General features: G+C 63.9%; 51 protein-coding genes (2 of these 51 running past the window's edge). 27 read left to right on the top strand and 24 right to left on the bottom strand.

Annotated features, from left to right (window positions below):
• The 3 genes from AC0YKC_RS03850 to AC0YKC_RS03840 form a co-directional block, all read right to left on the bottom strand.
• Window positions 1-373, bottom strand: partial view of a glycosyltransferase gene (locus tag AC0YKC_RS03850; protein WP_488510179.1) — the 5' end (the start) only. 1,742 nt of this gene lie to the left of the window's left edge; the window shows 373 of its 2,115 coding nt (coding positions 1-373); its start codon is at window positions 371-373; its stop codon lies beyond the left edge, outside the window.
• Complete coding sequence (locus AC0YKC_RS03845; RefSeq protein ID WP_488510177.1) at window positions 370-1,020, bottom strand: bifunctional DNA primase/polymerase; 651 nt, start codon at window positions 1,018-1,020, stop codon at window positions 370-372. Before AC0YKC_RS03845 ends, AC0YKC_RS03850 begins: the two co-directional genes overlap by 4 nt.
• A gap of 157 nt (window positions 1,021-1,177) precedes the next feature.
• Entirely contained in the window at window positions 1,178-1,957 is a 780-nt protein-coding gene (locus AC0YKC_RS03840) for a helix-turn-helix domain-containing protein (RefSeq protein ID WP_320294274.1), read from the bottom strand.
• 110 nt (window positions 1,958-2,067) lie between these two features.
• Here AC0YKC_RS03840 and AC0YKC_RS03835 point away from each other — a divergent pair, with 110 nt between their 5' ends.
• From AC0YKC_RS03835 to AC0YKC_RS03800, 8 genes are all read left to right on the top strand, one after another.
• On the top strand, window positions 2,068-4,209 hold the full coding sequence (locus tag AC0YKC_RS03835; protein ID WP_488510174.1) for a hydantoinase/oxoprolinase family protein: 2,142 nt from the start codon (window positions 2,068-2,070) through the stop codon (window positions 4,207-4,209).
• A 14-nt stretch (window positions 4,210-4,223) separates the two neighbouring features.
• Window positions 4,224-6,419: a hydantoinase B/oxoprolinase family protein gene (locus AC0YKC_RS03830; RefSeq protein ID WP_320294276.1), complete on the top strand. Its 2,196-nt coding sequence runs from the start codon at window positions 4,224-4,226 to the stop codon at window positions 6,417-6,419.
• Between the two features lie 6 nt (window positions 6,420-6,425).
• The gene (locus AC0YKC_RS03825) at window positions 6,426-6,941 is read left to right on the top strand and encodes an acetone carboxylase subunit gamma (RefSeq protein ID WP_320294277.1); all 516 of its coding nucleotides are present in this window, start codon (window positions 6,426-6,428) and stop codon (window positions 6,939-6,941) included.
• A gap of 49 nt (window positions 6,942-6,990) precedes the next feature.
• Window positions 6,991-7,761: a glucose 1-dehydrogenase gene (locus AC0YKC_RS03820; protein ID WP_320294278.1), complete on the top strand. Its 771-nt coding sequence runs from the start codon at window positions 6,991-6,993 to the stop codon at window positions 7,759-7,761.
• Between the two features lie 18 nt (window positions 7,762-7,779).
• Window positions 7,780-8,607: an SDR family NAD(P)-dependent oxidoreductase gene (locus AC0YKC_RS03815; RefSeq protein WP_320294279.1), complete on the top strand. Its 828-nt coding sequence runs from the start codon at window positions 7,780-7,782 to the stop codon at window positions 8,605-8,607.
• A 75-nt stretch (window positions 8,608-8,682) separates the two neighbouring features.
• On the top strand, window positions 8,683-9,621 hold the full coding sequence (locus AC0YKC_RS03810) for an ABC transporter substrate-binding protein (protein ID WP_320294280.1): 939 nt from the start codon (window positions 8,683-8,685) through the stop codon (window positions 9,619-9,621).
• A gap of 88 nt (window positions 9,622-9,709) precedes the next feature.
• Complete coding sequence (locus tag AC0YKC_RS03805) at window positions 9,710-10,771, top strand: quaternary amine ABC transporter ATP-binding protein (RefSeq protein ID WP_488510169.1); 1,062 nt, start codon at window positions 9,710-9,712, stop codon at window positions 10,769-10,771.
• Window positions 10,768-12,864, top strand: a complete 2,097-nt coding sequence (locus AC0YKC_RS03800; protein WP_488510167.1) for an ABC transporter permease — start codon at window positions 10,768-10,770, stop codon at window positions 12,862-12,864. The genes AC0YKC_RS03805 and AC0YKC_RS03800 overlap by 4 nt, the downstream gene beginning before the upstream one ends.
• On the opposite strand, the gene AC0YKC_RS03795 is transcribed toward AC0YKC_RS03800, so the two are convergent.
• The 4 genes from AC0YKC_RS03795 to AC0YKC_RS03780 form a co-directional block, all read right to left on the bottom strand.
• A complete protein-coding gene (locus AC0YKC_RS03795; protein ID WP_488510164.1) occupies window positions 12,865-14,148 on the bottom strand; it encodes an O-antigen ligase family protein in 1,284 nt (427 codons plus the stop codon).
• A 25-nt stretch (window positions 14,149-14,173) separates the two neighbouring features.
• The gene (locus tag AC0YKC_RS03790) at window positions 14,174-15,265 is read right to left on the bottom strand and encodes an acyltransferase family protein (protein WP_488510163.1); all 1,092 of its coding nucleotides are present in this window, start codon (window positions 15,263-15,265) and stop codon (window positions 14,174-14,176) included.
• Window positions 15,266-15,382: 117 nt separating this feature from the next.
• Complete coding sequence (locus tag AC0YKC_RS03785; RefSeq protein WP_488510161.1) at window positions 15,383-16,561, bottom strand: polysaccharide biosynthesis/export family protein; 1,179 nt, start codon at window positions 16,559-16,561, stop codon at window positions 15,383-15,385.
• A gap of 188 nt (window positions 16,562-16,749) precedes the next feature.
• On the bottom strand, window positions 16,750-17,427 hold the full coding sequence (locus AC0YKC_RS03780; protein ID WP_320294286.1) for a sugar transferase: 678 nt from the start codon (window positions 17,425-17,427) through the stop codon (window positions 16,750-16,752).
• A gap of 607 nt (window positions 17,428-18,034) precedes the next feature.
• On the opposite strand from AC0YKC_RS03780, the gene AC0YKC_RS03775 reads away from it, so the two are divergent.
• Complete coding sequence (locus tag AC0YKC_RS03775; RefSeq protein WP_488510158.1) at window positions 18,035-18,307, top strand: exopolysaccharide production repressor protein; 273 nt, start codon at window positions 18,035-18,037, stop codon at window positions 18,305-18,307.
• Here the strand turns inward: AC0YKC_RS03775 and AC0YKC_RS03770 are convergent.
• The 6 genes from AC0YKC_RS03770 to AC0YKC_RS03745 all read right to left on the bottom strand — a co-directional run bounded on the left by AC0YKC_RS03770 (window position 18,281) and on the right by AC0YKC_RS03745 (window position 24,089).
• On the bottom strand, window positions 18,281-20,176 hold the full coding sequence (locus AC0YKC_RS03770) for an ABC transporter ATP-binding protein (RefSeq protein WP_488510156.1): 1,896 nt from the start codon (window positions 20,174-20,176) through the stop codon (window positions 18,281-18,283). The genes AC0YKC_RS03775 and AC0YKC_RS03770 overlap by 27 nt on opposite strands.
• Before the next feature lie 8 nt (window positions 20,177-20,184).
• Complete coding sequence (locus tag AC0YKC_RS03765; RefSeq protein ID WP_488510155.1) at window positions 20,185-21,165, bottom strand: phosphoenolpyruvate carboxykinase (ATP); 981 nt, start codon at window positions 21,163-21,165, stop codon at window positions 20,185-20,187.
• Window positions 21,162-23,075: a lasso peptide isopeptide bond-forming cyclase gene (locus tag AC0YKC_RS03760; RefSeq protein WP_488510153.1), complete on the bottom strand. Its 1,914-nt coding sequence runs from the start codon at window positions 23,073-23,075 to the stop codon at window positions 21,162-21,164. Before AC0YKC_RS03760 ends, AC0YKC_RS03765 begins: the two co-directional genes overlap by 4 nt.
• 3 nt (window positions 23,076-23,078) lie before the next feature.
• Window positions 23,079-23,453: a lasso peptide biosynthesis B2 protein gene (locus AC0YKC_RS03755; RefSeq protein WP_320294291.1), complete on the bottom strand. Its 375-nt coding sequence runs from the start codon at window positions 23,451-23,453 to the stop codon at window positions 23,079-23,081.
• A gap of 25 nt (window positions 23,454-23,478) precedes the next feature.
• The gene (locus AC0YKC_RS03750) at window positions 23,479-23,778 is read right to left on the bottom strand and encodes a PqqD family protein (protein WP_320294292.1); all 300 of its coding nucleotides are present in this window, start codon (window positions 23,776-23,778) and stop codon (window positions 23,479-23,481) included.
• A gap of 158 nt (window positions 23,779-23,936) precedes the next feature.
• On the bottom strand, window positions 23,937-24,089 hold the full coding sequence (locus AC0YKC_RS03745) for a lasso peptide (protein ID WP_320294293.1): 153 nt from the start codon (window positions 24,087-24,089) through the stop codon (window positions 23,937-23,939).
• Between the two features lie 499 nt (window positions 24,090-24,588).
• On the opposite strand from AC0YKC_RS03745, the gene AC0YKC_RS03740 reads away from it, so the two are divergent.
• The 9 genes from AC0YKC_RS03740 (at window position 24,589) to AC0YKC_RS03700 (ending at window position 35,237) form a co-directional block, all read left to right on the top strand.
• The gene (locus AC0YKC_RS03740; RefSeq protein WP_488510147.1) at window positions 24,589-25,836 is read left to right on the top strand and encodes a nucleotidyltransferase family protein; all 1,248 of its coding nucleotides are present in this window, start codon (window positions 24,589-24,591) and stop codon (window positions 25,834-25,836) included.
• 22 nt (window positions 25,837-25,858) lie between these two features.
• Complete coding sequence (locus tag AC0YKC_RS03735; protein WP_320294295.1) at window positions 25,859-26,869, top strand: glycosyltransferase family 2 protein; 1,011 nt, start codon at window positions 25,859-25,861, stop codon at window positions 26,867-26,869.
• A 124-nt stretch (window positions 26,870-26,993) separates the two neighbouring features.
• Window positions 26,994-27,371, top strand: a complete 378-nt coding sequence (locus tag AC0YKC_RS03730) for a hypothetical protein (RefSeq protein WP_320294296.1) — start codon at window positions 26,994-26,996, stop codon at window positions 27,369-27,371.
• A gap of 194 nt (window positions 27,372-27,565) precedes the next feature.
• Complete coding sequence (gene exoK / locus AC0YKC_RS03725) at window positions 27,566-28,450, top strand: endo-1,3-1,4-beta-glycanase ExoK (RefSeq protein ID WP_434724993.1); 885 nt, start codon at window positions 27,566-27,568, stop codon at window positions 28,448-28,450.
• 172 nt (window positions 28,451-28,622) lie between these two features.
• Window positions 28,623-29,954, top strand: coding sequence for a UDP-glucose dehydrogenase family protein (locus tag AC0YKC_RS03720; protein ID WP_488510145.1), 1,332 nt, complete (start codon window positions 28,623-28,625; stop codon window positions 29,952-29,954).
• Window positions 29,955-30,100: 146 nt separating this feature from the next.
• A complete protein-coding gene (locus tag AC0YKC_RS03715) occupies window positions 30,101-31,321 on the top strand; it encodes a glycosyltransferase family 2 protein (protein ID WP_488510142.1) in 1,221 nt (406 codons plus the stop codon).
• Window positions 31,322-31,365: 44 nt separating this feature from the next.
• Window positions 31,366-32,445 carry a glycosyltransferase gene (locus tag AC0YKC_RS03710; RefSeq protein WP_320294300.1) on the top strand — a complete coding sequence of 360 codons (1,080 nt, stop codon included), beginning with the start codon at window positions 31,366-31,368 and terminating at the stop codon, window positions 32,443-32,445.
• Window positions 32,446-32,655: 210 nt separating this feature from the next.
• Window positions 32,656-33,774, top strand: coding sequence for a glycosyltransferase (locus tag AC0YKC_RS03705; protein WP_488510134.1), 1,119 nt, complete (start codon window positions 32,656-32,658; stop codon window positions 33,772-33,774).
• Entirely contained in the window at window positions 33,771-35,237 is a 1,467-nt protein-coding gene (locus AC0YKC_RS03700; protein WP_320294302.1) for a lipopolysaccharide biosynthesis protein, read from the top strand. Before AC0YKC_RS03705 ends, AC0YKC_RS03700 begins: the two co-directional genes overlap by 4 nt.
• Here AC0YKC_RS03700 and AC0YKC_RS03695 read toward each other — a convergent pair.
• Window positions 35,139-36,512, bottom strand: a complete 1,374-nt coding sequence (locus AC0YKC_RS03695) for a polysaccharide pyruvyl transferase family protein (RefSeq protein WP_488510131.1) — start codon at window positions 36,510-36,512, stop codon at window positions 35,139-35,141. The two genes, AC0YKC_RS03700 and AC0YKC_RS03695, sit on opposite strands and share 99 nt — an antisense overlap.
• A gap of 283 nt (window positions 36,513-36,795) precedes the next feature.
• Here AC0YKC_RS03695 and AC0YKC_RS03690 point away from each other — a divergent pair, with 283 nt between their 5' ends.
• The 6 genes from AC0YKC_RS03690 (at window position 36,796) to AC0YKC_RS03665 (ending at window position 44,430) form a co-directional block, all read left to right on the top strand.
• Window positions 36,796-37,971, top strand: coding sequence for a glycosyl transferase family 1 (locus tag AC0YKC_RS03690; protein WP_488510129.1), 1,176 nt, complete (start codon window positions 36,796-36,798; stop codon window positions 37,969-37,971).
• Between the two features lie 23 nt (window positions 37,972-37,994).
• Complete coding sequence (locus AC0YKC_RS03685; protein WP_488510314.1) at window positions 37,995-38,978, top strand: glycosyltransferase family 2 protein; 984 nt, start codon at window positions 37,995-37,997, stop codon at window positions 38,976-38,978.
• On the top strand, window positions 38,978-39,916 hold the full coding sequence (locus AC0YKC_RS03680; protein WP_488510125.1) for a glycosyltransferase family 2 protein: 939 nt from the start codon (window positions 38,978-38,980) through the stop codon (window positions 39,914-39,916). The genes AC0YKC_RS03685 and AC0YKC_RS03680 overlap by 1 nt, the downstream gene beginning before the upstream one ends.
• Complete coding sequence (locus AC0YKC_RS03675; protein WP_488510122.1) at window positions 39,906-40,955, top strand: glycosyltransferase family 2 protein; 1,050 nt, start codon at window positions 39,906-39,908, stop codon at window positions 40,953-40,955. The genes AC0YKC_RS03680 and AC0YKC_RS03675 overlap by 11 nt, the downstream gene beginning before the upstream one ends.
• Before the next feature lie 29 nt (window positions 40,956-40,984).
• Complete coding sequence (gene galU, locus AC0YKC_RS03670) at window positions 40,985-41,881, top strand: UTP--glucose-1-phosphate uridylyltransferase GalU (protein WP_488510118.1); 897 nt, start codon at window positions 40,985-40,987, stop codon at window positions 41,879-41,881.
• 167 nt (window positions 41,882-42,048) lie between these two features.
• Window positions 42,049-44,430 (top strand): polysaccharide biosynthesis tyrosine autokinase, encoded by a 2,382-nt coding sequence (locus AC0YKC_RS03665; protein ID WP_488510115.1) that lies wholly within the window; start codon window positions 42,049-42,051, stop codon window positions 44,428-44,430.
• 61 nt (window positions 44,431-44,491) lie between these two features.
• Here AC0YKC_RS03665 and AC0YKC_RS03660 read toward each other — a convergent pair whose 3' ends face one another.
• A complete protein-coding gene (locus tag AC0YKC_RS03660) occupies window positions 44,492-45,205 on the bottom strand; it encodes a metallophosphoesterase family protein (RefSeq protein ID WP_488510113.1) in 714 nt (237 codons plus the stop codon).
• A gap of 492 nt (window positions 45,206-45,697) precedes the next feature.
• Entirely contained in the window at window positions 45,698-47,605 is a 1,908-nt protein-coding gene (locus AC0YKC_RS03655) for a propionyl-CoA synthetase (RefSeq protein ID WP_488510110.1), read from the bottom strand.
• Window positions 47,606-48,057: 452 nt separating this feature from the next.
• Between AC0YKC_RS03655 and AC0YKC_RS03650 the strand changes: the two genes are divergently transcribed.
• Genes AC0YKC_RS03650 through AC0YKC_RS03640 form a run of 3 tightly spaced genes read left to right on the top strand, consistent with a single transcriptional unit; the run spans window position 48,058 to window position 49,753 of the window.
• The gene (locus AC0YKC_RS03650; protein ID WP_434725001.1) at window positions 48,058-48,345 is read left to right on the top strand and encodes a PqqD family protein; all 288 of its coding nucleotides are present in this window, start codon (window positions 48,058-48,060) and stop codon (window positions 48,343-48,345) included.
• Window positions 48,345-48,776 (top strand): lasso peptide biosynthesis B2 protein, encoded by a 432-nt coding sequence (locus AC0YKC_RS03645; RefSeq protein WP_488510105.1) that lies wholly within the window; start codon window positions 48,345-48,347, stop codon window positions 48,774-48,776. Before AC0YKC_RS03650 ends, AC0YKC_RS03645 begins: the two co-directional genes overlap by 1 nt.
• Complete coding sequence (locus AC0YKC_RS03640) at window positions 48,773-49,753, top strand: serine kinase (protein WP_488510103.1); 981 nt, start codon at window positions 48,773-48,775, stop codon at window positions 49,751-49,753. The genes AC0YKC_RS03645 and AC0YKC_RS03640 overlap by 4 nt, the downstream gene beginning before the upstream one ends.
• A 105-nt stretch (window positions 49,754-49,858) precedes the next feature.
• Here AC0YKC_RS03640 and AC0YKC_RS03635 read toward each other — a convergent pair whose 3' ends face one another.
• From AC0YKC_RS03635 to dhaL, 8 genes are all read right to left on the bottom strand, one after another.
• Window positions 49,859-50,842 (bottom strand): formyltransferase family protein, encoded by a 984-nt coding sequence (locus AC0YKC_RS03635; RefSeq protein ID WP_488510101.1) that lies wholly within the window; start codon window positions 50,840-50,842, stop codon window positions 49,859-49,861.
• Between the two features lie 7 nt (window positions 50,843-50,849).
• Window positions 50,850-51,875 (bottom strand): nucleotidyltransferase family protein, encoded by a 1,026-nt coding sequence (locus AC0YKC_RS03630; RefSeq protein ID WP_488510099.1) that lies wholly within the window; start codon window positions 51,873-51,875, stop codon window positions 50,850-50,852.
• Between the two features lie 276 nt (window positions 51,876-52,151).
• Window positions 52,152-53,138 (bottom strand): dihydroxyacetone kinase subunit DhaK, encoded by a 987-nt coding sequence (gene dhaK / locus AC0YKC_RS03625; RefSeq protein WP_488510095.1) that lies wholly within the window; start codon window positions 53,136-53,138, stop codon window positions 52,152-52,154.
• 32 nt (window positions 53,139-53,170) lie between these two features.
• A complete protein-coding gene (locus AC0YKC_RS03620) occupies window positions 53,171-53,596 on the bottom strand; it encodes a hypothetical protein (protein WP_320294316.1) in 426 nt (141 codons plus the stop codon).
• Between the two features lie 13 nt (window positions 53,597-53,609).
• A complete protein-coding gene (gene ptsP, locus AC0YKC_RS03615; protein ID WP_488510092.1) occupies window positions 53,610-55,184 on the bottom strand; it encodes a phosphoenolpyruvate--protein phosphotransferase in 1,575 nt (524 codons plus the stop codon).
• Window positions 55,185-55,225: 41 nt separating this feature from the next.
• A complete protein-coding gene (locus AC0YKC_RS03610) occupies window positions 55,226-55,528 on the bottom strand; it encodes an HPr family phosphocarrier protein (RefSeq protein WP_320294318.1) in 303 nt (100 codons plus the stop codon).
• Between the two features lie 19 nt (window positions 55,529-55,547).
• The gene (gene dhaM, locus AC0YKC_RS03605) at window positions 55,548-55,937 is read right to left on the bottom strand and encodes a dihydroxyacetone kinase phosphoryl donor subunit DhaM (protein ID WP_140544084.1); all 390 of its coding nucleotides are present in this window, start codon (window positions 55,935-55,937) and stop codon (window positions 55,548-55,550) included.
• Window positions 55,937-56,533 carry the 3' portion of a dihydroxyacetone kinase subunit DhaL gene (gene dhaL / locus AC0YKC_RS03600; RefSeq protein WP_320294319.1) on the bottom strand. 3 nt of this gene lie beyond the right edge of the window, so 597 of the gene's 600 nt are visible here — the last part of the coding sequence; its start codon lies beyond the right edge, outside the window; it ends in the stop codon at window positions 55,937-55,939. The genes dhaM and dhaL overlap by 1 nt, the downstream gene beginning before the upstream one ends.

Genomic DNA, 56,533 nt, shown 5'->3' with positions numbered 1-56,533 from the left:
TGCTGGCCCCGACGGCAAGGCCGGCGAGCGGTTGGCCTGCGAGCGCCGAGCCCAGCAGCGACAGGCTGCCGGGCAGCACCTCGTCGTCGGCATCGAGAAAGAAGATGGATGTGCCGCTTGCCCGCTCGATTCCGACATTGCGCGCGGCGCCCGCGCTGCCCAGGCGCACGCTCACCACATCAAGCGGCAAGCCGCGGCTTTGCGCGCTCTCCATCGCCACGGCAGCCGTCCGGTCGTCCGAGCCGTCGTCGATCACCAGGATCTCGCGGATGACCGGCCTGTCGGCAACCAGGCTGCCGAGCACGGTGTCCAGCGTGGCAGCCGCATTCCTTGCCGGGATGACGACGGTTATGTCGGCCGCCATGTGGCTCATTGCCGTTCGAAGAAGCCGCGCTTCAGCACGCGGTTATAGTGATGTTTGAGCATCGACACCGGGCGCAGCGAAAGACTGCCAAGATCATCGACCACTTGCGGCTCGATGTCGAAGGGTGACTGGCTTTTGATCCAGCTGTAGGAGGAACCGTCCCCGAGCACGGAGGGAGAACCCACCACATAGCCGCCGAGCGCCTTGACATGGCCGACGCGGCGCAAGCCGAAGTGGAGGCTGGAGGAGACCATCGGCTCGCGTGTCCTCAGATAGACGTGAAACCCGCTTGGCGACTTTGCTGTCGGCGTAGCGTTCGCGATCGTCTTGTGATCGGCCAGCCAGGCACGGTAGCCGGCGGCGTCATCGAAATCGAGGATCATCAGGTTGGAAAATCCTCCCAATATGCCGATATTGCCGGCAAAGTCGCGGAACCAGCGCGCGATGTCGCCGCTGCCTGGCGGCTTCTGCGCCAGTTGGAAGGCGACAGAGGTGAAGGCCAGTTCCTTCAGATCCTTGCGCAACGTCCTCAGGTGCAGCGGGTCGTACTCCATCGCTGCAAGGTCAAGATGCTTGCCGCCCGCACGAAGCGGCAGGCATATATAGCCGCGCTCGAGCAGGCTTATGGCGTATTCGGTCAGCTCTCCGGGCTGCATTCGCCAGTACCCCCACGAAATTCCTTGCTCGATCTTTTTTGCCGGCGCCGTCCTCGTCAAGCACCGGATGGGCAACCCCTTGGTTCTTCATCACGTTACTGCGACCTCTGCCGGCGGAATACGGGCCCCGATCGCATTGCCAAAACACCGCTGCCGGTCACGTGTCCAACCGGTGCTGGAAAAACTGCAGGAACAATTCGCGCTCGGTGGTGATGTCGAGTTTCTCATAGATGCGGCGACGGTGGTTCTTCACCGTGCCGACGGTGATGCCGAGCCGCTCGGCGATGTTGGCGGTCGGGTGTCCGGCGAGGATCAGTTGTACCAGTTCACGCTCGCGCAGCGATAGCTCCGGCCACAGGCTTTCCGGAATGCTCGGTTTCTGCTGCGGCGACGCGCCGGGACCGCTCGGTGCCGAGGTGCGCGAAAAATCTGAGCCGCGCGCCTTGATGTCCAGCGCATGCAGCGCCTCGAACACCGGCAGCCGCTCGCTGAGCAGCGCGATCTCGCTGTCCTTGAACGACACGGTCGAGCGGTCGAGGAAGATGCCGAGGCACCAGTCGCCGCCGTCGGCGAGCAGGATGCCGACCTCGTCGCATATCTCCGACTGCGCCAGGAAGCCGGCTATATACTGGCCGCGCTTGGCCTCCTCGTCGGCCAACCCTTTCAGCGGCACGATGCCGAGCCGGCGCTGGCGCCGCCACGACGCATAGAAGGGATCGAAGACGTAGTAATTGTCGAGGTAGCGCCGCACCATCTCGTCCGAAAAGCGCCGGTGCTTGACGAATTCGGGCGTCCTGGTCGCTGAGTAGCGCGTCACCGTTACCAGGTCGTGCGCGATGTCGGCGCCGATCAGGTCGATCAGGCAGTCGACATGCCGGTCGGTGCCGGTGGCGGCGATCGCCTTGGCCAGCGGCGCCCAGATATTGCCCATGCGCATGCCCTTTTCTCGGCGAACCGCGTCGCGCGGTCATTGTGTCTTTAGGCATATGGCGCGATCCGGCTCCGGGAATCTAGCCTATGGTCGTTCTCGATAAGGGAAGGCGACACGTGGACCAGATCACCACCAACCCCATCGTCATCGGCATCGACGCCGGCGGCACCATGACCGACACGATCCTTGTCGATCAGGACGGCCACTTCAAGATCGGCAAGTCGGCGACCACGCCGAAGAACGAGGCGGAAGGCTTCCTCGCTTCGGCCGAGGACGCGGCCGAGGCCTGGGGCATCTCGCTGCAGGACCTGTTCTCGGGCGTCAACGTGGTGCTCTATTCCGGCACCGGCATGCTCAACACGCTTCTGTCGCGCACCGGCCGCAAGCTCGGGCTGATCACCACCAAGGGCCTCGAGGACATGATCCTGATGGGCCGCGGCCTGCAGGCCTGGGCGGACTATTCCTATGCCGACCGCCTGCATGCGGTCACCCACCACCATCCCGATCCGCTGGTGCCGCGCCGCCGCACGCATGGCGTCACGGAGCGCATCGATCAATTCGGCGACATCATCCTGCCGCTCTACGAGCACGAGGTGCATGCCGCGGCGAAGAAGCTGATCGCCGACAAGGTCGAGGCGATCTGCATCATGACCGTCTTCTCGCACGTCAATCCGGCGCATGAGAAGCGCATCGCCGAGATCTGCCGCGAGGAGATCGCCGCTGCCGGCGCCGACATCCTCGTCTACACCAGCCACGAGGTGCGCCCGGTCATCCGCGAGCAGTCGCGGCTGAATTCGGTGCTGATCGAGGCCTACGCCACCTCGCGCGGCCGCAAGCAGTTGAAGGGCATCGAGGACGTCTCGAAGAAATACGGCTTCAAATATGGCGTGCAGACGCTGCTCTCCTTCGGCGGCCTGACCTCCATCAACCATCCGCGCCTGCACGAGACGATGATCTCCGGCCCGATCGGCGGCATCCTCGGCGCGGCCTATGTCGGCAAGCTGATCGGCAACGACTCGCTGATCTGCTCGGATATGGGCGGCACGTCCTTCGACATGGGCGTCATCACGCGCGGCCAGACGCGGATCGAGAACGAGCCGTTGATGGACCGCTTCAAGCTCAACGTGCCGACGCTGCATCTGGACACGATCGGCGCCGGCGCCGGCATGATCCTGAAGGTCGACCCGCTGACCAGGAAAGTTTCGCTCGGGCCCGAAAGCGCCGGTTCCGACCCCGGCCCGATCTGCTTCGCCAAGGGCGGCACCGAACCGACCATTGCCGATTGCGACGCCATCCTCGGCAGGTTGAATCCGCACTACTTCCTCGGCGGCAAGGTCGTGCTGCAAGTCGAGAAGGCGCGCAAGGCCTTCGAGGAGAAATGCGCCCGAGTGATCGGCGTCGGTGTCGAGGAAGCCGCCGAGGGCATGATCGACATGCTGGAGGCCGACGCCAACAACGCGCTGCGCCGCGTCATCTCCGGACAAGGCATCCACCCGTCCGAATTCACGCTGCTCTCCTATGGCGGCTCCGGCCCGCTGCATCTCGCCGGCTGCTCGAGGGGCATCGGCTTCAAGGACATCATCACCTTCCAGTTCGCCGCCGCCTTCTCGGCGTTCGGCTGCACCACCGCCGACTTCATGCGCCGACATTCGGTCTCGACGCAGATCGATATCGGCGCACGCGCCAGCGATGACGAGCTGGTCGCGTTCGGCAAGAAGGTCACCAATGTCTGGGACGATCTCACCAGGGCCGCGGTCGACGAGATGGTCGCCGACGGCCATGCGCTGGATAAGATCAAGACCGTGCCGTTCCTGATGATGCGCTACACCGGCCAGCTCGAGGACGTCGAGGTGGTGACGCCGCTGTCAGCGATCAAATCAGCCGACGATATGCGCAAGGTCATCGCCGAATTCGAGGCGGTCTACGCCAAGGTCAACCACCGCGTGTCGCGCTACGGCGAGGCCGGCTTCTCGATCACCGAGCTGGGGCTGATCGCCACCGCCGACAAGGTCAAGCCGATGCTGGTCAAGCGGCTGCTCGGCAAGTCCGACCCCGCGTCGGCCCACAAGGGCGTCCGCGAGGCCTATATCGGCGGCCGCTGGCACAAGGCCAATCTTTACGAGATGGATTTGCTGCAGCCCGGCCACGAGGTGATCGGTCCGGCCATCATCGAACATCCGGCGACGACGCTCGTCGTCCACCCGCAGGACCGCGTCCATGTCGATGAATGGACGCTGCTGCACTACACCCACGCTTGAGAAGGGCGAACGCCATGCTGGACAAACCCGCCTCTGCGCTGCGCATCCGCGAACGGCTGCTCGAATCCGAACGGCTGATGGAAGCGACCGGCTGCTATGACGGCATCACCGAGCTCCATCTGCGCAACCAGGATCCGCTGAAGTTCGAGACGCTGCACACCAAGCTGCGCGCCTATTGCGTCTCGGCCCGCGAGATGGCCCGGCGCATTTCCGCCTCGCCCGGCGTGCGCGAGGTCGGCGAGATGGTCGTCGCCATCTACACGCCGGAGGGCGACGCGATCGCGCTCTCCAACGGCATCATGGTGCATGTGCACACGATGAGCCGCTTCATCAAATGGATGATCCGCAACGGCTACGAAGAGAACCCGAAGATCAATGACGGCGACATCTTCGCCAACAACGACGCCTTCATCGGCACCGTGCAGGTGCCGGACGTGATGGACGTCGTGCCGATCTTCCATTCCGGCAAGCTTGTCGGCTGGGCTGGTGCCGTCTGCCACGAGCTCGAAGCCGGTGGTATCACGCCCGGCGGCGACGTGGCGCTCGCCCAGGAGCGCTTCACCGAAGGCCTGTTCGTCTGCGCCGAAAAGGTCGGCCAGAATGACGAGTTGCGGCGCGACTACGTTATCCGCTGCGAGCGCAATCTGCGCATGCCGATCTACTGGGTGCTGGACGAGAAGGCCAAGGTCGCCTCCTGCATCGACATGCGCGAAAGCGTCAAGGCGCTGATCGACGAGATCGGCCTCGACTACTGGATGCAGGTGTCGAAGGAATTCATCGAGGAGGGCCGCCGCGCCCAGCTCGCGCGCACCCGCCAGCTCACCGTACCCGGCATCTATCGCGGCCACACCTTCTACGGCCACGTCACCGCCGGCAAGCCGGGCTACCAGCCGCTCGGCGATCCCGACTGGCTCTACAACATCCCGATCGAGATGGAGATCACCAGCGACGGCAAGATCAAGATGGACTTCGAGGGCACGCAGCCCTGGGGCTATCATTCGATGAACTGCACGCCGGCCGGCATGGATGGCGGCATGTTCGTGACGCTGACCCAGCACATGAACTTCGAAGGCCTGGTCAATGACGGCGCCTGGATGGCGACCGAGCTGAAACTGCCGCACGGCACCTGGACCAACCCGGACAACGAAATGGTGGCGACCGCCACCTCCTGGGCGCTGCTGCTGCCGGCCTATGGCGTGTTCCAGCGGCTCCTGTCGCGCTCCTTCATCGCCCGTGGCTTCGTCGAGGAGGCCTTTGTCGGCCAGGTCAACAGCCCGATGATCGAGATGGGCGGCACCAGCCAATATGGCACGCCGTTCGGCATGGCGCATTTCGAATGCGCCGCCGCCGGCTCCGGCGCGCTGGCCATCAAGGACGGGCTGGACACCGCCTATGTCGGCTGGAACCCGGAATCCGACATGGGCAATATCGAGATCTGGGAACAGAACATGCCGATGCTCTATATAGGCCGGTCCATCGTTCCCAATTCCGGCGGCGCCGGCAAATATCGCGGCGGCTGCTCCTTCCTGTCGACCTGGCTCGTGAGCAAGACCGATCATCTGCGGCTGGTTACGTCCGAGCACTCGTCGCGCGTCTTCGACAATGGCGGCCTGTGCGGCGGCTATCCGGCGCCGACCTGCCAGAAGCATCGCGCGGTGCGCAACTCGAACATCTTCGAGCTGGCCGAGAACGGCGCGCCGCTGGCGCACCACACCGGCACCAATCCGTACCGCTCGGAGCTGGAAATGCGCCTCGAAGGCGAGCACGTGACAATGGAAGGGCCCTATATCACCGCGCCGCACAAGACGGGCGACGTCTTCAGCCATTCCTATAATGGCGGCGGCGGTTACGGCGACGTGCTGGAGCGCGACCCGGTGAAAACCGCCTGGGACGTCGAGAACGGCTTCCTCACCAGGCAAGCGGCTGAAGGCATCTTCGGCATCGTGCTCGACGAAGACGAGGAAGGCTTTCCGGTCGCCAATCTCGAAGCCACCAAACGCCATCGCGCCGAGATGCGGGCAAAGCGCCTGGCCCGCGCAAGGCCGGTTTCGGAATGGATCGCCAAGGAGCGCGAACGGGTGAAGGCGGCCGGTTTCGCGCCCGAGGTGAAGAAGATGTACGCCAGCGCGATCAAGCTCTCGCCGCGCTTCACCAAGGACTTTTCGACCTTTTGGGATGTCGATGCCAAATCGACCTTCGGCGTGGAGTAAGGGACCATGACCTCATACAGCAAGGAAGTCATCGCCGATCTGGTTGCCGGCACGCTGCCCTGGCCGCAGACGCGCCGCATCATGAGCGCCTACAAGGACGACGACCGTTTCTTCAAATATGTCGCGGTGCTGCAGGACCGCGTCGGCTGGAAGGACCCGATCCTGCTCCCCGTCGGCGACCATCTCTTCATCTGCCAGAGCGGCGACGAGCGGGTGACGAAATGCGAATGCGGCCATTCCTTCGGCGACTACCGCAAGAACTGGAAGCTGAAGGCCTCGATCATCGTGCGCGACAGCGAGGAATCGCTGCGCGAGATTTATCCCAACAGCGATCTGCCGGATCCGGACTGGATGGAAATCCGCGAATTCATCTGCCCTGAATGCGGCACGCTTCACGAGGTCGAGGCGGCCGCGCCAGGCTACCCGATCGTGCATGACTTCGAGCCCGATCTCGAAGGGTTTTATCGCGATTGGCTGGGCAAGCCGCTGGAGCAGAACAGAGCAATTCCAGGAAAAGTGTGAAACGGTTTTCCGTCCGGAATTGCGTCAACAGAGGAGGTTGATGCCGCTGATGGGTCGCGTCGCAGGCAAGGTGGCGCTCGTTACCGGGGCCGGTCTCGGCCTCGGACGGGCGTCTTCGCTTCTGCTGGCGGCGGAAGGCGCCAGGCTGGTCGTCAGCGACATCGATGAAGGCCTCGCGGGCAATACGGCGGCGGAGATCGTCAAGGCCGGCGGCGAGGCATTGGCGCTGCGCCATGACGTATCGAAGCCCGAGGACTGGCCGTCGGTCATGGCGGCGGTCGAGCAGCGCTTCGGGCGGCTCGACGTGCTGGTCAACAATGCCGGCATCGCGATTGCCAAGACGATAGAAGACACCTCCTTGGCCGAATGGCGGCGCACCATGGCGGTCAATCTCGACGGCGTCTTCCTTGGCTGCCAGGAAGGCATCAAGCTGATGAAGAAATCCGGCGGCGGATCGATCATCAACCTCTCCTCCATCGACGGCATCATCGGCGAGGCGGAGCTTGCCGCCTACTGCGCCTCCAAGGGTGGCGTCCGCACCTTGACCAAGGCGGTCGCCGTCCATTGCGCCGAACGGCGCTACGGCATCCGCTGCAACTCCATCCACCCGGGCTATATCTGGACGCCGCAGACCGAGAACTATTTGCGCGATCTGGGAAAGCTCGAGCAGGAGAAAGCCAAGGCGCTGTCGCGCCATCCGATCGGCTTCCTCGGTGAGCCGAACGACATCGCCTACATGGTCCTCTACCTCGCCTCGGACGAATCCAAATTCGTGACCGGCTCCGAAATGGTCGTCGACGGAGGCTATCTTGCAGTGTGAATATGGAGACCGCTTGCGATGACCAACCTCACCGGCCGCAGCGCCATCGTCACCGGCGGATTCTCGGGCATGGGTTTTGCCATCGCCACGGCGCTCGCCAAGGCAGGCGCCAACGTTGCCGTCGGCTCCTATGTGGCGACACCGCAGCCGGGCAGGGCGGATGCCGCCTATTATCCCGGCGCCGACGAGATCGAGCGCGTGAGGTCGGCGCTGGCCGCCCACGGCACCAAGGTGCATGCCGCCCATCTCGACGTCCGCGACAGCGCGCTCACCAACCTGTTCTTCGCGGAAGCCCAGGCGGCTGTCGGCCAGGCAGACATCCTGGTCAACGCCGCCGGCACCACGGCTGAGCAGCCGGTCTGCGGCCATTCCGACGAGTTGTGGGACAAGATCGTCGACACCAACCTCACCGGCGCGTTCCGCACCACGCGCGCCGTGCTGCCCGGCATGATCGGGCGCGGCTGGGGCCGCATCGTCAACATCGGCTCGACGGCGGCTTCGGTCGGCTGGAAGGACAACCCAGCCTATTGCGCCTCCAAGGCCGGCCTGCTCGGCCTCACCCGCTGCGTGGCGCTGGAAGGTGCGCCGCATGGCGTCACCTGCGTCATGATCAGCCCGACCTGGGTCGAGACCGAGCTGATGCGGCGCAATGTGGCGCAGGTCGTCGAGCGCGAAGGCAAGGGCCGCAGCGCCGAGGAACTGATGGACGAATTCAGGAAAGGCAATCCCCAGGGTCGCATGATGCAGCCGGAGGAGATCGCGGCGCTCGCCGTCTTCCTCTGCTCGGACCTGGCCAAGGGGATCACCATGGAGAATATCCAGATCACCGGCGGCGCCTTGTGGTAGCGTCGGTTGGGGGTGACCGGTCTCGTGGGAAGAGACCGGCTTGGAAGAAAGGCCATCAACAACAGGGGAACTGACATGAAAACGAAAAGTGCCTTGCAAGGGGCCGGAATTGGCCTCGCGCTGATGCTTGCCGCAACGACGGCTGGGCAAAGCGCCGATCTCGGCGCCAAGGACGAGCCGATCAAGCTCGCCATGCTGGAATGGACCGGCGCGCATGTCTCCACCCACATCGCCGGGCAACTGCTGCAAAAGCTCGGCTACAAGGTCGAATACGTCACCGCCGGCAATTTTCCGCAATTCTCAGGATTGGCCGACGGCTCGCTCAGCGCCTCGGTCGAGATCTGGCTCAACAATGTCGGCGACATCTATCCGAAGGTGCTGGCGGCCAAGCAGATCGAGGACATCGGCAAGCTCGATCTGAAGACACAGGAAGGCTGGATCTATCCAAAATTCATGGAGAAGGTCTGCCCCGGCCTGCCGGATTGGACTGCGCTGAACAAGCCTGAATGCGTCCAAGCGCTGGCGACGCCCGAGACCGCGCCGAACGGCCGCTTCCTCGATTACCCGTCCGACTGGGGCTCGCGCGCAGCGACCATCCTTGCCGACAACAACATGCCCTATACCGCCGTGCCGTCCGGCTCCGAAGGCGCGCTGGTCGCCGAGCTGGAAGCAGCGGAAGCCGCCAAGACACCGCTGATCATGATGTTCTGGGGTCCGCATTACGCGCTGGCCGAGAATGATGTCGGCTGGGTGACGATGCCGCCCTGCAAGCAGCAGACCAACGACCACTGCATCACGCCGCCTGACGTCGACAAGATCGTCTGGTCGGGCTTCGGCGCCAAATGGCCGGCGGCCTATGCCTTCCTCAAGGCCTTCAAGATGGATGCGACCGAGCAGCAGAAGCTGATGCTGGCGGTCGACAAGCAGGGCAAGGATCTCGACGCCGTCGTCAAGGAATGGATCGACAAGAACGAGGCGGTGTGGAAACCTTGGGTCGATGGCGCCAAGGGATAATTCCGCCGATGTGCCTGACAAGGGCTGAAGGCCACCAAGGTCCGGCTCCCGCGACGCGCGGGGCCGGGCTGGGCGCGGGCGGTTGCCGATGAACGCCGCCGCGCGCCCGGTAAAGCTTGCCTGCCGCAATGTCTGGAAAGTCTATGGCCGGCGTCCCGGCTATTACTTCGACTCGCGCGGCTATGTGATCGATCCCGACGCGCTGGCCGAACGCCTGCGCGCGGAAGCGCATCTGCCTGCCGTCGTCGATGCCAGCTTCGAGGTGGCGACCGGCGAGATCTTCGTCATCATGGGCCTGTCCGGCTCGGGCAAGTCCACGCTGGTCCGCTGCCTGTCGCGCCTCGTCGAGCCGAGCGCCGGCGAGATACTGCTCGACGGCAGGAACCTGCTCGCCGCCAGCGGCAAGGAGCTGATCGAACTGCGCCGCCACGCCATGGGCATGGTGTTCCAGAATTTCGGCCTGCTGCCGCATCTGAGCGTGTTGGGCAACGTCGCCTTCCCGCTGAAGATCCAGGGCAAGCCGGCGAAGGAGCGCGAAGCCCGCGCCCGCGAGATGATCGCGCTGGTCGGGCTCGAAGGCCGCGAGGCGTCCTTCCCGCACCAGCTTTCCGGCGGCCAGCAGCAGCGCGTCGGCATCGCCCGCTCGCTCGCGGTGGGGCCGGAGCTCTGGTTCCTCGACGAGCCGTTCTCGGCGCTCGATCCGCTGATCCGCAAGCAGATGCAGGATGAGTTCCTGCGCCTGCAGCGCATGCTGAAGAAGACCATCATCTTCATCACCCACGATATCGCCGAGGCCTTCCGCCTGGCCGATCGGCTGGCGATCATGCGGGACGGCAAGATCGTGCAGATCGGCCGCCCGGCCGACATCGTGCTCAACCCGGCCGACGACTATGTCGCGCAGTTCACCGAGGACATGCCGCTGCTGCACGTCATCACGGCCGGTGACATCGCCACGCCCGCCAATGGCGCGGCGCTGCCCGAACGGAGCGTCGCCGCCGACACCAGTCTCGAGGCGCTTATCCCGCAGCTCGCCTCCGGCGTGGCGGCGTTCGCTGTGCCGGGCGCCGGCGGCAGCCCGCCGACGGTGCTCAGCGCCGGCGCGGTGCTCGCCGTGCTGGAGCGCGAGCAGGCGAGGCGCACGCGCCCATGACGGCGCCGGCCGCGATCGCGCCATCCCCGCAAAGGTTCGCCATCGCGCCGGCCCTTGTTCCCTGGTGCGGTCTGGCGGTGCTGACGGTGCTTTGCCTGCTGCTGCAAACCGAGCTTCCCTGGCTGGTCAATTTCCCCAAGGAATGGACGCTGCCGCTGGCCACGTACATCAACGCCGTGACCGACGTGGTGGTCGCCGTCATCCAGCCCGGGTTCCGCGCGCTGTCCGCCCTGCTCGATGCGCCGATGCGCGGCGCGCGGCTGGCGTTCGCCTGGCTGCCCTGGCCGGCGGTGATGCTGGCAGTCGCCGCCCTGGCGCTGAAGTCGAGCGGCGAGCGGCTGGCGATCTTCGCGCTCGCCACGCTCGCCTATATCCTGCTGGCCGGCTATTGGCCGCAAAGCATGAACACGCTGGCGCTGGTGCTGCTGGCCGTGCCGATCTCGACCGTGCTCGGCTTCCTGCTTGGCGTTCTCGGCTACGCTCGCCCGCGCTGGCGTCCGGTGCTGCTCGGAGCGCTCGACCTGATGCAGACGGTGCCGGCCTTCGCCTATCTTATCCCGCTCTTGCTTCTGTTCGGCTTCGGTCCGGTGGTCGGGCTGATCGCCTCGGCGATCTACGCGACGCCGCCGATGGTGCGCAACACCATGCTCGGGCTCGACCGCGTGCCGGCGGCGATCAGCGAGGCCGGCCTGATGAGCGGCTGCACGCGTCGCCAGCAATTCTGGCAGGTCGATGTGCCGACGGCGCTGCCGCAGCTTCTCGTCGGCTTCAACCAGACGACGATGGCGGCACTGTCGATGGTGATCGTCGCCGCCATCATCGGCGGCTTCGAGGATATCGGCTGGGAGGTCCTGTCCTCCATGCGCAAGGCCGAGTTCGGCCAGAGCATCCTCTCCGGCCTCGTCATCGCCCTGCTCGCCATCCTCATCGACCGCCTGACCATCGGTTTCGCCAAGGCGCCGGAGACCGGGCCGACGCGCGCCATGCGATGGATGACGCCACGCCGGCTGGCCCTGTCTCTGGTAATCGCGCTGGCCCTCGCCGTCGTCATCCGGCTGGCCGCGCCCGATGCGACACTACTGCCGGAAACCGGGCTGCGCATGCAGATGGGCGCCGTCAACCAATGGCTGCTGGGGCTGGTGCGCGACTATGCCTGGTTCTTCAACGGTGTGCGCAATTCCGTGCTCTATTGCCTGCTTTTGCCGATGCGCGTCGGCATTTCGGGCTCGGCGACGCCGGCCATGTGGGGCTTCTCGCTGCCGCCATCGGCGCTGGCAATCTATGTTGTTGTGGTGCTGGCCTTGGCCGGGCTGGCTGCGCGCCGCTTCGGCTGGCGGGCGGCGGTCGCCGTGCTCGCGGCCGGCCTCGTTCTCTACACCGGCTTTCTCGATCTGCCCTGGCCTGTCTTCATCCTTGCGGTCGCCTTGCTCGCAGCCCAGGTGGGCGGGCGGCGGCTTGGGCTCTTCGCGGTGGCAGGCTTCGGGCTGATCCTGGTCAACGGCCTATGGCCGCAACTTGTGCAGTCGCTCTATCTCTGCACGCTGGCGGTCCTGCTTTGCCTCCTGGTCGGCGGCGCGCTCGGCACATGGGCGGCGCATAGCGACCGCGTCTCGCGCATCCTGAAGCCGATCTGCGACGCGCTGCAGACCATGCCGCAATTCGTCTTCCTCATCCCGGCGCTGATGTTCTTCAAGGTCGGCGAGTTCACTGCGCTGATCGCCATCATGCTCTACGCCATCGTGCCGCCGATCCGCTATGTCGAGCATGGATTGCGGCATGTGCGCGCCGACGTCGTCGAGGCGGTCGAACAGATGGGCGCAACGCCGATGCAGACCTTGCTGCAGGCCAAGCTGCCGCTCGCTCTGCCGGTCGTCATGCTCGGCCTCAACCAGACCATCATGGCCGCGCTGTCGATGCTGGCCATCGCCGCCCTTGTCGGCACGCGCGATCTCGGCCAGGCGGTCTATGTCGCGCTCGGCAAGGCCGATGCCGGCATGGGCCTGATCGCCGGCCTGTCGATCGCCTTCCTGGCGATCCTGGCCGACCGGCTGATCCAGGCAGCGGTCGCGCGTTCGGCCGTTGCTTCCCACTGATCAGATAGGGGCCGGCATGCGGCCACCGCCATGCCTCTCGTCCTCGGCGGGAATGGCTACCCGGCGGCGCCGGTAAGCCGGCAACGGGGTTAGCCTGAACAGGCCGTAATAGACGATGAAGGACGCCATGAAGTAGGGGCCGAGCATCTCGACCTCGAAGAACGAGCGGATCAGCATCAGCCCGATCGCGCCGGCAAGCACCACCGAATCGGCGCTCCACTCCCCGAACACCACTTTCGAGACATGGCCGTAGAAAGCGCGCAGGATGACCAGTGCCAGCAAGGTGACGCCGATGAAGCCGATCTCGACCAGCGTCTCGACATAGGTGTTGTGGAAATGGAAGCCGGAGCGGGTCGAGATGTAGAACTCCGCCCACAGCCGCTCCGGATCGGCAAAGCCCTGCACCCAGTAGGCGGCATAGCCGTAACCGAGCAGCGGATGCTGCTGCGCCGCCTCCCAGCCCTGCTCCCAGAGATAGGTGCGGCCGGTGAGCGTCGAATCCTTGCCGAAGAGGCCGAGCACGAGATCCAGCAGGCCCAGGTTGAGGGCCGCCACAACAGCCATCACCAGCGCGCCGGCGCCGATGATGAACAGCACGCGGCGATAGCGCAGCGATAGCACCTTGGTCATGGTAAGCAGCGACACGATGCCGATCACGGCCGGGAGCGAGGCCACCGACGTCGCCGAATGGGCGATTGCCAGCATATAGACCGACAAAAGCATGATCGGCGCGGTCCAGACGAAGCCCAGCCAGTTGCGCCGGTAGAAGACCAGGAACGCAAAGCAGAAGAAGATGCCGAGCGAGGAGAAGAAGCCGACCTGGTTCTTGGAACCAAAGGCGCCGACGAAATTGACCGTGCCGTCCATGATGTCGAGCGCGTAAGCGCCGACTCTCAGCGAATAGAGCAGAACGACGAAGATACCGATCAGCGAGCCCACCATCAGCGTGCGCACGCTGATGGTGCGCGCCGCGACATAGGCGCAGACGATATGCGAGGAATATTGCACCGCCGCGCGCGCGCTGATGCCCGCCGCCTGGGACCAGAACACCGAGAAGCAGACATAGGCCGCAAGCAGTATGGGCAGCCAGGCGGTGGAAAGTCTCCAGGTGAAGCGCCGGTAGTCGACGAAGAGCAGCGGCAGCCAGACGGCGTAGTAAGCGAGGATCAGGATCTGGCCGAAATTGGGCGAGTAGGCGAAAGCCACCATGGAAACCGCGACGGCGAAGGCGCCGTAGCTCTCGTTGCGGTCGGGATCGATCAGAATGGATTTAGGAATCTTCATAACGGATTTTGCCCGTTGACCCTTCTTAAGCCACGGCCCGGGCGCGCTGCATCTGCCGCTGCAGGAAGCGTCGGACAGGCTCGTCATAGACGCGCGTGGCGATGTCGGCGATGACGATGACCGAGGCCGCCATCACGAGGCCGAACCAGGGATGATGCGCGAAAGGATCGATCGAGAAGGCCTTGCCAGCCCCGGCGATGATCATCAGCATCGGCGTGTGGATGATGTAGATTGGGTAGGAAATCCGCCCGAGCCAGCCATAGAAGCCCGACAGAATCGGCGCGGTCGGCGCCACCGCGCCGGTCATCACCATCATCGGGAAGACGATGACGATGGCGGCGAGGTCGTAGGCGACGCGCGCGCCGCCGCCAGGTGCGATGGCGAAGACGGCAAGCGTCAGCAGGATCGCGCCTTCGACCCACAGGCCGCGTTGCAGGAAGCCGAGGCTGCCTTGCCAGCGCACCATCGATCGGCAGAGCAGCACGCCGAGGAAGAACGAGAAGGTGACGCGCGGCAGCCCGCTGAGGATCGTGTTGCCGGTCATGCCGAAGTCCAGCGTGCCGGCGAGGATCGAGGCGACGACGAGCAAGACGAGGCTGACGGCGACGATCCCCGTCAGCACGCGCCGTGACAAAAGCACGAAGACCGCGACATAGGCGATGTTGACGATGAGCTCGAAGAACAGCGACCACGAAGCGGGGTTGAGCGGAAAGATCGTATGGTAGGTATCGCTGACCAGCGGGATGAAGAGCATGCCCGTGGTCAGTTGCATGCCGATCTCGGACAGCGGCATGTACTCGGCCGGCATCAACCTGTTCTTGACCAGCAGATAGAAGAAACCGAGCAGCGTTCCGGCAAGGTAGAGCGGATAGAGGCGTATCAGGCGGATCGCAACGAAAGTGCCGAAGCCCATGCCGTTCTCGATCTTGCGGTCATAGGCATGCGCTATGACGAAACCGCTGAGCAGGAAGAACAGATCGACCGCCAGATAGCTCGACGGCAGCACCTTGCCGTCGGCCAGGAACGGCGAGAAGTGGTAGAGCATGACGCTGATCGCCGCCACGCCGCGGATGGCGTCGAGGTTCAGATACACGTGACGCGGGGCTGCGGGCTGCATGTTATGCCTTCAAGCGGTCCAAACAGATCGCCCGCCCGCGCCGTGACGCGAACGAGCCTGACTTGTCCCTCCCGTCTCCGCCCCTCGGCTTGAGTCGAGCAAGCCGGGCCGGCGACGCTACTGGCTGGCCGTCGGCGCCAGCTTCACCTTGATCACGTCGCCCGGCAGGACGGGCGTGTCTTCCTTGGCTTCGACCTCGTTCGTCTTGCCGTCGGCAACCCGCACCAGTGAATAGAGCAGGGCCGGTTCTTGACTGCCTGTGAGGGCGGCAGTCGTTGCCGGATCCGATGCCTGTGCGATCAGACCCTTCTGCATACCGACCCTCAAGGCTGCCTCATTCAGGTTCGCCTCCGTTTGCTGCCGATCGGCGGTGAGGCTCGAACCCAGTGTGTTGCGGGCATCGATGGCATCCTGCTCTGCCTTGCTGATCGACTGCTTGGCCGTGAGGATAGCCGTCTCATAGTCCAGGATCTTGCCTTGCAGGTCGGTGACCGTCTGCTGCGAGGAAAGCAGACGCGCATTGGCAACCAGGCCCTTCTGTGCCAGCGGACCTATGCTGTCGGCCTGCTGCGTCGCCAGATCGACCTGCTTCTGCTGGTTGGCGATCTTCTTCTGCAGCGATTCGATTTCCGACTGCAGAACACCCTTCAAATCATCGAGCGCATCGAGCTTCAGCTTGAGCGACTTCTGGTCGGAGACCAGGATCGCCGTTTCGTCGGCGACGATGGTCGGCAACCTGGAATCGCCCTGAATTTCCTGAGGCACCTCGAAAGTCGTTTTCCCGGCGAGGTCGGCGTCGATGCGGGCTCGCTTGACCATCAGCCGCAAGCGCTGGTCGTCATAGATTTCATAGCTGCCCTTGGCGGTGATCAGATCCTTTTCGATCTGCGGGCCATAGTCGGCATTGCGCCGGATGCCGCCGGCGATGCTGATTGCCTTGAGCACGGTCAGATCGGGCACGAAGGGAAACTGGCCGGGGTTCTGGACTTCGCCCGAAATGTAGAACGGCCGGAACTGCGCCATCTCGACCGAGGCTTCCGGCTTGTCCGGCAGCGCCAGCTTACGCTGCAGGGCGAGCCCGATCGCCGAGGCGACTTCCGCCGTCGTCTTGCCGGCAGCCTGCATGTCGCCGACGAACGGCACCGACAGCGTCCCTGCCGGGCCGACCGAATACTCGCCATTGATGGCCGCCCAGTCGCGGAACGTGCCGTCGACGGTCTGCCATTCGGCAACACGGATATTGAGCTTGTCCAGTGGGCCGAGCTGATAATCGCCGGCGGCTGCAAGCTGCGGCATGGCCAGCGATCCCGCAACAAGCAACGCGCCCGCGAGGCGGGCGGTTGTCCTGGGCATGAGACTGAAGGCGTAAGACAGTCCGAAGGGGTCTTTTTTCAAATGAACGTTTCCGATTCGCTTTGGCCCCATCCGCCCGATGAGATCACTGCCGGATACCTGCCCCGCGTTGGGCGAGGCAGGTCCGTCGGTCAATAGCTGCCACGCGACATCCACACGGCAGGAACGGTCTTGAAGATGATTCGGATGTCCTGGAACATCGACCAGTTCTCGACATAGTGGCGATCGAAGGCGACGCGCGTGTCGTAGGACACGTCGTTGCGGCCGCTCACCTGCCACAGCCCGGTGAGACCCGGGCGCGACTTCAGGTAATAGACCGCGGCACTGCCATAGATCTCCAACTCATCGCGCACGACCGGGCGCGGACCGACAAGGCTCATGTCGCCCTGCAGGATGTTGAGGATCTGCGGCAGCTCGTCGAGGCTGAGCTTGCGAAGCACCTGGCCGACGCGAGTGACGCGCGGATCGTTCTTCAACTTGCGCGTCGCGATCCACTCGGCGTTGGCTTCCGGATTGGCCGCCAGATAGGCGTTGAGCACGCGCTCGCCATCAGGCACCATGGTGCGGAATTTGAGGCAGGAGAAGATCCTGCCTCCACGGCCGATACGCTTGTGGCCATAGAAGATCGGACCATTGTCCGAAAGCTTGACCAGCAGCGCGACCATAAGGAAAAGCGGGCTGAGCAGGACCAGCCCAGCCAGGGAACCGACGATATCGAAACTGCGTTTGAGCAGACCGCCGATGGGGGGTGGAAAATCAACGCCGACCTGCGCAAAACCCGCATTAGCCGACTTGGCGACGTCCCTCATGCAGAAGCTCCATACGTTGAACGGATGGTTTACGGCAAGATATCAAAAAAATGCTGCAGCGCAACACACAATTTCCCATCGCGCTGAAATGTTCATGTCATGAATTGATTAAATAATAAACCTGCCTTGCCCAAATTTTCACCTTTGTGGCATGTTTATGACAAGGTGAGAGCAAACCAGGAAAATGTAGTCCGCCTTTTGGGCGATTTTTGGACAGTGCATTCTTTGCTGCAGAAGAAACGCGGTTGCAGGCCCATGGAAGCACTCGCCAGGGTAAGTTATTCAGGTAAAATACTAATTAAAGTGGCAGGTTTTACTGAAGCGGCAGACCGCTCATCGAATCGCTGCCGGAGCCAGAGTGTGCGACGCAGCATGGCAGAGTCGATCTCGTAAAATCGTTGGAAACCATATCTGCACGGCCTTGCTCCGGCCGATCTGCCTTAATAGAGTCGCAAATTGTTCCTGTCATAGTCTGCATGGGTAAGGAAGGCCGGAAGCAACCGGCCGTATAGGGCAGCCAGAAAAAGCTCTTTGGCGCAACGGGGAGTTACGCGGGTGGGTAAGTCGCAGCTTCTGCATGCTCGTATCGGTTGAGAGGCCGGCGAACATGTCTCTGCCAAAATTCATTATAGGCATGATCTTCGCGCTCGCGATCGTCATCGGTTGGTCCTATTTCGATGGCGGTTCGCTGGGAACCATCCTCCTTCGCGCCGTCGTTTGCGCCGTGATTATCCAGGCCGGCTATTTCCTTCTGGTCTTTGCCATGGTTGGCGGGACCACGCCGACATCGGCCGACAAGGCCCGCGAGGCCGACCGCGGCACGATCCTGAACAAGGTCGCCGACGGCGAAGAGCTAAGCGCCAGACGCAGCCTCCACTGAACGTTCGGCCGGCGCCTGGACCGGCCCCGTCTCGACCGATGGCGCGCCTTCGCGCTCGGCCTGCTCGCCGGACAGCATCCTGGCAAGGCGGCTGCCGGCTTTTGCCTTCAGCCGCCGGTATTGTCCGACCTCCACGATGCGTCCATTCTCCATGGCCACGACCCAGTCGGCGAAGGCGATCATCGATGGCCGGTGCGCGATGGTCAAAATCGTCATTCGGCCGCGCAGCGCCTCGATCGATTGGGCGATCAGCGACTGGTTCTGCCAGTCGAGCGCGCTCGTCGCCTCGTCGAGGATGAGCAGCGAGGGCTTGCGCAGCAGCGCCCGCGCCAAGGCGATGCGCTGCCGCTCGCCGCCGGAAAGCCGGACGCCGCGGTCGCCCACCACCGTATCGAGCCGCAATGCCAAGCGCTCCACGAAATCGGCCGCATGGGCGTTGCGCAACGCCTCCCATAGCTCGTCGTCGCTGGCTTGAGGTGCGGCAAGGCGCAGATTGGCGGCGATCGTGTCGTGCAGCAGGAACACGTCCTGCGGCACATAGGCGACCTGATCGCGCCAGGCCCGGCGATTCTGCGCCGTGATCTCCACGCCGTCGGCCAGGATGCGTCCTTCGGTCGGTTCGAGCAGGCCAAGCAGCATGTCGGCGATCGTGCTCTTGCCGGAACCGGAAGGGCCGATCAGCGCCGTCACCTTGCCGCCGGGCAGGCCGAAGGTGATATCGCTGACCACCGGCTTGCCGTCGCCCTCGCCATAGGCGAACGCCACATCGCGGATGTTGAGGCCGGTCTCGAGCGACAGTTTTACCCCTTGCTCGGCCACGCTCCCGTCCGGCTCGCGCTCGGCATCGAAGCGGGCTTGGAGGCTTTTCATCGAAGCGTAGGCCGGCAGGTTGATCAGCACCTGCTGGGTCTGAAGCTGCATGTCCATGAAGCGCGGCGCGACCCGCATGAAGACCAGGAGCAGCACGACGATCTCGGCCAGCGACAGGTGGAAGCGGACCAAAGCGATGTAGATGAAGAGGCTGAGCCCGATCACGCTCGTCACCTGGAACAGGGCGGTGCCGAGCGAGCTGTTGCGGACAAAGGCGATGTTGTCGGTCTTCATCCTGTCCAACGTCGCGCCGAGCTCGGCAAAGTAGCTTGCCTCGACATTCAGGCTCTTGGCGACCTTGATGCCGCCGAGGAACTCGGAGACGGTCCGGTACTGGTCTTGGCGATTGCCGGTCAGCGTGCGGCCATAGGCGCTGGCGCGCGCCCGGAACGGCTGCAACGCAACCAGCAGCACCAGGCCGACAAGGATGGCGAAGGACGTCATCACCGGCGAAATGAACAGCGAAACCACGAGATAGCCGGCCAGCAGCAGCGTCGCCTGGGTCAGCATCAGCAGCGAGAAGGCCGCCACCTGCACCCGGTCGACATCGCCGTTGAGCGCATGGTCGAGATCGGAGGTGCGGATGCGGGTGAAAACGCCCCAGCGGGCCTTGCCGACGCTCTCGAACAGGTTCATGCGCAAGCGGTTGACGAAGTCGTAGAGCAGCCGCGCCATGTAAACCGACTTGAAGCGGTTGAACGTCGCTTGCAGCGCGACCAGCGCGACGAGCAGTGAGAGCACGGTCGCGAGCGACAGCGTTCCGCCGGGCACCAGCCAGTGCAAGGCCTCCGGCACTCGCACCGCGTAGTCCTGGTCAGGCTTGCCGATCAGGCGCAGCAGCGGCACGAGCAGCAGGATCGAGATGCCTTCGGTGAGGCTGCCCAGGATCAGGAAGGCAAGCGCCGTCGCCGTGCGCCGTCCGCCGACATGCGCCATCATGGCGCCGAAACCGGCGATGTCCCGGAAAAGCGACAGGCGAAACTTCGAGGACCAGCCCATGCCCTGGCTTACCTTGTCCCGGACGCCAGGTCGGTTTCGATCGCGGCGACTGCTTCGTCGATCCGGGCGAGCCCGGCCGGCACTTCGAGGCGGCTGACGCCGACCCGTCCGGCGACCTGTGCGCATTGGCTGAGATGCGCGGCGGCAAGATTGCCGGGCAGCGCCTGCCGGCCGAACCGCGTGACATAGGAGAATTTGATGATCGCCGGCAACGCGGCGGCGCCGGTCAGCGGCGAGATCGCCGCCCGCCCGCCGCGCTCGAGCACATAGACGCGCGATACCGGCACCGCCTCGGCGGCAAATCCGTCATGCAGCCGATGCTGCGCCTTGTCGATCTGCGGATGGACCTGCGGGCGTATTTGCGCCTGCTTGAGGCGAATGGCGCTGGCCGCGTCCGCGGCGAGCTTGAGCTGCGGAAATCCGGGAAGGATCATCGGCCGTTCCGGGTCGGACAAATCCAGTGCCACGACGTCGTCGGTGAGCAGGCGGTGGCCGGCGCGGATCATCGCGCCCGCCGTCGTCGACTTGCCGGCGCCCTTGTCGCCCATGAAGATCACGCTCTTGCCGCCGACGGCAATGGCGCTGGCATGCAGCACGAACAGCCCGCGCCGATGCAAGGCCAGTGCCATCACCGGCCCGAGCAGCGGAAAGGCGAGCAGCGGGTCGTCGACCCCGGGCGCCGGATCGACATCGATCCGGTTGGCGCCGCTGATCATGAAGGTGCCGACCGCCTGCCAGGAAAGATATTGGCGCGTCGTCTCGAACCAAAAGGCCGTGGCGCCCTGCGATGCACCGTCGGGAAAGTCGACCGGCCCGACCGCGATCTCCAGGTCCGGTATCGCCGGCGCTGCCGGCTCCAGCTCCGGCAATGCCACGTCCGAGCTGACGAGCAACCCGTAGGCTCTGTAGAATTGGCGGGCGCGTCCGCCCGGCGCCGCGGTCTCGGTGGCCGGCTCCGGCCGTGCAAGGGAAACGATCGGTAGATTCATGCCGGGCTTCCTTGAACTTGCCGCAGCCACAGCGACAGCGACACCGAGCGCCAGACATGCTGGACGTCGGGCAGCGTCGCCTGCTCGGGCTGGCGCAGCATGCGCTCATAGACCGCGTTCACTTCCGGCAGGTTGACATAGGGTGCGATCCGCTCGCTGTCCGATATCAGCAGCCTGTCCAGAAGCTCGCGGTGGTTGCCGAGCATGCCCTTGACCAGGTTGGCGGTGAAATCGATCTTGTCGCGCCGCCACTGTACCGTGGGCGGCAAGATGTCTTGCATGGCCCGGCGCAGCACATGGCGGCCAAAACCGTTTTGCAGCTTTTCTTTGCCGGGAAGCGAAAGGCAGAATTCGACGAGCGGCTTGTCCCAGAACGGATAGCGCGGCTCGACGCCGAAATTGGCAGCGGCCTTGTCGAGAACCTCGAAAGCGTGCGGCACCAGTCCGTTCGACAGCAGCCAGCGATGCGTCAGCGCCTCGCTGGCGCGGACACTTGGGGGCATGTGGCCGGCGCGACGGAAGCGCTCGGGAAGGTCGGTGCGCCTGGCAAGCTCCGGGTTGACCAGGCCTCCCCAGGCCGCGCGTGGCGCTTGGCGCGGCTTGCGCTGCAGCCGGGCGAGCACGCGGTTCATCTCACGTCTCAGTCTGACGATCCGCCAAGCCGGTCCATAGATGGCCAGGAATTTGAAATAAAGGCCCAGCATGCCATCGCCATAGGTATTGGCGGCGCCGTGCAGTTCGCGCCACAGATCGAGCCATTTGCCGGCATTGGCGAGCTCGTGCAGATACCCATGGCCTTGCGACACGACCTCGTCGCCGCCATGGCCGTCGAGAAGCACTCTTACGCCTTTGGCGCCTGCTGTGCGGTAGATGTTGCGGCTCAGCGACAGGCCGGGGGCCAGGAACGTGCCTTCCTGCTCCTCCAGGATGCGCTCGAATTCGGCGAACGGGGCGTAGTTGCCTACCGCAATCAGCGTGCCATCGACCGGGCGCTGATCGAGCACCGCGTCGATGAAGGGCTTTTCGTCCATCGACGAGCCTTTCTCGAAGACCAGCGAGAAGGTCTTGAGCCTGGGCTTTCGCTCCGCCGCATTGCGCAGGCCGGCGACGCAGGCGATCGAGGAGGAATCGAGGCCGCCGCTCAACATCGCGCCGACAGCAGGCGTGCCGCGCATCCGGTTTTGCACCGATTGCGAAAAGAGATGCCGGAATTCCTCCGCCGCATCAGAGCGCAGCGGCCGTTGCGAGGGCTCGATCTGCCAGTAACGGCGTAGCACCACGTGGTCGCCCGTCACGGTCAGGCTGTGACGCGCCGGCAGGCGGAAGATTTCGCTGTAGGGCGTGGCCTGCGGATCGTCAGGCAATCCGGCGAGGAAGCCCGAAATCTGATGCTCGCTGATGCGCCTGCCGACGCCGTCGAGGGCGAGAATGGGGCTGATTTCCGAGGCGAACGCAAAGCGCTTGTCGCTCGAATGGTAGTAGAACGGTTTGACGCCAAAATGGTCGCGCGCGCAAAACAGCGCCCGCCGCTCGCCGTCCCATATCGCGAAGGCAAAATCGCCCTGCAGATAGGTCGGACAGGCTTCGCCCCATTTGAGATAGGCGCGCATCATCAGCATCGCGTCGGCGACCGAGCGGTCGCGCATGCCGAGCCGCGCCAGCAATTCATCGCGGTTGTCCAGCCGGCAATCGGCTGTGACGGCAAGCTTGCCGCCGGCCGTCGTTAACGGGCCGGGGCCGCCCTCGCCGGTCGTGTCGAGCCAGGCGTGGCCAAGCGCCACGCTGCCGTCCGCCCACCATGAACTGCCGTCGCGGGCGCGGTGGCGCATGCGCGAAAGCATCTCTTGGATATCGCCGGCCGCGGCGGGCCGGCCGTTGTCACTGAGCACGATTCCAGCGACGCCGCTCATCGCTCACGACCCATGGTCGACCAGATGGGCAAACCCTTTGATCGAGCCGCCGAGTACGATGTGGTTGCCGCTCATCAGCCAGGCGTGCGCCTTGAGCTCGTTGCCCGTCCCTTTTTCGATGCCGATGCTGATTTTCGATGCGCTGCCCTGGCGGGCGAGCAGATATTGTCCAGCCAGCGCCTGGGTGAGGCAGCTGGCGCCCGGCACGAGCCGCGCCGCGGCGGCAACACCCCATGCGACACGCCGCAGGTCGGCGATGCTGGCGTCGCGTCTGGCATCCAGTCGCGTCACCAGGCTGCGGACACGGTTATAGGAGGACAGCGTCAGCGCAAGCCGCACCGCGCTCACGACGGTCAGGCAGTGTGCCAGAAACAGCATTTCCTGGCCGCTCAGCGAGCGGAGCCTAGACCAGTTCCTCACTGTGGAGCCTCGCAAGCCCTGCTTCGCTCAACCCCCTGAGCAAGCCCTCGACATCGGCCTTGCAGCGTTCGGCATCGACATTGTAGCGCGCAAGCACGGCGGCGCGGATATCGGCAATCGATCGCGGCTCCTGGATCTGTTCCCAGATGAAGGCGCCGACGCCGTTCAGGCTGTAATAGACATTGGATTTGAGGTGGAGCAGCGCCAGTCCGGCGCCGAATTCGCAAGCCACCGCCTCGTTGGTCGCGACCACGCGGTCATGGTCCGAAGGGTTCCAGTGCATCCTAAAACCTCGTTGCTGGCCCGCCGCGCCAGTGAGCTTCCGCCGGAGATCGGTTGCCTGCGATCCTCGGCAGGAAGCCGGGGGACAAAAAGCCCCCCGGCCCACCTGTTGGAGAGCATCCGGAGCCCCAACTTAGACGCCCGGGATGCCTGTAAGCTTTAAGAGAAAGTAAGCTCGCCGGTCGGCGTGTGTGCCGGGAAAGCGACGTCAGTAGCCGTCGTGCCCGCACCGCCCTGCGTGATGGTTTCAATCGAACCGTGAACCGTCAAGCTGGGGGTTTCATACTCATGCTTTTCAACATTCTGTTCCATTGTACTCTCCAATTAAGGACTGGAAGCGGCTGCAGAATACCGCCAGCATATTACTATGCTGCAGCGCAATTGCTGCATGGCAACATCCATGAGTCAAGCTTGATTTACCAAGCATTAATCAATTCTCGGTTGCGCTCGCCTTCCTTGGTGATCAAGCCGTGGACGCCCTCATCGTAAACCTCAACGATCCGCGAATTCAACCGCTGGTCTTTGCCGTTTAAATAAGCATTTGATTTATCTATGATAATTTTTTGGATGGGAAATGCCTTTCGCGGATGCGAAGAAATTGCTGCGAAAAATCGCCATTTTTCCGACTCGCGGGAGGGCCACGGGAGCGTCTTCAAAAGTGATTGAGCGGGCGGTGGTTTAAACGCTGGGGTTGCAGCTGTAAGCTGACCCCAGCCCGATCCTGAGCGACCTCGTCAATTTTTTCGGTGCTTTTCTTCGCAGGTGCGGTATAAACCGCCCGGGTGGCATATTGCGGAGAACGACATCGGGCATGGCGGTGCAGGATGGCTCCTATGAAAGGCTGCGTGCCGCCGGCTGCGCCGATGAAGTGGCCTATGTGCAGGCTTGCCTGAGGCTGTTTTTCGCGCCCGGCGTCAACGCCATCGACATCCACACCGATACGCCCGCTCCGACGATCTCGGCGATCTCGGCAGCCCCGACAATCTCAGGAGCCCCAACAATCTCAGCAGCCAATGTCGCCGACATCGCCAGGCTGAACAAGGTCGCCGTGTTTCTTCTCAAGGCGCTTAAGAGTGCGCCCATTGGTGCTGTGCCTCCAGAATTGCCTGCCTGGCTCGACACCTACCGCCGGCGCACCATGTCGATGAATGCCGCCTGCATCGGCGATTCGATGGCCATCGATCGCGTGCTGCGCGAGAGCCGGGTCGATTTCGTCTTCCTCAAGGGGCCGCTGCAGCAGCATCTGCTCTATGGCGACCACTTCATGAAGCCATCCGGCGACGTCGACATACTGGTTTCGCCGGCCGGTTTCGCCAGGGCGCGCGATGCGTTGCGCGCAATTGGCTATGAGGTTGCCGGCAAGTCGCGCTCGGTCTGGTGGGTACGTTTCCTTGGCGAGCAGCACATGGTTCGCGAAGACGGCGCGAGGGCCTCGACCGTCGACCTCCACCACCGGCTGCAGCAGCCGGGCTCGCCCAGCCCCCGCGACACCGACGGCTTCCTGCGCCGCAAGCGCGAGGTCATGGTGGCCGGCGCCGCCATGCCGATCATCTCTGCGGCCGATACCTTGCTTTTGTCCGCGATCAGCGTCGCCAAGGCCTTTTTCAATCGCGAACCCTGCGCCGGCTATGTCTGCGATGTCAGGGCCAGTGCCAGCCGCCTGAGCGAAGCCGAGCAGCAGACGGTGCTCGACCACGCCGCCGAGCAGGGCCTGGCGGACACGCTGCTCTTGGGATTGCGCGCCGCCGACGTGCTGCTCGGCGCCGCCGGCACGATGCTTTCGGATCGCGCCACCCGCATTCTGGCGCGCATCGACAACGCCGATCTCTTCCACATGGTGGTCGCGCCCTGGCTCGCGTCGCTGCGCTGGCCGCAGCGCCGCCATGTGCTGTGGGAGCTCTGCGGCCGCGAGCCGGTCCGTTATCTGGCCGAAGCCGGCTGGGCGGCCTCCGCCGACCTCAGCCGGCGCATCTTCGAGCGCCCGGCCACGATCGAGCCGGCGCGGAGCGAAATGATCAAAATCGTGCGTGGGGCGGCCAATCATGCAAGCGAAAGGTGAGCCCATGCCCGTGACGACACCCATGACGACCCCGGGGGTCTGCGTCATCATCGCCGCCCGCAATGCGGCGCGCACGATCCCCGCGGCAATCGCTTCGGCGCTGCGCGAAAGGGAAGTCGCCGAAGTCGTCGTGGTCGACGACGCTTCCACCGACGACACCCGCGACGTCGCTCTGGCCGCCGACGACGGCAGCGGCCGGCTTGTCGTCATCCGCTTCGACGTCAATCGCGGTCCTTCCGCCGCGCGCAATGCCGCTATCCAGGCCTCCAGATCGCCTTTCATCAGCATTCTCGACGCCGACGATTTCTTCCTCGAAGGGCGCTTTCGCCGGCTTTTCACCAGCGCCGACTGGGATTTCGCCGCCGACAACATCATGCTGATCCGCGACGATGCCGCGACAGACTTTGCCAAGGTCGCCGCGCCGCCTTTCGCGGCCGATCCGGAATTTCTCGATTTCGAGCGCTTCATCGACGGCAACATCTCGCGCCGCCGCGTCCTGCGCGGCGAGCTCGGTTTCCTGAAGCCGGTGATCAGCCGGGCTTTTCTCGAACGGAATGGGCTGGCTTACGATGAAAGCTTGCGTCTTGGCGAAGACTACGAGCTCTATGCGCGCGCCGTCGCCCGCGGGGCGCGTTTCAAGGTCATCAAGTCCTGCGGCTATGGCGCGATCGTCCGCGCCGATTCGCTGAGCGGTCGCCACAGGACGCAGGATCTGAAACGTCTTGCCGATGCCGACCTGGCGCTGCTGGCGCTCGACAACCTTCCGGAGCGCTCGAAGGCCGCGTTGCGGCGCCACGAGCGCCATGTCCGCGACAAATACCGGTTGCGCAATTTCCTTGATGTGAAGGCAGAGCGTGGGCTGGCGTCCGCCGCTGCTTACGCCTTCGCCAGCCAGTCGAATCTCATCCCGATCGTGCGCGGCGTCGCCACCGACAAACTCGACGCGCTGTTCCGCCGCACCGGGATTGCTGCAAAGCAACAAATACCGCCGACGCGCTTCCTGATGGCGGCGACGAGCGCCGCAAACGAGTGATCCCGCATCACGCCGCAAGCCGTCATCCCTCAAAAAATCCGCATTCGCAAAACTATGATGTTGCCTAGTCGCCGCGGTAGTGGCAGTCTATGTTGCAATGCAGCAATTTCGAAAGGCCGATAGGATGGCTTCGATTTTTGGCTTCAGATCCCGCGATCCGGCTCGCGACCGGCACACCGATCTCCAGCGTTTGGACCGGCTGGCGAAGCTGTTTGACCAGATCGCGGCCGAGATCGAGGCGGAGAAGTCCGGGCTGGAGAATCGCTACAGGTCGACGGCCGCCAACGCGGCCTTTCTGGTCGAGGCGATGGAGAATGGTTCGGCGTCGACCAGCAAGGGCTCGGATGTCAGCGCGATGACGAATTCGATCCTGAATTGCGAGCGCCGCATCGCCGAGCTCGTTCGCCAGAAGGGCCTGGTGAAAGAACTGCGTCATTCGCTCGACGCGATCGTCGAGGATGGTGCCGATCGGTCTGCTCCGCAGTCCGCGGCAAGAGGATGATGGCGCCCACAGGCGCCGTCATCGGTACGAGGCACTGAAGCAATTCCGGGAAAAGTGTGAGCGGTTTTCCGTCCGGAATTGCGTAAAAACGAGGAATAGAGCGGAGTTCAAAGGGCGGAAGATCGGAAGTGGCTCGCTCGCGCGGGCCGAGGACGACTTTGGGTTGGGGCGGAACAACACAAGGTGAGTTTGTTATGAACGCAGATCCGGACAACACCTCCACCGTGGCGGCTTGCGGGATATCGCATGCGCCGGGGAGCGGATTAACCAGCCTGCGGCTCGGCGCGGTCGGCGCCCTGCTTGCGATCGCGGCAACCCTGGCGGCGAGCCTGTATCCAGCGCGTGCGCAAGACGCGCAACAGGAGCTGCAAAGCGCGCCGTCCTTCGTCGACAATTTCTCGAATTTCGACCGTTCCCGCTGGTTCGTCTCGGACGGCTGGACCAACGGCGCCCATCAGAACTGCACCTGGTCGAAGGATCTGGTGCGGCTTTCCGATGGCGTGCTGTCGCTGGGCTTCGAAAAGCGCAAGCTCAAGGACCGCGAGTTCGCCTGCGCCGAGATCCAGACCAAGCAGCGCTACGGCTACGGCGTCTACGAGGCGCGAATGAAGACCGGCACCGGCTCGGGCCTCAACGCCGCCTTCTTCTCCTATATCGGCCCGCAGGACAAACAGCCCTGGGACGAGATCGACTTCGAGGTCCTCACCAAGGATCCGTCGAAGGTGCAGGTCAACAGCTATATCCAGGGCAAGCCGAAGAACGGCAAGCTGGTCGACGTCGAAGGCGGCGCCGACAAGGGCTTCAACGATTACGGCTTCGTCTGGGAAAAGGACCGGCTGCGCTGGTATGTCAACGGCAAGCTCGTCCATGAGGTGACCAACCCCGACGAGTTGCCGACGCACTCACAGAAAATCTTCTTCAGCCTCTGGGGCAGTGACAAGCTGACCAACTGGATGGGCGCCTTCGCCGACCCCGGCAGCAAGGTGACCATGGAGGTCAAGCGCGTCGCTTTCACCGCTTTGGGCCAGCCATGCCAGTTTCCGGAATCGCTGGCATGCAGCATAAGTAACAGCAACTAGGGCATGGTCCCTAACCGAAGGACCGCGTCAGCGAAAAGTGGGAACCGGTTTTTGCTTCGCTGACCTGCGGTTCGGATAAGATCATGCCGAACTAGCCAGGCCGTTGGGCCTGGGGACATCTGAACCGGCCGGACCGCTTTTGCGGCCCGGCCTTTGACAGGAATAGAGCCAAATGAATTTGACGGTGTTTGGGATTGGCTATGTCGGTCTCGTCCAGGCCGCTGTGCTCGCCGAGGTTGGCCACGAGGTGGTGTGCGTCGATATCGACGAGAAGAAGGTGGAGCGGCTCAACCAGGGCTTGATCCCGATTTTCGAACCGGGCCTCGAAAGCCTCGTCAAGGAAAACCACGCGGCCGGTCGGATCCGCTTCACCACGGATGCGGCGGCGGCTGTCAGGCATGGCCAGATCCAGATGATCGCGGTCGGCACCCCGCCCGGCGAGGATGGCTCGGCCGATCTGAAATATGTGCTCGCCGTCGCCGAAACCATCGGCCGTGAGATGGACAGCGCCAAGATCGTCGTCGGCAAGTCGACCGTGCCGGTCGGCACTTGCGAAAAGGTGAAGGCCAGGATCGCCGAGACGCTGAAGAAGCGCGGCCGCGAGGATCTGAGCTTCGACGTCGCCTCGAATCCCGAATTCCTCAAGGAGGGCTCGGCGGTCGCCGACTGCATGAAGCCGGACCGCATCATTGTCGGCACGTCCAGCGAAGACACCGAGATGGTGATGCGCGAGCTCTACGCGCCGTTCAACCGCAACCACGAGAAGATGATCGTGATGGATGTGCGCAGCGCCGAATTCACCAAATACGCCGCCAACTGTATGCTGGCGACCAAGATCAGCTTCATGAACGAGATGGCTAATCTCGCCGAGCAGCTGGGCGCCGACATCGAGGAGGTGCGCAAGGGCATCGGCTCGGACCCGCGCATCGGCTACCACTTCATCTATCCCGGCTTGGGCTATGGCGGCTCCTGCTTCCCGAAGGACGTACGCGCACTGATCAAGACCGCCGAGGGCGTCGAGTTCGACGCCAAGCTGCTGCGCGCCGTCGAGGAGCGCAACAATGCGCAAAAATCGGTACTGTTCGACAAGGTCAATCGCTATTTCAAGGGCTTGCTCAAGGGCAAGACCTTCGCCGTCTGGGGACTGGCCTTCAAGCCCAACACCGACGACATGCGCGAGGCGCCGGCACGCGTCCTGATGGAAGCGCTGTGGGCGGCCGGCGCCAAGGTGCAGGCCTACGATCCCGAGGCGATGCAGGAGTGCCAGGCGATCTACGGTCAGCGCGACGACCTGCTTTTGTGCGGCACCAAGGAAGCGGCGCTGCGCGGCGCCGACGCGCTTTTGATCTGCACCGAATGGAAGAGCTTCCGCGCACCGTCCTTCGACGCGCTCAAGGATGCGCTGACGACACCGGTCATCTTCGACGGCCGCAATCTCTACGATCCCAAGGTGATCGCGCGCTACGGCATCGAATATTTCTCGATCGGCAGGATGGCGGCATGATGATGGCCGCTAGCCCCAGGGAGAACTGCCACCGCGGCGGACGACAACGAAGCTCGCAATGACTATTGCGCGTAAAGACCTGGGCGCCGCCATGTTTGTAAAACCACGCCAGCGAACAGCGCATCGGCAATAGTATGAGGTCACCAATGGCTGCGCAGCGGAAACCGACGGTCACCGTCATCGTTCCAACCTTCAACCGGGAAAAGTTCTTGCCCGAATCCATCGCCAGCCTGCTTCAGCAGACCGTGGCGCCGGATCAGATTCTCATCGTGGACGACGGCTCGACGGACAACACCAGCGCGGTGGCGGCGTCTTTCCCCGCACCGGTGGAATATTACCGCAAGGAGAACGGCGGCAAGTCGACGGCGCTGAATTTCGCCCTGAGGCACTGCACAGGAGATTTCGTCTGGATATTCGACGACGACGACGTCGCGCACCCAACGGCGCTCGAGCGGTTTCTCGCTGCGTTCGTACGGGAGCCGGCTGCCGATTTCGCCTTCGGCGAATATGCGCGTTTCCAGCAGTCAGCCCAGATCGAGGAGCAGAATTACGAGATCGTCGCCTTCGGTCATGTCGGCCAGGACAATTTTTTCCCCTCGCATCTCGAATATTGCCACGTCCACCAGCCGGGTCTCCTGGTGCGCCGCAAATGCTACGACGAGGTGGGAGGCTTCAACGAAACCTTGGTCCGGTCGCAGGACTATGAGATGATGCTGAGGCTCGCGCGCCGCTTTAAGGGCGTCAGGGTCGATGGCCTCATGTTCTTTCAGCGCCAGCACGACATGGTTCGCGGCAGCACCAAGGTGGTGATTTCCTATACCGACCGGATCAAGGCCTGGGGCTCGTACGACCGGGTGATCATGGAAGAGGTCTACAAGTCGGTCGATCTGCATGAATATCTCGACCGCTCGGAGCAGGCCTTGCCGAAGACGGCCGATCTCGAGATGCAGGCGCTGCTGCAGCGTTCGAGCATCATGGCCAGGAAGGGGCTGTGGCACCACGCGGCCGAAGACATCCGCCGCTACGCGCTACTTGCCGAGCGAGCCGGAAAGACGTCGCTCAGCGACAAGGAACGCGCCATCGTGCGGCGAACGTTCGAAGCCTACGACACCGGTTTGGCATCCGCCCCTGCCGACGAATTCGTCTCGGCGGTGAAGGCATGGAAGGCGGGGCCTCTCAAGGCCGATATCGTCAGGGAGTACATGCATTCGTTCCCCCATTATCTGGCCAGGGACTTGAAGGCCGGAAAGGTGATCCCGGCTTCGAAGTTGTTGCGGGAGTATTCGACGCTGTCGCTTTCGGCCTCGCTCGGCCGGCTGTACCAGGCGATGACGTCGAAGCTTCCCTTGGCGCGCGGCGCAAGCTGATCAGCGCGGATGCCCGTCCGCCGGGCCGGATTAGGAGTCGAATGATGAAAGTGCTTTTTGCAAGCGGCAACGGATACATTCCCGAGTTCACCGGCGGCGTGCAATCCAACACCCACCATCTGGTCGAGCAACTGATCGAGCATGGCCATCAGGCGTCGGTCCTCGCCTCGCTGTTCGGCGACGGCATGTTCGGCTTCAAGGCGCGCGCCAAGATGAAGCTGTTGCGGCAGCCCGCGGTCGTCGACAATTTTCCCGGCTACCCGGTGATGCGCGCCTGGTACCCGTGGGAGGCGGCCGGCTTCGCCGTCGAGAAGACCAGACCCGACGTTGCCGTCGTGCAGTGTCACAAGTCGGTCCTGCTCGGAAAGGCGCTTCTCGCCGAAGGGGTGCCGCTGGTCGTCTATCTTCACAACGTCGAATTCCACGAGCTCGCCGGCGATCCGCGCGAACTGCATTCGGCTTTGTACATCGCCAATTCGCAGTTCACGGCGCGCACCTACAAGGAAAAATTCGGCATCGATTCCACTGTTCTTCCGCCGACCATCAACGACGCCCTCTACTGCACGCACACGACCGGCGAATTCGTCACCATGATCAATCCCTACGAGGAGAAGGGTTTCGATCTGGCGGTGAAGATTGCGGCCGCCTGTCCGGAGATTCCGTTCCTGTTCGTGGAAAGCTGGAAGCTGGACGATGACCATCGCGCCCGCATCGAGAAGACCATCGCGCCGCTCTCCAACGTCACGCTCGAAAACCGCACCGACGACATGAAGACGGTCTATGGCCGTACCAGGATCCTGCTTGCGCCGAGCAAATGGGAGGAAGCCTGGGGCCGCGTCGCGTCCGAGGCGCATTGCAGCGGCATCCCCGTCCTGGGCTCAAGACGTGGCGGCCTGCCTGAAGCCATCGGACCGGGGGGAGTTGTACTCGACTATGATGCTCCGATCGAAGAATGGGCCGCGGCGGTAAGGCGCCTGTGGAACGACCGCCAGGAATACGAACGGCTTTCGGCCGCGGCGCTCGCCTTCTCCAAACGCCCCGAGCTCGATCCCGCGCGGCAATTGGTGGTGTTTCTCCAACTGCTCGAAAGAGCGGCCCGGCAGGGCGTTCGCCGCGCTGCCTAGCTTGCCGAGAGAGCTGGAACTGGTTTGCTGCAGTGCACCCAGAATGTTGCGACGCAGCAATTCCTATATTAGTTTGCGCCGACAGGAGTCAAAATTCATGCCGCATGTGTCAGGCCTTGCCGACATTTCCAGCCTGATCCGGGCGAGCACATCCTGCCGATGAGGATTTGTTTCGTAGTCGACAAATTTCCCACCCTATCCGAGACTTTCGTGCTCGATCAGATTGCCGGGTGTCTTGAAAGGGGGATGGAGGTCAGCGTCGTCTGCAATGAGATGGCCTTTGGCAAGGACCGCAATATAGACGATGCACGCTGGCGGACGCTGCCTGGGCCGGTTGTTTCCTGGTGGGGGGGCCTCAATCGCTGCCGCTCATTGCTCAGGAAATGGTCCGGCAGATTCTGGGACAAGCTTTCGACCTTCATCGACCTGGCCAACGCGCACAAGCTGCAGAACGCCGATGTCGTCGTAGCGCATTTTGGCCATAACGGCCTACGCGTCGCCCGCGTCATGAAGCGGCGCAGGATTTCCGCGCCTTTGGTGACCATATTCCATGGCACCGATGTCGGCAGGCCGATGCATGACGGCACACTCCATCAGTACAGGCCCATTTTCGAAAAAGGGGCTCTCCAACTCCCTGTGAACGCGTTCTTTCGTCAGGCCCTGATCGATGCCGGTGCCGAGCCGACGCAAGTTGTGGTCCACCATATGGGCATTCGTCCTGGCGAGATCGAATATCACTGGCGCTCCTGGCAGGGACGCACGCTGTCTTTCATCTCGGTCTGCCGGCTGACCGAGAAGAAGGGGACCGAATATGCGCTTCGCGCCCTCGCTTGCCTGCCACACCGCGATTGGACCTATTCGGTGATCGGCGGCGGAGAATTGTTGGAGCAGTTGAAGCGCATCGCCATCGACCTCGGTATCGCCGACAGGGTGACTTTCCTTGGACCGCGTCCACACGGCGAGGTGAAGCAGCGCCTGCGTGACGCCCATGTCTTCCTTTTGCCAAGCGTCGCGGGGCGAGACGGCGATCTGGAAGGAATCCCGGTTGCGCTCATGGAGGCGATGGCCGGCGGCCTGATCGCTGTGAGCACCTATCATTCGGGGATTCCCGAGCTGATCGAGGATCACAAGACTGGCTTCCTCGTACCCGAACGGGACGTCGCTGCGCTTGCCGGCAAACTCACTTGGATCGCCGAGAACCCGGGCCTGTGCGAGCCGATAGCGCTTGCCGCTCGAAGGAAGGTCGAGGCGGATTTCAATTCGAATGCCTTGAATGAACGCTTTGCGCAGATCGTCGCACGGCTAGGGGAAACCGGATCCAACACATGAATGCCAATCCGCCGCCTCCTCAATTTGGTCGCGTTGCTTTGCGCGGCGGGCTGGTCACGGCCGGCGCGCAAGGCTTCAAGATGGCGATCCAATTCCTTTCGGTCATCATCCTCGCCCGGCTGCTTGTTCCGGAGGATTTCGGTTTGGTGGCCTCGGTGGGGCCGATCGTAGCCTTTGTCGGCCTGCTCCAGGATCTCGGCCTTCAGCAGGCGGTCATCCAGCGCAAGGAGATCGATCAACGGCAACTCAACCAGGTCTTCTGGCTGAGCGCGGTTGTCGGCCTGTGCGCCGGAGCGGTCGTGGCTTGCCTGGCCCCCGCCATTGCCGCTTTCTACGGCGATCAGCGAATGTGGGGGATAACACTTGCGTCCGCCGTGCCGCTGCTTTTTGGCAGTCTTGCCGCCGTGCCGCTTGCACTGATGAACCGCCATCTGCAATTCGGCCAGCTTGCGCTCAACGACACAATCACCGCGGCCGTCGGGCTGCTCGCCACCGCAACCGCGGCGTATTTGGGTCTTGGCTATTGGTCTCTGGTTTTGGGTCCGGCTGTCTCAGCTGTCGTAGCACTGGCTGCCGGCTGGTTGGTGACGCGCTGGACGCCGTCTTGGCCGAATCTGAAGATCGACGGCGACATATTCAGGTTCGGGGCGAACCTTACGGGCTTCAACCTTGTCAATTTTCTCTCTCGCAACCTCGACAACATCCTCATCGGAAAATATTCCGGCGCGGTCGAGCTGGGCTACTATGATCGCGCCTACAAGCTTCTTTTGTTTCCGCTGCAGAATATCAACCAGCCTCTGACGCGCATCATGGTGCCGTTGCTCAGCCGCATCCATGAGGACAAGCAGCGATTTCGAGACATCTATGTCCGGACAAACTGGCTGCTGGCCGTTATCACCATGCCCGGCATCGCGACGTTGACACTGACGTCGGAGCAGGTGGTCAGGCTTCTCTTCGGCGACCGCTGGATGGCCGTGGCGCCGATTTTCGCCTGGCTCGGCATCGCCGGCCTGATGCAGTCCGTATCGAGCACCACAGGGTGGATATTCATCTGCCAGGGCAAGACGAAGACGATGTTCCATTGGGGCATCTATTCGTCGCTGACGACCGTCGCCTCCTTCATCGTCGGCCTGCACTGGGGCGCCATCGGCGTCGCGGCTGCCTATGCCATCAGCGGTTATGTGCTGCGTGTTCCGGTGCTTGCCGCCTTGATCCATCGTGTCGGCCCGGTGACCGCCGGTGATTTCCTGGGCATACAGGGGCTCTTCATTGTCTCGTCCCTGCTCGCCTGGCTCTCGTATCTGTCGCTGCCGGCGTTGCTGACCAACCAGTCGGACCTGCTCACGATCCTTGTGGCGGTTGCCCTAAACTACGGGTTCGCCCTGGCCCTCATGCTTGCTATTCCGCAGTCGCGCAAGGCGCTGTTCGCCACTCTTGCCAACGTCGCCAGCAACATTGGGTAAGCGGTTGCCTATCAAGGACGACAACTGCCTGGTTGCCGACATTGCCGATGCATGCTCTTCCAGCACGGCCGCGAGGCTTGCCCGGCGATAGCGGTCAAGGCTGCCGATGAATCCGCCGAGTTTTTCGGCCGCTTCCGACGGTGTCACCGTATCGATGTCGAGTAGAAGGTCGGCGACGCCGATACGCTTGGCGACTTCCTTGGTTTTGAATTCATAGGCGATCGGCAGCACCGGCGTGCCAACGCAAAGCGACATGATCATCATATGCATGCGCGTGGCGACAACGAAGTCGCAACCCTTTACCAGCGCCATCAGTTGGTCGGGTGTATGAAACGAAGCGTCGACACTGACATGTTTGGCGATATCCGGATCGAGTTCGGCCACGATCGCCCGTGCCGTCCTGGCGTCGTCATGGGCATATTCCGGCACGCCTTGGCAGGTTGAAACGAAGGTCACCTCTTTGGCGTGGTCCCTGACAAGAATTGTGGCGATCTCGCGGATCGAATCGAGATAGCGGCGCATACCGTCTTCACCGTCGCTGACGAAGCTCCAGTGGCGGACGGAAATGGCGACACGGCCCGTCGGAGCGGGTGCGCTGTCGAGATGTTTTTTGATCCTGTCGGTATCGGCCAGCGCAAAGACGGCGTCGGCGACCACATGGCATTTGCCCGGGTCTTTCACCAGATCCAGCATGTGATTTCTGGATCGCTCGTCGCGCAGCAGGATGAGCGGGCTCCGATCAAAGATCGGGCCCAGTTCCTGGCGATTGTAGCTTTTTTTGAATGGGCCGAGTGATTGCGTGAAGAAGATGGGATCTTTGCCCAAGATTGCATCGATACGGAATTGATTGAGGCGCTTTTCAAGATCGTAGTTTTCAACAAGATATGTCCCGCCTGTCGTCACGACCATGTCGGCGCTTGCATAGGCATCAAGCCCTCGGCGGTCGCTCGGGCTGAAAAAGACGCTGCTGGCGGCGCCGTTCTGGGCGAAGCGGCGCAAGGCGCGGAAGACACCCCAATTGTAGATCGACTTGAGCCGGCCCTTTATTCCGCCGCTATGTTGATCCCTGAACAGGGATTCCGACAACAGCTTGTGAAATTCGAGATCCGGGTAATCCTTCTTCGGATAGAGCCTCGCCGCGACCTCGGGCTGACTGTCGAAAACGAAAAACTGCACATCGCCGCCGGCGATCGATTTGAGAATATGGCGTATGGCCAAAAGGATCGCGGCATCGCCAGTGTTCAGACACACCGTGTTTTCAACCACGACTTTCATTGAGGTAACCTCGTTTCGCATCCGTGGCCAGGCCAGCGGCGTTAAGACGGCATCGTTGCCGAAGAGCTGCCACGCGATCCGCGCCACGATTTAGGCAGGCTGCACCTGACTGGTAGCCAAATGCGGAATCCAGACGGGTGCCAAGCCGGGCCGAGAGTAGCGAACCAATTTTGCAGTGCAACAAAAAATGTGCGGTCGTTTGCTACGCAGCACCAAAATTGTTGCGATGCAGCAAAAGCTGTACTAGCATCCCCGATGGGTGGGCCAACAGCGGTCGAGTTATATGCTGCATGTCTTGTACCTTGTGCATGACGTATCCGATCCGGCAGTGCGCCGAAGGATCCAGATGCTCAAGGCAGGCGGCGCCAGGGTCACCCTGGCGGGCTTCCGCCGCACCACCAGTCCGGTCGCCGAGATCGAGGGTGTCGAGCCTGTCGACCTTGGTGCCACGCGCGACGGCCGATTCGCGCAGCGCCTCGGCGCGGTCGCCAAGGCAGCCATGTCGATCGGCGCGAAGCTGGGCGCGATGCCGATGCCCGATCTCATCATCGCGCGCAACCTCGAAATGCTGGCGCTGGCCCGCCGCGCCAATGGCGCGCTCGCAGCGAGCGTGCCGATCGTCTATGAATGCCTCGATATCCACCGTCTGGTGCTGCGCGACGATTTCGTCGGCAGGACGCTGCGCGGCGCCGAACGTCATCTCGCTCGCGACGTGAAGCTTCTGGTGACGAGCTCGCCCGCCTTCATCGCCAATTATTTCGAGCCGTTCGGGCAGATCGGCGCGCCGGTCGAGTTGATCGAGAACAAATATTTCGAGGCGGCATCCGTTGTCGCCGCGCATTCTTTCGAGGACGACAGCCCGGCGACGCCGCCCTGGCGCATCGGCTGGTTCGGCGCGCTGCGCTGCCGCCGCTCGCTGGAGCTGCTGGCCGATTTCACCCGCCGCCAGGCAGGGCGTTTCGAGGTCGTGCTCAGGGGCCGTCCGGCGCTGTCCGAATTCCCGGACTTCCACGGTTTCGTCGAGGCCGAGCCGTGGCTTTCGTTCGAGGGGCCTTACCGCAACCCGGAGGACATGGCGGCCATCTACGGGCAGGTGCATTTCTCCTGGGCGATCGATTTCTTCGAGGCGGGCCAGAATTCCGAATGGCTGCTTCCCAACCGCCTCTATGAGGGCTGCCGCTTCGGCGCCGTGCCGATCTCGATGGCGGACACCGAAGCGGGAAGGTTCCTGAAGCAGCGGGATATCGGCGTGCTTCTGCCCGAAGCGACGCCCGAGGGTATTGAGGCGATGCTTGGCCGGATGGATCAGGATCGATATCGCGGCCTGAAGTCCCGGGTGTTGGCACGCAACCCCAGGACCTGGAGCTACGACCGCAGCGATTGCGCGGCCTTCGTCGACAAGCTGCGCGGCCTTGCAGCAATGCCTTCAAATTTTGCGACGACGGAGGCAGCGGCGTGATGGCAGGGGACGCACAAGAACCGATGGCGCAGGCATCGATCCTGATCGTCATTCCCTGCCTCAACGAGGCGGCCCATATCGGCGGCCTGCTCGACCAGTTGCGGCCCGCGGCAGTACGGCTCGGCGGCCGCATCGTCGTCGTTGACGGCGGCAGCACCGATGGCACGCAAGCCATCGTCGAAAAGATCGTGGCGAAGGATCCCCGGGTCATCCTGCTCGCCAATCCGAAGCGCCTGCAGAGTGCTGCCATCAATCTGGCGGTAGTGACCCTCGGCGAAGGCGCCGACTACCTCATCCGCGTCGACGCGCATGGCGGCTATCCGGACGATTACTGCGATCGGCTGGTCGAGGAAGCCCTTGCCACCGGCGCCGATTCGGTCGTCGTTTCGATGTTGACCGCCGGCACCGGCGCCGTGCAGAAGGCGGTCGCGGCGGCACAGAACTCCAAGCTCGGCACCGGCGGTTCGAAGCACCGGCACATGTCCGAGGGCGAATGGGTCGACCACGGCCACCACGCGCTGATGCGCATTGCCGCTTTCAGGCATGTCGGCGGCTATGACGAGAGCTTCAGCCACAACGAGGACGCCGAGCTCGACTATCGGCTGCGCCAGGCTGGCTACCGTATCTGGATGAGCGGCAGGACGCAGATGGTCTACTATCCGCGCTCGACGCTGAAGAGCCTCTATTTCCAGTATCTCGGCTATGGCCGCGGCCGCGCCAGGAACGTCCTGAAGCACCGCATGGTGCCGAAGCTTCGTCAGATGATCCCCCTGCTGGTGGCGCCCGTGGTGCTGCTCGCCCTGTTCTCCTTCGTCCACTGGATCGCGGCGGCGCCTTTCCTGATGTGGGCGGCGGTGTGCCTCGGTTACGGCCTGGTGACGGCGATACGTCAGCGCAACGCCGGCATCGCGCTGGTCGGGATCTCGGCCATGGTCATGCATTTCGGCTGGTCGGTCGGCTTCTGGCAGCAGCTCTTGACGTCTCGCTTGCAGCGTAAGGTGGCGTGATGGCCGGCCGCTCGCTCGACATCTGCATCTGCACCTTCCGCCGGCCGGAACTGGCCGATACGCTGCGCTCGGTCGCCGCCCTGGAGAAGCCCGAGGGCGTGGAGATCGGCATCGTCATTGCCGACAATGACGATGAGCCCAGCGCGCAGAAGCTGGTGAAGGCATTGGCCGAAGAGCTGAAGCTGCCGATCCGCTACCGTCACGCGCCGGCGCGCAACATCTCGATCGCCCGCAACGCCTGCCTCGACGCCAGCGTGTCGGACTTCGCCGCCTTCATCGATGATGACGAGACGGCCTCTCCCTCCTGGCTGGTCGAGTTGATGGCGACTGCCGATGCCGCGGGCGCCGCGGCGGTGCTCGGTCCGGTGCGGGCGCACTATCGCCAGGACGCGCCGGACTGGATGCAGAAGGGCGATTTCCATTCCACCTTGCCGGTCTGGGTGCGCGGCGAGATCCGCACCGGCTACACCTGCAACGTCCTGCTCAAGATGACCGACGCGAGCCTGCGCGGCCGGCGCTTCAGCCTGGCGCGCGGCCAGACCGGCGGCGAGGATACCGAGTTCTTCGACGCCATGGTCAAGGCCGGCGGCCGCATTGCCTTTGCACCCGATGCCTTCGTCGACGAGGTCGTGCCCCGCGCCAGGGCCGCTTTCGACTGGCTGCGCCGCCGCCGCTTCCGCTTCGGCCAGACGCATGGCCATCTGATCGGGCGCGGCACCGGCGGCGTGCGCCGCGTCGGCCAGGTCGGGCTGGCCTCGGCCAAGGCCGCCTATTGCTTCGGCATGGCCATTTTGACCGTGATCAGCCCGGTGCGACGGAACCGCAGCGTGCTGCGCGGCATTATGCACGTTGGCGTCATTAGCGGTTTGGTCGGCGTCCGTGAAATCCGCCAGTACGGCCTCACTTCGCCAGAACAAGGGAACAAGCGTGCAGCCTGACGTCAGCTTCGTCATCGCCGCCTACAATGCGGAGGCGACTCTCGACCGCGCCATCGCCGGCGCGATCGCCCAACTTGGCATGACGGTCGAGGTCATCGTCGTCGACGACCAGTCGCGCGACGGCACGCTGGATGTGGCGCGCGCTTATCCGCAGGATATCGTCAAGGTCGTCGCGCTGCCCGCCAATCGTGGTCCAGGCGGCGCTCGCAATGCCGGCCTCGACCTTGCCAGGGGCCGCTGGGTGGCGGTGCTCGATTCCGATGATGCGGTCCTTCCCGACCGCCTGGCCACGATGATCTCCCGCGCCGAAGCGACGGGCGCCCAGATTGCGGTCGACAATGTGCAGGTCGTGCGCGAGGACGGCACGCCCGACGACACCATGTTCCCGGCCGGCTATCTCGAAGGCCTGCGGGAAATCTCGCTGGCCGACTACATTGCCGGCAATCTGGTCTTCGAATCGCGTTTCAATCTCGGCTACCTCAAGCCAATCTTCCAGCGTCGTTTCCTCGACGACAACAGGCTGCGCTACGACGAGAAGCTGCGCATCGGCGAGGACTACATCCTGCTGGCGAGCGCGCTGGCCAGCGGCGGTCGCTGCGCGGTCGAGCCGAGCGTCGGCTATGTCTACCACATCCGCGCCGGCTCGATCTCGCGCGTGCTCGAATTGCATCACGTCGAGGCGATGACGCGCGCCGACGCCGCCTTCGCGGCGGCATATCCCATGGACAGTGGCGCAAAGGCGGCCTTCGCCAGGCGCGGCCGCAGCCTGCGCAAGGCATCGTCGTTCCTGTCCCTGGTTCAGCACATCAAGGCGCGCGCCCCGCTCAAGGCGATCGGCACGGCGCTCAGGGATCCGGCCGCGATCGGGCATATGAGCATGCCCATCGCGGTCCGGCTCAGAAGGGTTGCGGCGCAAATTCGCCGTGGGGGCGGGGAGATGAAGCATGCGGGCGATTTTCTAGAGCATGATCCCGAAAAGTGGGAACCGGTTTTCGGAAAAGATCATGCTCCCAACAATGAATTAGCCGGCGACAGGTAGAAATCTTTTTCTCTCAGAAGGAAGACCATATGCAGAAAGTCAGGAAGGCAGTCATCCCGGTGGCGGGGCTCGGAACGCGGTTCCTGCCGGCGACCAAGTCGATGCCGAAGGAAATGCTGCCCGTCGTCGACAAGCCCGTCGTGCAATATGCCGTCGACGAGGCGTTCGAGGCCGGCATCGAGCACATCGTCTTCGTCACCGGCCGCAACAAGGCGGTCATCGAGGACTATTTCGACCTGCATCCTGAACTGATCGGCACGCTGGAGCAGACCGGCAAGAAGGCGCAGCTCGAATCGCTGGAGAACCTGCTGCCGGTGGCCGGCGCCACCTCCTTCATCCGCCAGCAGTCGCCGCAGGGCCTCGGCCATGCCGTATGGTGCGCGCGCGACGTGATCGGCAACGAGCCCTTCGCGCTGCTGCTTCCCGACATGGTGTCCTTCGGCGCGCGCGGCTGCCTTGCCGAGACGGTCGATCTCTATCAGCGTACCGGCGGCAATGTGATCGCAGTGGAGCGCTGCGACCCGGCCGAAACCGGCAAATACGGCATTGTCGGCCGTGGCGACGAGGTCGGTTCCGGCTTCAAGGTCACGGAGATGGTCGAAAAGCCCGCGCCCGCCAAGGCGCCGTCGAATTTCTATATCAACGGCCGCTACGTGCTGCAGCCGGAGATCTTTGCGCTGCTCGGCAACCAGCAGCGCGGCGCCGGCAACGAGATCCAGCTCACCGACGCCATGGTGCGCCTGGCTCAGAGCCAGCCCTTCTATGCCCAGCCCTTCGATGGCCGCATGTTCGACTGCGGCTCCAAGGAAGGCTTCATCGAGGCCACAATAGCCTTTGCCCTGGCGCGCGACGACATGAAGGGGCCTGTCTTCGAGATGCTGCAGCAATTCGTCCGGTCGCATGAGCGCCGGGAAGTAGCCGCATAATGCCCATCTTTCGGGTGCATATGCGAACTCGCGATGGCGCGACGGCCACTCAAGCGCCCGGGCCTTTTGGCCCGGCGCATCCTGGCAACGACGTTGCGCGGTCTTTTCTGGTCACGACGCCGATCTACCAAGGCCGCTAGCGCCTGCAACCTGGAATTGGACCGAACATGAACTATGCCAACTTCCCTCTCGACAAGAGGATGCCGTTGCCCAGCACCGATCCGGAAAAGGGTGAAGACTTCATCGACGTCGAGCGTCTGCTTGGCATGGCCGCCCGGCAGGCCAAGGTGGTGGCGGTCTGCGCCATCATCGGCCTGTTCCTGGGCGTGATCTATCTGCAGACCACACCCAAGCAATACATGTCCGTGGCAAGCGTCTTGATCGACGAGGGCATGAATAAGGTCATGGACGATATCTCGGCTGCCAGCGCTACGCAGCAGACCGACGCGACGATCCTCAGCCAGATCGAGATTCTCAACTCGGCGCGCCTGGCGTCTGAGGTGGTCGACAAGCTGAAGCTTGACCAGAACCAGGACTTCATGAGCCCGCCGCAATCGGCTCTGGCCAAGGGCATCGGGTTTCTGCGCGGCATCGTCGGCTATTTCCGCGGCAATTCGGCCGACCAAATTCCCGGCATCCAGAATGTCGATGCCGCGACGCGCGAAGCCATGATCAAGACCGCGACCCACGACTACGCGGTTCTTGTGCTGCAGACCGGACTGTTGGCCGATCGCGTCAGCCGCAGCAATGTCATCAGCATCGGCTACCAGGCGGCAGACCCGGCACTCGCCACTGCCATCACCAAGGCCTATGCGGATGCCTACCTCGCCGACCAGCTCAACGCCAGCTTCGACGCCACCGAGCGCGCGGCCCTTTGGCTGCAGGGCCGACTTACCGAGTTGCGCGAGAGCTCGCAGGCCGCCTCGTTGGCGGTCGAGAAGTTCAGGGCCGAGCACGGTCTTTCCGCCAACAGCGACGGCCAGCTGCTGAGCGACAAGCAACTTGCCGACCTCAACGCCCAGCTCATCGTCGCCCAGGCCGATACCGCGCGCACCAGCGCCCGCTACCAGCAGTATAAGGCGATCGTCGACAGCGGCTCCGAAAGCGCCTTCAACGATTCGGCCATAGCGGCCGACCAGCCGAGCAGCTCGGTCATCATCGCGCTCAAGACCCGCTATCTGGCCATTGCCAAACGCCTGCAGGACGTCGAGACGAATTTCGGCAAGGATCATCCGCAGGCGGTCGCGCTGGCCAAGGAAAAGGCCGATGTGTCGGCGCAGATCTTCGGCCAGCTGAAGCAGCTCACCGAAAGCTACCGCAACGATTACGAAGTGGCGCAGGCGCGCGAAACGGCGCTGCGCGACAAGATCTCCACCGCCGCCGGCAAGAGTTCGATCGACAACCAATCGCAGGTGAAGCTCAAGGAGCTCGACCAGCAGGCGCAGGCGCTGACCACGCTCTACCAGACCTTCCTCAGCCGCTATGAGGAAGCCTCGCAGCAGCAGTCCTTCCCGGTCGGCAAGGTCCGCATCATTTCCGACGCGACGATGCCGCTCGCGGCCTCCAGCCCACGCACCTTGCGCGTGCTGGCGCTGTCGCTGGTGCTCGGCCTGATGCTCGGCGCCGGCTTCGGCGGTCTCAACGAGTTCAACGAGCGCTTCTTCAGGACGGGCGAGGATATTCGTGACCGCGCCGGTTTGAAATTCCTGGGTTATCTGCCGACGATCGGCGGCGGCAAGGCCAGGGATTCCAAGGCCGACGACCTGCCGGTCGACGACAAGGTGGCCAGCCTCTCCGCCGCCGAGAGACGGGCGCGCATGCGGGTCAGCATCGACGCCCCGGCCTCGATGTTCGCCGAGACGCTGCGCAACGCCAAGATAGCCTTCGACGTCGTGATGGAAGACCGCGGCAGCCGGGTGATCGGCGTCATTTCGGTGCTGCCCGGCGAAGGCAAGTCGACGGTGGCCGCGAACCTTGCCGGCCTGCTCGCCGCCAACGGCGCCAGGACCTTGCTCATCGACGGCGACCTGCGCAATCCGGGCTTGAGCCGCAGCCTCGGCATGGAGAGAGAGCAGGGCTTGATGGAGGCGGTGGTCAACGGCCAGACATGGCAGTCGGTCGGCAAGGTCGACCGCCAGACCAAGCTTGCGATCATCCCCGCCGTGCTGCGCGGCCAGTTCTCGCACACCAGCGAGCTTCTGGGCTCGGCCGGCATGCGGCGCTTCATCGAGAACGCCAAGGAGACGTTCGAATATATCATCGTCGACCTGCCGCCGCTCGGCCCCGTCGTCGACGCCAAGGCCTTCGCGCCGCTGGTCGACGGCTTCGTGCTGGTCACCGAATGGGGCCGCACGCCGCGCAACATGGTGCGCTCGATGCTGGAATCGGAGCCCTATATCGCCAACAAAGTGATCGGCGCGGTGCTCAACAAGGTCGATTTGAAGAAACTGGCCAAATACGGCTCGCTCGGCGGCTCGGAAAGGTTCTTCGACCGCTATTCGTCCTACTATTTGGACAAGTCGGAATCGCGCCCCAAACAGGCTGCTTGAGGCGTTTTTCCCTTCGAAAGACAGAGCTATAGGGCGGTTCAGCCTAAGACGGCGAACCGCCCTAATCTTGTGAAGACAGCAGCCGGCCGTATTTGCCGACGATCCTGAGCGCGGTCAGCCGCCCGGTCTGAAAGGCGCCGGTGTCGATGTCGAGCCGGCGCCCGTCAAGCGTCGGAACGTCGACGATCGTGTGTCCGTGGACCACCCAGCGGTCGAGACGATGCGCCGCCTGGAAGAACTCCTCGCGGATGTTGAGGAGATCGTTCTCGTCCTGCGCCTCCAGCGCGATACCGGGCCGGATGCCGGCGTGCACGAAGACGAATTCCTCGGAGCAGACCATCGCCGGCAGCGTGCGCAGGAAGTCGACATGGCTGGCGGGAATGGCCTCGCGGATGCGCGCGTCCGTCTGCTCGTTCGAGCCGTAGAGGCTTGCCAGGCGGTCCGGGTCGACGCCGTAGGAGAACAGGGTCTCGCGCGCGCCGTAGCCGAGCCAGGGCTCGCGCGAAAGATAGCCGTCGAGATAAAGGAGCAGCGCGACCTCGTGGTTGCCTACCAGGCAAACGCGCTGGAAGCCTTTCGGCGGCGGCGCCATCACATGTTCTATCACGCGCCGCGAGTGCGGCCCTCGGTCGATATAGTCGCCCAGCATGATGATGATCTTGCGGCCACTGAACCGTTGCGCGTCGAGCTGGATCTTTGCTTCCAGCGCCAGCAGTTCCTCATGGCAGCCATGCACGTCGCCGATCGCGTAGACGACTGTGTCGCGCATGTCCATGACAAGGCGCTCGCGTGGCGCGGGCCGAGGACGTCTCGAACGTTGGAACAGACTCACGGATTGAGACTCGGATATTTGCACTGGTTTGCGCCTCGATATCATGCCGGATGCAAACAATTCCACACCGGCGCTCCCAAGCCGGCTCATTCTTGCACGGCGGTCGGCGTCCGCGTTCAGAGCGGGTCAGCGTTTCACAGAATCCCAAGCGGAGCCGGCAAAACCCATTTCGGGATGGGGCGGGATGCCGCCGGTGGCGCGCTGAAACGCCGTAGGGGAAGGCCCAGACCCAGAAGCCATAGTGATGGAACATCACCATGACGGCGGCCAGGAAACGCAGGATCTCGCCGCCGCCGATGTCCTCTTGAGCTGAGCCATGCCGTGCCTTCGGTATGGCCCCCACGCGAAGTCTAAAGTCTATTGCTGCGTTGCACAACAAGTGATCGCAGTGCGGGATAAATTGGTGAATTCGTCCTTAACGCGTCTGCCGAGGGGCTATACCCCGATGCCGCGCCCCTTCAGCGCCGCCGCGATCTCGTCGAGGATCACGGGATCGTCGATGGTCGCCGGCATCGTCCATGCCTCCTTGTCGGCGATCTTCTGCATCGTGCCGCGCAGGATCTTGCCGGAGCGGGTCTTGGGCAGCCGCTTGATCGTCACCACGGTCTTGAAGGCGGCGACCGGGCCGATCCGCTCGCGCACCAGCCCCACAACCTCGTTTTCGATCGCGCCGCTATCGCGCGAGACACCGGCATTGAGCACGACGAAGCCGAGCGGCACTTGGCCCTTCAAGGCATCTGCAATGCCGATGACGGCGCATTCGGCGACATCGGGATGCGCCGCCAGCACCTCCTCCATGGCGCCGGTCGAGAGCCGGTGGCCGGCGACGTTGATGATGTCGTCGGTGCGGGCCATGACATAGAGGTAGCCGTCCTCGTCCATCATGCCGGCGTCGGCCGTCTTGTAGTAGCCGGGAAACTCCTCGAGATAGGCCTGGCGGAAGCGGGCATCGGCGTTCCAAAGCGTCGGCAGACAGCCGGCGGGCAGCGGCAACTTGACCACGACGTTGCCGAGCGTCCCGCGCGGCACTTCGTGTCCGGCATCGTCGAGGATGCGGATGTCGTAGCCCGGCATCGGCACCCCGGGCGAGCCGTATTTCACCGGCAACAGCCCCAGGCCCGCCGGGTTGATCGTCATCGGCGAACCGGTCTCGGTCTGCCACCAATGGTCGATCACCGGCCTGTCGAGCTTCTGTTCCGCCCATTTGATGGTCTCGGGGTCAGCACGCTCGCCGGCGAGGAACAGGGTGCGGAACTTCGACAGGTCGTATTTCGGCACGAACTCGCCCTTGGGATCCTGCCCCTTGATGGCGCGGAAGGCGGTCGGCGCGGTGAACAGCGCCACCACGCCGTGCTGCGAGATCACGCGCCAGTAGGTGCCGGCGTCCGGCGTGCCGATCGGCTTGCCCTCGAACAGCACGCTGGTGCAGCCATGCAGGAGCGGGCCGTAGACGATGTAGGAATGGCCGACCACCCAGCCGACATCGGAAGCCGCCCAGAAAACTTCGCCCGGCTTGACCCCGAACTCGTTGTCCATGGTCCATTTCAGCGCGACCATATGGCCGCCATTGTCGCGCACGATGCCTTTCGGCTGGCCGGTCGTGCCGGAGGTGTAGATGATGTAGAGCGGGTCGGTGGCCAGCACCGGCACGCAGTCGACATTGGCGCCGGCGGCCCGCTCCCGAGCAACCGCATCCGCATAGTCGAAGTCGTAATTGTCCTTCATCTGGCAGCGCAGTTGCTCGCGCTGCAGGATGAGGCACGCGTCGGGCTTGTGCTTCGACATCTCGATCGCCTTGTCGAGCAGCGGCTTGTAGGCGATGACGCGGCCGGGCTCCAGCCCGCAGGAAGCGGTGATGATCAGCTTCGGCTTGGCGTCGTCGATGCGGGTGGCGAGCTCATGCGAGGCGAAGCCGCCGAACACCACCGAATGCACGGCGCCTAGCCTTGCACAGGCGAGCATGGCGATGGCCGCTTCGGCCACCATCGGCATGTAGATGATGACGCGGTCGCCCTTGTCGATGCCGCGATGCCTGAGCACCGAGGCCAGCGCGACAACCTCGCGCTTCAGTTCGGCATAGGTGAATTTCCGGATCGTACCGGTGATGGCGCTGTCATGAATCAGCGCCAGCTGGTCGGCGCGTCCGCCGGCGACATGGCGGTCGATTGCGTTGTAGCAGGTATTGCAAGAGGCGCCGACGAACCAGCGGCCATAGACGCCTTCCGCCGGATCGAAGACCTTTTCGGCAGGCTTATACCAGTCGATGGCCTTAGCCGCCTCGGCCCAGAACCCTATGGGGTCGCTTTTCCAGCCCTCATAGACTTCGCGGTAGCGTGAGGCCATCGGCATTCCTCCCAGAATATTTTGCCGTCTGGGAATAGCCTAAGTCGTTTCTGCCGGCCATGTCTTCCTGCATTTTGGTCGACATCGCCGGCGAACGTCTTCCCTTGACGCCTCCAGCGGAAGAGTCGCTGTCACCGTCCGTGATATCAGCCGGCTTAGAGCGGCAGCGCCGCCAGCATCAGCCCGACGCCGCCGGCGATCAGGATGGCCGCCGCAAGCGCCTTCCGATGGCGCTCGAACGCCGTCGGAGCCCGTTCCCAATTGTAACGCATACAAATCACTCCCCAAAACCCGGCGGACTCATAGCTTACCCAAGGGCAGGAAGGCAAGACCTCGCTAATATTCGCCCCGTAGGACAGGCCTGCGGAGCGGATCGTCCGCCTCGCCATCCATGGCGATGGACAGCCTCGCGGTGCCGCGCTAATTGCTCTTCCAGCGAAGGGAGCGCGGGCATGGCAGAAATCGGCTCTGAAACGGTGCTGCGCATGGCGGACGATGCGTCCGTGCAGCATGTCGGCGACGGTGCAGTCGTGCTCCTGGCGCGCAGCGGCCAGCTTTACACCTGCAACGACACGACCGAGGCTTTCCTCGGCAAGGTCGATGGCGCGCGCAATCTCGACCAGATCGTCGACCTGCTGTCGGACGAGTTCGACATCGACAAGGCAACGCTCGACCAGGATATGGCTGAATTGGCCACCGAGCTTGTGGCTGAAGGCATCCTCGCCGACCCGGGCGCGTGATGGCCGACGGACCCGTCCTGCGCGCCCTGTTCCGCGTCCATCTGTGGCTCAGCGCCCGGCTGATGCCGTTGCTGGTCGGCCGGCGCGATTTCGAAGGCGTGTTGAAACTGGCGCCGCTGCAGTCGCCTGCACCCTATCGTGACTTGCCCTCGACCTACATCGTCCATCGCGTCAAGCGAACGGTGCGGCGCCCTTGGCTGATGCGCGACCGCAGATGCCTTCGGGAAGGTCTGCTCGGCTTCCGCTTCCTGCGCATGGCCGGCCTCGACCCGGAGCTGCGTTTCGGCGTCGACGCCAGATCGATGCACGAGCCTCGCCTGTCGGCGCATTGCTGGGTCTGCCTCGACGGCAAGCCGGTGGTCAGCGACAGCCAGCCCGGCATGGTGGAGATTTACCGCCACCCGGCCAGGATGAAGGCGCCAGCCGCTTGAGCGACCAGACTTTCCGCTACGACCTCAACGGTCAGGTCCTGGGCATCACCGCCGCGCGTGCCGATCTGTGGCCGAGCTTCGACCTAATGCTCGGCGCCCCGCGTGTGGACGCGCCTGTCGAGCCCGGTTTTCGTGTCGATATCTTCGAGACGCTTGATCTGCGGGAGAACCCCGAAGGAAAGCTGGCTTTCGACGGCGAAGTGCCGCTGGACGGCCATTGCCGCATGATCGACTGCGGAAGCGTGTTCCATCTCGTCTTTCCCGGCCAGCAGACCGTGTCGATACACGACGGCGAGGGCCGGGCCGAGATCCGTCTCCATCCGGACAGCAAGATCAAGTGGACCTTGCTGATGATGGTGCTGGATGCGGCGCTCGATGCGGATGGCCAGCATATGCTGCACACAGCGGGTCTCACCTTGCCTGGAAAGGACGGCCTGGTTCTCATTCATGCGCCAAGCGGCACAGGCAAGTCGACCACATCGCTGGCGCTTGCATCGCAGGGCTTCGGCCTCTGCTCGGACGACGTCATGATCCTCAATGCAAACGGGCAGGGCATCACGGCCTGGGGCATGCCGCGCAAGGTGAAGGTCCACCGCAACACCGCGGCGATGCTGCCCTTCGTCGCGCCTTTCCTGGGCGGAACATGGGACGCCGAGGGCGAGCAATCCGTTTCGCTGGACCGCCTCGGCGAAATCATCCGCGTCGAGGATGTGTGCGCCAGGCCCGTCGCAGCGCTCCTGCATCTTGCGCGCTCGGCGGACACCGAGACCCGGTTGCTGCCGATGGCTAGGACCGACGCCATGGTGGCTTTGGCCACCGACAATGTAAGGACCGGCATGACCGGCCTGCTGTCGCTGCAGAAAAGGCGCATGGCGATGATCGCGACCCTGGTGAAGGCGGTGCCGACCTTCACGCTGGAAGTCGGCTCGAGCCCGGCGGATGCGGCCGCGCTGATCCAGGCTACGCTGCACGGTTGAAGCGCGTTAGAGCAATTCCAGGAAAAGTGTGAGCGGTTTTCCGTCCGGAATTGCGTTAAAACAAAGATAGAGCGGTTCGCCGTTTTCGTGAAACGGTGAAACGCTCTAATCCTTCGCGCCGAAACGCCGGATGTCGAAGGATCGCTGTTCCCGCCGGGCCTGGCGGGGTTTCGACTGCCATCGCAACAACAGCCGGGACAGCCTGTTGTAGGCCAGATGGACGACGCGCGCGTCGGCGCAGTCGAACGCCACCAATCCCCATCGGCGTTTCGCTGCTTCGCCCGTGGGTGGTCCCAGGCGGCGAATCGGCTGAGCCAGCCGGACCGGCTTTGCATCGATCAGGACGCTGACCGGAACGCTCGACCCGACGATCCGGCACAGCCGGGCGACATGCTCGCTTGACGATCGCGCGCCGACGATCAACGGACCGCGCTCGATCTGCGCCCAGACATATGCCCCATCCGGCTGAGGCGATCCGGCAAGCCTGCCGCGGCAAAACTCAGGCGCAACATCCGCCGCAAGCACGGCCATCGCGTCGGCCAGGGCCCGGTTCACCGTTGCGGCCGAATGCCAATCCTCTGCGGCAAAGCCAATTTGCGCGAGGATGTCGCCCTCGTCGAAGCCGGACGTCATCTCGTGCAAGGTCACGCCGCCATGGGCTTCATGCATCTGGTCTATGACCAGCCGGTGGATTGGATGCGGGCCGCGATAGTGCGGCAGAAGTGCGGGATGCAGGTTGAGGCCGCCTTTTGGAAACAGCTCCAGCACGGTTCGCGGGATCAGCTTGCCGTAGCCGAAACAGATCAAGAGATCGGCGCCAGACGCGCTGAGCCGCGGCCCGAGCGTATCCCAGTCGTAGGGCGGGCTGAATTCGATCAGCGCGGGCACGGTGTGTTCGGGATGAGTTCTCAGCGCAAACCGTCGCCGCAGGCGACGGCGCAGCACACTGAAGCTGAAGCGTTTGCCGGCACGTGGGCCAGGCACCACAACGGCAACGATGCGGTGGCCGCTGTTTGCCCAACGCGCAAGCATGGGCGCGGTGACGGAAGAAACCTCGGTGACGAACACGGCCGAGAGCGGCTTCTCCATGCCGGGCTCAGGCTGGATACGGTCGCGGCCGTGCCAGCCTCTGCACCCAGCGGAAGGCGTCGCGGCTGAGGCGCGAGCGCAGCTTTTCGCGGGAATTGACCCGAAGCAGCATGTTGCCGGTGATGAGCCATTTCGCCAGCCGTATCGAGAGATCCGGCTTGATACGGTTGGCAAGCTCGATCGCGCGTGGCGCGCCGAACAGGCGTCCGGTGACGTTGAGAACCGTCGCCAGCTCGAGCTCGATGCCGGTCATGCGCGCGGCATCGAGCAGCCGCGCTTCCTCTTGAGGCGATTTCAGCGCCCGCACGCCTTGCAGCACGTCGACGCAGAGCTGCAGGCGGTGGAACTTGTGGCCGCCGGCGGCGTGGACGATGGCGATGGTGAGCAGCGCGGCCGGCGTGTCGGTTTCGCCGTCGTCGATCGCCTGCAACTCCCGGAACCCGAGCGAAAGGCGGCGCCGCATGCCGGTGTCGTGCACCAGGTTGCCGTGCAATTCGATCAGCAGGCTCGAGTTCTCTTTCTCCAGCCATTTGAATTCCTGCAATTGGTGCGACTCGGCCTCGTCGCTGCCGAGCTCGAACCCGCATTCGCCAATCGTCTTGTTGGCCTCCTCGATGCTGGCGGGGTCGACGAGAATGTCGATGTCGGTGAAGGGGCGGTCCGCAACCTGGCTATAAAGCTTGCGCGCGAACACTGGTCCTTTGACGATCCGGGCCGGCACGCCTTTTGCCGCCAGCGCTTTCATGATGCGGTCGCCGTGATACTGCAGCAGCATTGACTGGCCGGTCGCCATCGTCGCCTCGTCGCGCAACTCCGACAATTTCCGCTGCAAGGCTGCGTCCTGCGGCAGTCGGGCGTCGCCGATTTGCCTGAGTTTGCGCAGCATGATCGGCAGCACGCCGTGGAACTCCGCGTTGGCGAGCAGCGCCAGCAGGGTTTTTGCCGCAAGGCCATTGCCAATGGCGGCCGGCGCCTCGGGGTCGGCGAAGGTCAGCAGCAGTTTTTCATCGGCAGGCTCAAGAGAAGGCAGCATCAATCTGATCGGGATTCATTCATGGAAGACAGATATGGCGGATATGGTTGCAGAAAAGCATCAGGGATGCCAGCAGCGTGAGGACAAAGCCCGCGCATGAATTGACAGTGCGAAGAGCTTTGCCGCATTCTCACAACTTGGAGTCGGAGGCGTCAAAATGACCAAGAAGCAATATCAAGCGCCAGTTCTGCGCAAGGTGGGCAAGCTGTCAGCCGTGGTAGCTGGTGTGTCGAAAGCGGTCTAAGTCATCAATCCGTAGCTTCAGCTCGGCCAAGGTTAAATTCCCCAGCGCAGCGCCGCGGTATGCACTGGCGCGTCCCACAATGCTGCGGTCTCGTCGTCCAGCATGGCCAGCGTGATCGAGCATCCCGCCATGTCGAGCGAGGTCACATAGGACCCGACAAGCGAGCGGACCACCGTCACGCCCTGCTTCTCGAACATCCTGCGGGCGCTGTTGTACATCAGATAGAGCTCCATAGACGGCGTGCCGCCGAAACCGTTGACGAACAGCAGCGCCGGCCCTTTGGCGCGGTTGCCAAGGTCGCCGGCAATCGCCGCGCAGACCTCCTCGGCGATGGCGTCGGCGCTTTTCAGCGCGTCGCGGCGCCGGCCGGGTTCGCCGTGGATGCCGACGCCGAATTCCATCTCGCCGTCACCGATCTCGAAGGTCGGCTTGCCAGCGGCGGGCACCGTGCCGCTGGTCAGCGCCACGCCCATCGAGCGCGTCGCGGCGTTGACGCGGTCGCCCAGCGCCTTGAGCGCGGGCAGAGGCATGCCTTGCTCGGCGGCGGCGCCGACGATTTTTTCCACCACCAGCGTACCGGCAACACCGCGCCGTCCGGTCGTGTAGGACGAGTTCTCGACCGCGACGTCGTCATTGGTCACCACCTCCAGCACACCATCCGCCATCTCGGCCGCCATGTCGAAGTTCATCACATCGCCTTCGTAGTTCTTGACGATGAACAGGCAGCCGGCGCCGGTGTCGACGGCCTGAACGGCGGCCAGCATCTGGTCGGGCGTCGGCGAGGTGAAGACCTGGCCGGGGCAGGCGGCGTCCAGCATGCCATGGCCGACAAAGCCGCCATGCAGCGGCTCGTGGCCGGAGCCGCCGCCCGAGATCAGCGCCACCTTGCCTGGCTTCAATTCCCTGCGGCGGATGAACTTGTGCTCTTCGCCAAGCACGAGGATGTCGGCATGGGCCGCGGCGAAGCCATCGAGGCTCTCGGTCAGGACCGTGTCCACGGCGTTCAAAAATTTCTTCATGGCGTCCTCCCAAACAGCCCGGCAACAAAAGGTCAGCCGCTGCCCTTGCCGGCGATGCTGGTTATTTTCTGGATGAATTCGTTGATCGCCCGGTCGAGCGCGGCGTTCTGCCTGTCGTCGCCGAAATCCGGCACGATCAGCGAGACATGGCGTGTCCTGCGCTGCCCGGAGGCCGCGGGCACCTTGCCGGGATGCGCCTGGTGATAGGCGGCCATGAACTGGTCGCGCTCCGCCTGGCTGAAATGGCAGACGGAAAAGATGGACGGCAGATGCTTTGACGGGATCGGGATCGAATAGGCCGGACTGGAAATCTGCGTGACGAAGCTGCGGTGCTTGCCGAGCGCATCGGCCAGGCGCTGGCGCATGCCGGACGGGCGCTGGTCGATCACCTGCGACAGGATCGTCTTGTAGGCGCGGATCGCCTCTTCCGAGCCAGCTTCCGGGATCTTTTCGGTCATGGCCATGCCGCGCCTACACCGCAACATCCGCAATGGCCGCCTTGGCCATGGCGAGTTGCGTTGGCGCGACCGACAGGTCGCGCAGGCCGGCCTCGAGCAGCGCCGGGATGGCTGCCGGATCGCCGCCCGCGTCGCCGCACAGGCTGACCGGAATAGCTTTCTCGCGTCCGAAGTCGGCAACCGCAGCGATCAGCCGTAGCACCGCCGGGTGACGGACGGAGTTGAGATGCGCGACCGCGGCATTGTCGCGCGCGGCCGCCATCACATATTGCGTCAGGTCGTTGGAGCCGATCGAGAAGAAGGCGACATCGGCGAAGGCCTCCGGCGCCAGCGCCACGGACGGCACCTCGACCATGATGCCGAGCGGCGGCAGCCTGTGCGCGACGCCGTCAGCGGCAAGCGCGGCCTGCTCCCCGGCGAACAGCGCGGTGGCTTGGGCGTACTCGTCAGGCGTGGCGATCATCGGGAACATCACCTTCAGATTGCCGTGGATGGCGGCGCGCAGCAATGCCCGTATCTGCACGCGGAAGATATCGCGTCGCGCCAGCGAAAGCCTTATACCGCGCAGGCCGAGGAAAGGATTGGTCTCCTCGACCGTGAAACCCGGCACCGGCTTGTCGCCGCCGGCGTCGACGGTGCGGATGGTCACCGGTTTGTCGCCGGCCCATTCCAGTACCTTGCGGTAGGCGTGATATTGCGTCTCCTCGTCCGGCAGAGCCGTGCCGAACAGGAATTCGGTCCGCATCAGGCCGACGCCGTCGCAGGTCGCGATATCGATGCCTTCGACGTCGGTAGGGTAGGCGATGTTGACCTGGACGCGCACGGCGGTGCCGGTCTTGGTCGCCGCCGGCTCCGTCAGGAATGTCCGCGCCGCGCCCTGGCGGTCGGCGAAGGAGGCGGCGGCTTGCCGGAAGGCTTCGATCTCGGCCGGCGACGGCGAAAAGACGATCCCGCCGCGCTCGGCATCGAGCAGCGCGACGCCTGTTAGCGATTCGGCTGCAGCGCCGAGACCGACGACCATCGGCACGCCGCGCGAGCGCGCCAGCATCGCGACGTGGCTGGCGGCGCTGCCGCGCCTGAGCGCTATGCCGCCGCCCTTGCTCCAATCGGTTTCGAGGAAGCGCGTCGGCGCGATGTCCTCGCCATAGAGGATCGCGCCCAGGGGCGCCGCGGCCTCGCTGTCCTCGCTCAGCGCCCGCAGCACCTGGTCGCGAATGTCGCGCAGGTCCGCGGCGCGGGCGCGGAAATAGTCCTGGTCCGACGCTTCGTAGCCGGCGATCTCGCCGTCCAGCGCCGCGCGCCAGGCGGCGTCAGCCGGCTGCCCGGAAGCGATCGACGCGAAGGCCGGACCACCCAGCGCGTCGTCCTCCAGCATGGCGATGTGGAATTCGAGGATGCCGGCGGCGTCGCCATCGGCGGTTTCGATCAGCGCCGCCAGCCGACCGACGGCCTTGCCGATCGCCCCCTCCAGCGCGGCTCTCTCTTCCGCCGCTCCCGCCTTGGCTTCGTAACCGGCCGGAGGCTGGTCGAGGTCGAACAGCGAGCCTTCGGCATAACCGGCCGAGGCTGGAACACCCTCAATGCGCATGGTCCGCGTTCCTTGTGGTCGGGGAACCGGGTTGGCTGGCATCAAGCGGACCGGGCATGGTCCTTATCCTCGTCGAAGTCGCGCCGCACCAGGTCGACCAGGGCGCCGACCGCCTCGCGCGCGCCGTCGCCCTTGGCGCGGATGTGCAGCAGGGTGCCTTTCGGCGCCTTCGCCGCCATCACCTTGACGATGCTCTTGGCGTCGAACCAGGGGCCGTTCGCCGCCACCGCCACTTCCACCTCGGCCGCGAACGACTTGGCGAGCTTGGTGAACTTCACCGAAGGGCGCGCATGCAGGCCCACCGCGTGGGTGATCAGGACCGTTGCTTCGGCGGATGCGGACATTCGGTCGGTTCCCGTTCGTTCACGACGGCGACAATTCATGCGCCGTCGCCACCACTTCCTTGAGCGAGGCGCCGCCGGAGGATTCGGTTGCCGCCATCACCGCGCCCTCGACGATCGGCGCGTTGCACACGACTATTCTGTGGGAGCGCGGCTCGCCGATCATCTCGACGGCCATCTCCGAGTTGGTCTCGGCGCCGCCGAGATCGACCAATATGGCGACGCCTGCTTCCGACCAGGCCTTGTCGATCGCGCCCATGATCGCCTCGACGCTGGTGCCGAGCCCGCCATGGCCGTTTCCGCCGCACCATGCAAGCGGCACTTCGTCGCCTACCATCTGGCGCACCATGTCGGCCGTGCCCTCGGCGACCAGGGGCGAATGCGACACGATGACGATACCGACATTGCTCATCAAATACCCTCGACAGTTTCGGCGACTGCGCGCACCAGAAGCGCGGTCGAGCGCGCTCCGGCGTCCATATGCCCGATCGAGCGCTCCCCCAGGAAGGAGGCGCGTCCGCGCAGGGCTTTCATCGGCACGGTGGCCTCCGCCGCCTTGTCGGCTGCATTGGCGATTTCGGTAGCCGTCCTGCCTTGCGCCAGCGCCTCATACACCGGCTGCAGCACGTCGAGCATGGTTTTTTGTCCCGGCTGCGACTTGCCGCGGGCCGCGACCGCCTCGATCGCCTTGCCCAGCGCCACCGTAAGCCCGTTGCGATCGGGTGCTGCCGGCAGGTCCTTGCCGAGCGCCATGAACAGCGTGCCGAACAGGGGCCCGGAGGCGCCGCCCACGGTCATCACCAGCTTGGTTCCCACCGCCTTCAGCGCCTCGGGCAGCGGTTTGGCCGCGAAGGCGTCCGCCTCGGCGCGCACCGCCTCGAAGCCGCGCTTCATGTTCAGCCCGTGATCGCCATCGCCGATCGCCTGGTCGAGCGCGGTCAATTCCTCGGCATGCGCCGCGATCGTATCGGCCGCCGCCGCGATCAATCGGGAGAAATCGGATGCGGC

The organism is Mesorhizobium sp. CNPSo 4661 (assembly GCF_057784215.1).
Note: the sequence above shows the minus strand (reverse complement) of the source record. Positions and strands in the feature narration are given on the sequence as shown.

Bases quoted from the DNA above. Each gene is read 5' to 3' on its own strand.
- AC0YKC_RS03845 (WP_488510177.1), bottom strand. From the start codon at position 1,020: ATGCAGCCCGGAGAGCTGACCGAATACGCCATAAGCCTGCTCGAGCGC.
- AC0YKC_RS03840 (WP_320294274.1), bottom strand. From the start codon at position 1,957: ATGCGCATGGGCAATATCTGGGCGCCGCTGGCCAAGGCGATCGCCGCC.
- AC0YKC_RS03830 (WP_320294276.1), top strand. From the start codon at position 4,224: ATGCTGGACAAACCCGCCTCTGCGCTGCGCATCCGCGAACGGCTGCTC.
- AC0YKC_RS03825 (WP_320294277.1), top strand. From the start codon at position 6,426: ATGACCTCATACAGCAAGGAAGTCATCGCCGATCTGGTTGCCGGCACG.
- AC0YKC_RS03820 (WP_320294278.1), top strand. From the start codon at position 6,991: ATGGGTCGCGTCGCAGGCAAGGTGGCGCTCGTTACCGGGGCCGGTCTC.
- AC0YKC_RS03815 (WP_320294279.1), top strand. From the start codon at position 7,780: ATGACCAACCTCACCGGCCGCAGCGCCATCGTCACCGGCGGATTCTCG.
- AC0YKC_RS03810 (WP_320294280.1), top strand. From the start codon at position 8,683: ATGAAAACGAAAAGTGCCTTGCAAGGGGCCGGAATTGGCCTCGCGCTG.
- AC0YKC_RS03805 (WP_488510169.1), top strand. From the start codon at position 9,710: ATGAACGCCGCCGCGCGCCCGGTAAAGCTTGCCTGCCGCAATGTCTGG.
- AC0YKC_RS03800 (WP_488510167.1), top strand. From the start codon at position 10,768: ATGACGGCGCCGGCCGCGATCGCGCCATCCCCGCAAAGGTTCGCCATC.
- AC0YKC_RS03795 (WP_488510164.1), bottom strand. From the start codon at position 14,148: ATGAAGATTCCTAAATCCATTCTGATCGATCCCGACCGCAACGAGAGC.
- AC0YKC_RS03790 (WP_488510163.1), bottom strand. From the start codon at position 15,265: ATGCAGCCCGCAGCCCCGCGTCACGTGTATCTGAACCTCGACGCCATC.
- AC0YKC_RS03785 (WP_488510161.1), bottom strand. From the start codon at position 16,561: ATGCCGCAGCTTGCAGCCGCCGGCGATTATCAGCTCGGCCCACTGGAC.
- AC0YKC_RS03780 (WP_320294286.1), bottom strand. From the start codon at position 17,427: ATGAGGGACGTCGCCAAGTCGGCTAATGCGGGTTTTGCGCAGGTCGGC.
- AC0YKC_RS03775 (WP_488510158.1), top strand. From the start codon at position 18,035: ATGTCTCTGCCAAAATTCATTATAGGCATGATCTTCGCGCTCGCGATC.
- AC0YKC_RS03770 (WP_488510156.1), bottom strand. From the start codon at position 20,176: ATGGGCTGGTCCTCGAAGTTTCGCCTGTCGCTTTTCCGGGACATCGCC.
- AC0YKC_RS03765 (WP_488510155.1), bottom strand. From the start codon at position 21,165: ATGAATCTACCGATCGTTTCCCTTGCACGGCCGGAGCCGGCCACCGAG.
- AC0YKC_RS03760 (WP_488510153.1), bottom strand. From the start codon at position 23,075: ATGAGCGGCGTCGCTGGAATCGTGCTCAGTGACAACGGCCGGCCCGCC.
- AC0YKC_RS03755 (WP_320294291.1), bottom strand. From the start codon at position 23,453: ATGCTGTTTCTGGCACACTGCCTGACCGTCGTGAGCGCGGTGCGGCTT.
- AC0YKC_RS03750 (WP_320294292.1), bottom strand. From the start codon at position 23,778: ATGCACTGGAACCCTTCGGACCATGACCGCGTGGTCGCGACCAACGAG.
- AC0YKC_RS03745 (WP_320294293.1), bottom strand. From the start codon at position 24,089: ATGGAACAGAATGTTGAAAAGCATGAGTATGAAACCCCCAGCTTGACG.
- AC0YKC_RS03740 (WP_488510147.1), top strand. From the start codon at position 24,589: ATGGCGGTGCAGGATGGCTCCTATGAAAGGCTGCGTGCCGCCGGCTGC.
- AC0YKC_RS03735 (WP_320294295.1), top strand. From the start codon at position 25,859: ATGACGACCCCGGGGGTCTGCGTCATCATCGCCGCCCGCAATGCGGCG.
- AC0YKC_RS03730 (WP_320294296.1), top strand. From the start codon at position 26,994: ATGGCTTCGATTTTTGGCTTCAGATCCCGCGATCCGGCTCGCGACCGG.
- exoK (WP_434724993.1), top strand. From the start codon at position 27,566: ATGAACGCAGATCCGGACAACACCTCCACCGTGGCGGCTTGCGGGATA.
- AC0YKC_RS03720 (WP_488510145.1), top strand. From the start codon at position 28,623: ATGAATTTGACGGTGTTTGGGATTGGCTATGTCGGTCTCGTCCAGGCC.
- AC0YKC_RS03715 (WP_488510142.1), top strand. From the start codon at position 30,101: ATGGCTGCGCAGCGGAAACCGACGGTCACCGTCATCGTTCCAACCTTC.
- AC0YKC_RS03710 (WP_320294300.1), top strand. From the start codon at position 31,366: ATGAAAGTGCTTTTTGCAAGCGGCAACGGATACATTCCCGAGTTCACC.
- AC0YKC_RS03700 (WP_320294302.1), top strand. From the start codon at position 33,771: ATGAATGCCAATCCGCCGCCTCCTCAATTTGGTCGCGTTGCTTTGCGC.
- AC0YKC_RS03695 (WP_488510131.1), bottom strand. From the start codon at position 36,512: ATGAAAGTCGTGGTTGAAAACACGGTGTGTCTGAACACTGGCGATGCC.
- AC0YKC_RS03690 (WP_488510129.1), top strand. From the start codon at position 36,796: ATGCTGCATGTCTTGTACCTTGTGCATGACGTATCCGATCCGGCAGTG.
- AC0YKC_RS03685 (WP_488510314.1), top strand. From the start codon at position 37,995: ATGGCGCAGGCATCGATCCTGATCGTCATTCCCTGCCTCAACGAGGCG.
- AC0YKC_RS03680 (WP_488510125.1), top strand. From the start codon at position 38,978: ATGGCCGGCCGCTCGCTCGACATCTGCATCTGCACCTTCCGCCGGCCG.
- galU (WP_488510118.1), top strand. From the start codon at position 40,985: ATGCAGAAAGTCAGGAAGGCAGTCATCCCGGTGGCGGGGCTCGGAACG.
- AC0YKC_RS03665 (WP_488510115.1), top strand. From the start codon at position 42,049: ATGAACTATGCCAACTTCCCTCTCGACAAGAGGATGCCGTTGCCCAGC.
- AC0YKC_RS03660 (WP_488510113.1), bottom strand. From the start codon at position 45,205: ATGGACATGCGCGACACAGTCGTCTACGCGATCGGCGACGTGCATGGC.
- AC0YKC_RS03655 (WP_488510110.1), bottom strand. From the start codon at position 47,605: ATGGCCTCACGCTACCGCGAAGTCTATGAGGGCTGGAAAAGCGACCCC.
- AC0YKC_RS03650 (WP_434725001.1), top strand. From the start codon at position 48,058: ATGGCAGAAATCGGCTCTGAAACGGTGCTGCGCATGGCGGACGATGCG.
- AC0YKC_RS03645 (WP_488510105.1), top strand. From the start codon at position 48,345: ATGGCCGACGGACCCGTCCTGCGCGCCCTGTTCCGCGTCCATCTGTGG.
- AC0YKC_RS03635 (WP_488510101.1), bottom strand. From the start codon at position 50,842: ATGGAGAAGCCGCTCTCGGCCGTGTTCGTCACCGAGGTTTCTTCCGTC.
- AC0YKC_RS03630 (WP_488510099.1), bottom strand. From the start codon at position 51,875: ATGCTGCCTTCTCTTGAGCCTGCCGATGAAAAACTGCTGCTGACCTTC.
- dhaK (WP_488510095.1), bottom strand. From the start codon at position 53,138: ATGAAGAAATTTTTGAACGCCGTGGACACGGTCCTGACCGAGAGCCTC.
- AC0YKC_RS03620 (WP_320294316.1), bottom strand. From the start codon at position 53,596: ATGACCGAAAAGATCCCGGAAGCTGGCTCGGAAGAGGCGATCCGCGCC.
- ptsP (WP_488510092.1), bottom strand. From the start codon at position 55,184: ATGCGCATTGAGGGTGTTCCAGCCTCGGCCGGTTATGCCGAAGGCTCG.
- AC0YKC_RS03610 (WP_320294318.1), bottom strand. From the start codon at position 55,528: ATGTCCGCATCCGCCGAAGCAACGGTCCTGATCACCCACGCGGTGGGC.
- dhaM (WP_140544084.1), bottom strand. From the start codon at position 55,937: ATGAGCAATGTCGGTATCGTCATCGTGTCGCATTCGCCCCTGGTCGCC.